56 protein-coding genes (1 of these 56 only partly in view) are annotated in these 54,741 nt (G+C 66.9%); 24 read left to right on the forward strand and 32 right to left on the reverse strand.

What is annotated here, in order from left to right; genetic code table 11:
• From AC5P8Y_RS04815 to AC5P8Y_RS04825, 3 genes are all read right to left on the reverse strand, one after another.
• On the reverse strand, positions 1-1,969 hold the 5' portion of the coding sequence (locus AC5P8Y_RS04815) for an ABC transporter permease/M1 family aminopeptidase (protein WP_111188037.1). Its footprint begins 1,616 nt before the window's first position; 1,969 of the gene's 3,585 nt are visible here — the first part of the coding sequence; it begins with the start codon at positions 1,967-1,969; its stop codon lies beyond the left edge, outside the window.
• Between the two features lie 12 nt (positions 1,970-1,981).
• On the reverse strand, positions 1,982-2,884 hold the full coding sequence (locus tag AC5P8Y_RS04820) for an ABC transporter ATP-binding protein (protein WP_005412555.1): 903 nt from the start codon (positions 2,882-2,884) through the stop codon (positions 1,982-1,984).
• A gap of 131 nt (positions 2,885-3,015) precedes the next feature.
• Positions 3,016-4,047, reverse strand: a complete 1,032-nt coding sequence (locus AC5P8Y_RS04825; RefSeq protein WP_010483499.1) for a LacI family DNA-binding transcriptional regulator — start codon at positions 4,045-4,047, stop codon at positions 3,016-3,018.
• A gap of 291 nt (positions 4,048-4,338) precedes the next feature.
• Here AC5P8Y_RS04825 and AC5P8Y_RS04830 point away from each other — a divergent pair, with 291 nt between their 5' ends.
• Positions 4,339-4,920 (forward strand): single-stranded DNA-binding protein, encoded by a 582-nt coding sequence (locus tag AC5P8Y_RS04830; RefSeq protein WP_024956969.1) that lies wholly within the window; start codon positions 4,339-4,341, stop codon positions 4,918-4,920.
• A gap of 36 nt (positions 4,921-4,956) precedes the next feature.
• Here the strand turns inward: AC5P8Y_RS04830 and AC5P8Y_RS04835 are convergent, their stop codons facing one another.
• On the reverse strand, positions 4,957-5,166 hold the full coding sequence (locus AC5P8Y_RS04835) for a hypothetical protein (protein WP_162489749.1): 210 nt from the start codon (positions 5,164-5,166) through the stop codon (positions 4,957-4,959).
• On the opposite strand from AC5P8Y_RS04835, the gene AC5P8Y_RS04840 reads away from it, so the two are divergent.
• The 4 genes from AC5P8Y_RS04840 to AC5P8Y_RS04855 are packed head-to-tail and all read left to right on the forward strand — an operon-like array spanning position 5,123 to position 9,074.
• Complete coding sequence (locus AC5P8Y_RS04840) at positions 5,123-6,028, forward strand: hydroxypyruvate isomerase family protein (RefSeq protein WP_495201847.1); 906 nt, start codon at positions 5,123-5,125, stop codon at positions 6,026-6,028. The two genes, AC5P8Y_RS04835 and AC5P8Y_RS04840, sit on opposite strands and share 44 nt — an antisense overlap.
• Positions 6,029-6,055: 27 nt before the next feature.
• The gene (locus AC5P8Y_RS04845; RefSeq protein WP_111173079.1) at positions 6,056-7,741 is read left to right on the forward strand and encodes a GMC oxidoreductase; all 1,686 of its coding nucleotides are present in this window, start codon (positions 6,056-6,058) and stop codon (positions 7,739-7,741) included.
• Entirely contained in the window at positions 7,741-8,316 is a 576-nt protein-coding gene (locus AC5P8Y_RS04850; RefSeq protein ID WP_049403241.1) for a gluconate 2-dehydrogenase subunit 3 family protein, read from the forward strand. Before AC5P8Y_RS04845 ends, AC5P8Y_RS04850 begins: the two co-directional genes overlap by 1 nt.
• Complete coding sequence (locus AC5P8Y_RS04855; RefSeq protein WP_049403331.1) at positions 8,316-9,074, forward strand: 3-keto-disaccharide hydrolase; 759 nt, start codon at positions 8,316-8,318, stop codon at positions 9,072-9,074. The genes AC5P8Y_RS04850 and AC5P8Y_RS04855 overlap by 1 nt, the downstream gene beginning before the upstream one ends.
• 30 nt (positions 9,075-9,104) lie before the next feature.
• Here AC5P8Y_RS04855 and AC5P8Y_RS04860 read toward each other — a convergent pair whose 3' ends face one another.
• The 5 genes from AC5P8Y_RS04860 to AC5P8Y_RS04880 are packed head-to-tail and all read right to left on the reverse strand — an operon-like array spanning position 9,105 to position 13,737.
• Complete coding sequence (locus tag AC5P8Y_RS04860; RefSeq protein ID WP_005412561.1) at positions 9,105-9,401, reverse strand: c-type cytochrome; 297 nt, start codon at positions 9,399-9,401, stop codon at positions 9,105-9,107.
• 18 nt (positions 9,402-9,419) lie between these two features.
• Positions 9,420-10,283: a sugar phosphate isomerase/epimerase family protein gene (locus tag AC5P8Y_RS04865; protein ID WP_111108443.1), complete on the reverse strand. Its 864-nt coding sequence runs from the start codon at positions 10,281-10,283 to the stop codon at positions 9,420-9,422.
• Positions 10,284-10,302: 19 nt separating this feature from the next.
• Positions 10,303-11,427, reverse strand: coding sequence for a Gfo/Idh/MocA family protein (locus AC5P8Y_RS04870; protein WP_495201848.1), 1,125 nt, complete (start codon positions 11,425-11,427; stop codon positions 10,303-10,305).
• Between the two features lie 12 nt (positions 11,428-11,439).
• Positions 11,440-12,657 (reverse strand): nucleoside permease, encoded by a 1,218-nt coding sequence (locus tag AC5P8Y_RS04875; RefSeq protein WP_495201849.1) that lies wholly within the window; start codon positions 12,655-12,657, stop codon positions 11,440-11,442.
• Between the two features lie 27 nt (positions 12,658-12,684).
• Positions 12,685-13,737, reverse strand: a complete 1,053-nt coding sequence (locus tag AC5P8Y_RS04880) for a sugar phosphate isomerase/epimerase family protein (RefSeq protein WP_149500789.1) — start codon at positions 13,735-13,737, stop codon at positions 12,685-12,687.
• A 95-nt stretch (positions 13,738-13,832) separates the two neighbouring features.
• Here AC5P8Y_RS04880 and AC5P8Y_RS04885 point away from each other — a divergent pair, with 95 nt between their 5' ends.
• The 4 genes from AC5P8Y_RS04885 to AC5P8Y_RS04900 all read left to right on the forward strand — a co-directional run bounded on the left by AC5P8Y_RS04885 (position 13,833) and on the right by AC5P8Y_RS04900 (position 19,078).
• Positions 13,833-14,840: a LacI family DNA-binding transcriptional regulator gene (locus AC5P8Y_RS04885; protein ID WP_043034159.1), complete on the forward strand. Its 1,008-nt coding sequence runs from the start codon at positions 13,833-13,835 to the stop codon at positions 14,838-14,840.
• 147 nt (positions 14,841-14,987) lie between these two features.
• Complete coding sequence (locus AC5P8Y_RS04890; protein ID WP_111108441.1) at positions 14,988-16,040, forward strand: sensor domain-containing diguanylate cyclase; 1,053 nt, start codon at positions 14,988-14,990, stop codon at positions 16,038-16,040.
• Positions 16,041-16,147: 107 nt separating this feature from the next.
• Entirely contained in the window at positions 16,148-17,173 is a 1,026-nt protein-coding gene (locus AC5P8Y_RS04895) for an AI-2E family transporter (RefSeq protein WP_111108440.1), read from the forward strand.
• Positions 17,174-17,335: 162 nt separating this feature from the next.
• Positions 17,336-19,078, forward strand: coding sequence for a GGDEF domain-containing protein (locus AC5P8Y_RS04900; protein ID WP_495201850.1), 1,743 nt, complete (start codon positions 17,336-17,338; stop codon positions 19,076-19,078).
• Positions 19,079-19,087: 9 nt separating this feature from the next.
• Here the strand turns inward: AC5P8Y_RS04900 and AC5P8Y_RS04905 are convergent, their stop codons facing one another.
• A complete protein-coding gene (locus AC5P8Y_RS04905; protein WP_414497854.1) occupies positions 19,088-19,594 on the reverse strand; it encodes a PaaI family thioesterase in 507 nt (168 codons plus the stop codon).
• 35 nt (positions 19,595-19,629) lie between these two features.
• Entirely contained in the window at positions 19,630-20,064 is a 435-nt protein-coding gene (locus AC5P8Y_RS04910; protein WP_033833318.1) for a hypothetical protein, read from the reverse strand.
• A gap of 284 nt (positions 20,065-20,348) precedes the next feature.
• Between AC5P8Y_RS04910 and AC5P8Y_RS04915 the strand changes: the two genes are divergently transcribed.
• Positions 20,349-20,780, forward strand: coding sequence for a pyridoxamine 5'-phosphate oxidase family protein (locus AC5P8Y_RS04915; protein WP_005412573.1), 432 nt, complete (start codon positions 20,349-20,351; stop codon positions 20,778-20,780).
• A gap of 38 nt (positions 20,781-20,818) precedes the next feature.
• Here AC5P8Y_RS04915 and AC5P8Y_RS04920 read toward each other — a convergent pair whose 3' ends face one another.
• The gene (locus AC5P8Y_RS04920; RefSeq protein ID WP_495201851.1) at positions 20,819-22,213 is read right to left on the reverse strand and encodes a DUF2867 domain-containing protein; all 1,395 of its coding nucleotides are present in this window, start codon (positions 22,211-22,213) and stop codon (positions 20,819-20,821) included.
• 24 nt (positions 22,214-22,237) lie between these two features.
• Entirely contained in the window at positions 22,238-22,549 is a 312-nt protein-coding gene (locus AC5P8Y_RS04925) for an ArsR/SmtB family transcription factor (RefSeq protein WP_005408491.1), read from the reverse strand.
• Between the two features lie 129 nt (positions 22,550-22,678).
• Here AC5P8Y_RS04925 and AC5P8Y_RS04930 point away from each other — a divergent pair, with 129 nt between their 5' ends.
• From AC5P8Y_RS04930 to AC5P8Y_RS04950, 5 genes are all read left to right on the forward strand, one after another.
• The gene (locus AC5P8Y_RS04930; RefSeq protein ID WP_005412577.1) at positions 22,679-23,260 is read left to right on the forward strand and encodes an NMCC_0638 family (lipo)protein; all 582 of its coding nucleotides are present in this window, start codon (positions 22,679-22,681) and stop codon (positions 23,258-23,260) included.
• Positions 23,261-23,445: 185 nt separating this feature from the next.
• Entirely contained in the window at positions 23,446-23,913 is a 468-nt protein-coding gene (locus tag AC5P8Y_RS04935; protein ID WP_005412578.1) for a DUF2975 domain-containing protein, read from the forward strand.
• A complete protein-coding gene (locus AC5P8Y_RS04940; protein ID WP_005408494.1) occupies positions 23,913-24,137 on the forward strand; it encodes a helix-turn-helix domain-containing protein in 225 nt (74 codons plus the stop codon). Before AC5P8Y_RS04935 ends, AC5P8Y_RS04940 begins: the two co-directional genes overlap by 1 nt.
• A gap of 43 nt (positions 24,138-24,180) precedes the next feature.
• The gene (locus tag AC5P8Y_RS04945) at positions 24,181-25,719 is read left to right on the forward strand and encodes a TerC family protein (RefSeq protein ID WP_024956986.1); all 1,539 of its coding nucleotides are present in this window, start codon (positions 24,181-24,183) and stop codon (positions 25,717-25,719) included.
• 134 nt (positions 25,720-25,853) lie between these two features.
• Positions 25,854-26,990, forward strand: a complete 1,137-nt coding sequence (locus tag AC5P8Y_RS04950; RefSeq protein WP_033833320.1) for a metallophosphoesterase — start codon at positions 25,854-25,856, stop codon at positions 26,988-26,990.
• 55 nt (positions 26,991-27,045) lie between these two features.
• Here AC5P8Y_RS04950 and AC5P8Y_RS04955 read toward each other — a convergent pair whose 3' ends face one another.
• From AC5P8Y_RS04955 to AC5P8Y_RS04975, 5 genes are all read right to left on the reverse strand, one after another.
• The gene (locus tag AC5P8Y_RS04955) at positions 27,046-27,684 is read right to left on the reverse strand and encodes a ferric reductase-like transmembrane domain-containing protein (RefSeq protein ID WP_043034153.1); all 639 of its coding nucleotides are present in this window, start codon (positions 27,682-27,684) and stop codon (positions 27,046-27,048) included.
• 115 nt (positions 27,685-27,799) lie between these two features.
• Positions 27,800-28,534: an HvfC family RiPP maturation protein gene (locus tag AC5P8Y_RS04960; RefSeq protein WP_111108437.1), complete on the reverse strand. Its 735-nt coding sequence runs from the start codon at positions 28,532-28,534 to the stop codon at positions 27,800-27,802.
• Positions 28,527-29,372, reverse strand: a complete 846-nt coding sequence (locus AC5P8Y_RS04965; RefSeq protein WP_231522624.1) for an HvfB family MNIO-type RiPP peptide maturase — start codon at positions 29,370-29,372, stop codon at positions 28,527-28,529. Before AC5P8Y_RS04965 ends, AC5P8Y_RS04960 begins: the two co-directional genes overlap by 8 nt.
• Positions 29,373-29,428: 56 nt before the next feature.
• Entirely contained in the window at positions 29,429-29,905 is a 477-nt protein-coding gene (locus tag AC5P8Y_RS04970; RefSeq protein ID WP_033833324.1) for an HvfA family oxazolone/thioamide-modified RiPP metallophore, read from the reverse strand.
• Positions 29,906-30,000: 95 nt separating this feature from the next.
• Entirely contained in the window at positions 30,001-30,645 is a 645-nt protein-coding gene (locus AC5P8Y_RS04975) for an HvfX family Cu-binding RiPP maturation protein (RefSeq protein ID WP_033833325.1), read from the reverse strand.
• A gap of 341 nt (positions 30,646-30,986) precedes the next feature.
• Here AC5P8Y_RS04975 and AC5P8Y_RS04980 point away from each other — a divergent pair, with 341 nt between their 5' ends.
• The 6 genes from AC5P8Y_RS04980 (at position 30,987) to AC5P8Y_RS05005 (ending at position 36,915) form a co-directional block, all read left to right on the forward strand.
• Positions 30,987-31,781 carry an alpha/beta fold hydrolase gene (locus tag AC5P8Y_RS04980; RefSeq protein ID WP_049453220.1) on the forward strand — a complete coding sequence of 265 codons (795 nt, stop codon included), beginning with the start codon at positions 30,987-30,989 and terminating at the stop codon, positions 31,779-31,781.
• Between the two features lie 3 nt (positions 31,782-31,784).
• Complete coding sequence (locus tag AC5P8Y_RS04985) at positions 31,785-32,330, forward strand: redoxin family protein (RefSeq protein WP_033833327.1); 546 nt, start codon at positions 31,785-31,787, stop codon at positions 32,328-32,330.
• Positions 32,331-32,387: 57 nt separating this feature from the next.
• Positions 32,388-33,128, forward strand: coding sequence for a response regulator (locus tag AC5P8Y_RS04990; protein ID WP_111108434.1), 741 nt, complete (start codon positions 32,388-32,390; stop codon positions 33,126-33,128).
• A complete protein-coding gene (locus AC5P8Y_RS04995) occupies positions 33,125-34,438 on the forward strand; it encodes a sensor histidine kinase (protein WP_111108433.1) in 1,314 nt (437 codons plus the stop codon). Before AC5P8Y_RS04990 ends, AC5P8Y_RS04995 begins: the two co-directional genes overlap by 4 nt.
• A 125-nt stretch (positions 34,439-34,563) precedes the next feature.
• Entirely contained in the window at positions 34,564-35,577 is a 1,014-nt protein-coding gene (locus AC5P8Y_RS05000; protein ID WP_111173084.1) for a hypothetical protein, read from the forward strand.
• 78 nt (positions 35,578-35,655) lie between these two features.
• Positions 35,656-36,915 carry an MFS transporter gene (locus tag AC5P8Y_RS05005; protein ID WP_049430381.1) on the forward strand — a complete coding sequence of 420 codons (1,260 nt, stop codon included), beginning with the start codon at positions 35,656-35,658 and terminating at the stop codon, positions 36,913-36,915.
• 4 nt (positions 36,916-36,919) lie between these two features.
• Here the strand turns inward: AC5P8Y_RS05005 and AC5P8Y_RS05010 are convergent, their stop codons facing one another.
• A complete protein-coding gene (locus tag AC5P8Y_RS05010; protein ID WP_049430380.1) occupies positions 36,920-37,867 on the reverse strand; it encodes a nucleoside hydrolase in 948 nt (315 codons plus the stop codon).
• A gap of 306 nt (positions 37,868-38,173) precedes the next feature.
• Here AC5P8Y_RS05010 and AC5P8Y_RS05015 point away from each other — a divergent pair, with 306 nt between their 5' ends.
• Positions 38,174-38,605 (forward strand): SMI1/KNR4 family protein, encoded by a 432-nt coding sequence (locus AC5P8Y_RS05015; protein ID WP_239503442.1) that lies wholly within the window; start codon positions 38,174-38,176, stop codon positions 38,603-38,605.
• Between the two features lie 443 nt (positions 38,606-39,048).
• Positions 39,049-39,381, forward strand: coding sequence for a hypothetical protein (locus tag AC5P8Y_RS05020; protein ID WP_049430377.1), 333 nt, complete (start codon positions 39,049-39,051; stop codon positions 39,379-39,381).
• 71 nt (positions 39,382-39,452) lie between these two features.
• On the opposite strand, the gene AC5P8Y_RS05025 is transcribed toward AC5P8Y_RS05020, so the two are convergent.
• From AC5P8Y_RS05025 to AC5P8Y_RS05085, 13 genes are all read right to left on the reverse strand, one after another.
• A complete protein-coding gene (locus AC5P8Y_RS05025) occupies positions 39,453-40,172 on the reverse strand; it encodes a GntR family transcriptional regulator (RefSeq protein ID WP_024957000.1) in 720 nt (239 codons plus the stop codon).
• 105 nt (positions 40,173-40,277) lie between these two features.
• Positions 40,278-41,645 carry an SLC13 family permease gene (locus AC5P8Y_RS05030; protein WP_049430375.1) on the reverse strand — a complete coding sequence of 456 codons (1,368 nt, stop codon included), beginning with the start codon at positions 41,643-41,645 and terminating at the stop codon, positions 40,278-40,280.
• A 104-nt stretch (positions 41,646-41,749) separates the two neighbouring features.
• Positions 41,750-42,670: a malonate decarboxylase subunit epsilon gene (mdcH, locus tag AC5P8Y_RS05035; RefSeq protein ID WP_231522628.1), complete on the reverse strand. Its 921-nt coding sequence runs from the start codon at positions 42,668-42,670 to the stop codon at positions 41,750-41,752.
• A complete protein-coding gene (gene mdcB, locus AC5P8Y_RS05040; protein ID WP_495201852.1) occupies positions 42,667-43,482 on the reverse strand; it encodes a triphosphoribosyl-dephospho-CoA synthase MdcB in 816 nt (271 codons plus the stop codon). Before mdcB ends, mdcH begins: the two co-directional genes overlap by 4 nt.
• A gap of 35 nt (positions 43,483-43,517) precedes the next feature.
• On the reverse strand, positions 43,518-44,159 hold the full coding sequence (gene mdcG / locus AC5P8Y_RS05045) for a malonate decarboxylase holo-[acyl-carrier-protein] synthase (protein ID WP_033833336.1): 642 nt from the start codon (positions 44,157-44,159) through the stop codon (positions 43,518-43,520).
• Positions 44,152-44,856 carry a biotin-independent malonate decarboxylase subunit gamma gene (mdcE, locus tag AC5P8Y_RS05050; RefSeq protein WP_495201860.1) on the reverse strand — a complete coding sequence of 235 codons (705 nt, stop codon included), beginning with the start codon at positions 44,854-44,856 and terminating at the stop codon, positions 44,152-44,154. The genes mdcG and mdcE overlap by 8 nt, the downstream gene beginning before the upstream one ends.
• A gap of 2 nt (positions 44,857-44,858) precedes the next feature.
• Positions 44,859-45,767 (reverse strand): biotin-independent malonate decarboxylase subunit beta, encoded by a 909-nt coding sequence (locus tag AC5P8Y_RS05055; protein ID WP_099480432.1) that lies wholly within the window; start codon positions 45,765-45,767, stop codon positions 44,859-44,861.
• Positions 45,764-46,084, reverse strand: coding sequence for a malonate decarboxylase acyl carrier protein (gene mdcC, locus AC5P8Y_RS05060; RefSeq protein WP_014646339.1), 321 nt, complete (start codon positions 46,082-46,084; stop codon positions 45,764-45,766). Before mdcC ends, AC5P8Y_RS05055 begins: the two co-directional genes overlap by 4 nt.
• Positions 46,085-46,094: 10 nt before the next feature.
• Positions 46,095-47,738 carry a malonate decarboxylase subunit alpha gene (gene mdcA / locus AC5P8Y_RS05065; protein WP_164133395.1) on the reverse strand — a complete coding sequence of 548 codons (1,644 nt, stop codon included), beginning with the start codon at positions 47,736-47,738 and terminating at the stop codon, positions 46,095-46,097.
• A 190-nt stretch (positions 47,739-47,928) separates the two neighbouring features.
• Positions 47,929-50,121: a TonB-dependent siderophore receptor gene (locus tag AC5P8Y_RS05070; protein ID WP_495201853.1), complete on the reverse strand. Its 2,193-nt coding sequence runs from the start codon at positions 50,119-50,121 to the stop codon at positions 47,929-47,931.
• A gap of 354 nt (positions 50,122-50,475) precedes the next feature.
• Positions 50,476-52,164 carry a malate dehydrogenase (quinone) gene (mqo, locus tag AC5P8Y_RS05075; protein WP_111188050.1) on the reverse strand — a complete coding sequence of 563 codons (1,689 nt, stop codon included), beginning with the start codon at positions 52,162-52,164 and terminating at the stop codon, positions 50,476-50,478.
• A 229-nt stretch (positions 52,165-52,393) separates the two neighbouring features.
• The gene (locus tag AC5P8Y_RS05080) at positions 52,394-52,840 is read right to left on the reverse strand and encodes a GNAT family N-acetyltransferase (protein ID WP_111173091.1); all 447 of its coding nucleotides are present in this window, start codon (positions 52,838-52,840) and stop codon (positions 52,394-52,396) included.
• A gap of 169 nt (positions 52,841-53,009) precedes the next feature.
• Positions 53,010-53,915, reverse strand: coding sequence for a LysR family transcriptional regulator ArgP (locus AC5P8Y_RS05085; RefSeq protein WP_005408522.1), 906 nt, complete (start codon positions 53,913-53,915; stop codon positions 53,010-53,012).
• A 138-nt stretch (positions 53,916-54,053) separates the two neighbouring features.
• Between AC5P8Y_RS05085 and AC5P8Y_RS05090 the strand changes: the two genes are divergently transcribed.
• Complete coding sequence (locus AC5P8Y_RS05090) at positions 54,054-54,689, forward strand: LysE/ArgO family amino acid transporter (RefSeq protein ID WP_005408523.1); 636 nt, start codon at positions 54,054-54,056, stop codon at positions 54,687-54,689.
• The last annotated feature ends 52 nt before the right edge of the window (positions 54,690-54,741 follow it).

A 54,741-nucleotide genomic window follows, 5' to 3' on the forward strand; every position in this document is an offset into this window, starting at 1 on the left:
TCGGCGTGGCGTGGGTATTGCGCACCGTCCAGTTCGCATCGATCACCATCGACTGCGATTCCGGGAACAGGTCCACGCGGTTGTCCACCGCCACGATGCGGGGCTGCGGCAGCGTGCGGTACTTCGACAGCTCGCGCTCGTAGCGGGCCTGCAGGTCCAGCTGTTGATCCGGGGAAAGGAACTCGTTGCGGATGTTGGTGCTCCAGTACAGCCAGCCGCCCACGGCGACAAAGGCCAGGGCGGCCACTGCGGCGAAGGCACCGGTCGGGCCGCGCAGGCGACGGCCGGCCAGGGCCAAGCGCTGGCGCAGGCTCTGGCTGACACCTCGTACCCAGAAGGCCGACGCCAGGCACATCAAGGTCAGCAGGAACAGCGCCCAGTAGCCCTGGAACGCCAGTTGCCCGGTCAGGAAGTGGCCGTAGCCGTTCATGTCTGAATAGGGCGCGTTGGGCCAGCTGCCGAAGTTGTACAGGTTCTGCGTGTAGTCGAGCAGGCCGAGCACGCCCTGACCGATCATCACCACGATCAGCAATGCGTAACCGACGAACTTGTTGTTGGTGAGCACCTGCAGCACCAGCGCCAGGCCCCCCATCAGGATGTAGACCACCGAGTCCAGCGCCAGGCTCCGCAGGTAGAGCAGCGGCTCCAGATGCGTGTAGCCCTTGGCCAGCTGCACGCCCATTGCCGCCAGCGCGCCGGCGGCCTGGAAGCAGACGATTACCGCCAGCAGTGCGGTGAACTTGGCCAGCAGCGGCACCCAGTTCGGCACCGGCATGGCATCGGTCACTTCATTGATGCGCGCACTGCGTTCCTTCCAGACCAGCTCACCGGCGAAGAACAGCACGATGATCACCAGCAGCCAGCTGAAGGCACCCTGCAGGCCCATGATCATCTGCGAGGTGACCGGCCAGATCGAGGTGCCGTACAGGGTCTGCCGGAACAGCGCGCTGGGCAGGAAGTTGGCCAGGCCCAGCACCAGCAGCACGATGAACGGCACGCTGCGCAGGACGCCGCGTGTATCGAAGCGGACCTGGCGCAGGAACTGCTGCCACGCCGTGCTGGCAGTGAACGCCGGTACCACGCGCGGCAGTGTCGCGCGGCTGGGGCGGATGCCGGCGGCATCGGCAACCGGCTGCGCCGGCCTGCGGCCCCAGCGCCGACGGCCACTGCCGCTGCGTTCGGTGCGGAACAGCGCGAAGGTGGCGGCGAACAGTACGGCAGCCACGCCCAACCACAGGGCGCGGTTGGCCAGCAGGTAACCGGCCAGCTCGGGAATCCCGTTGTTGCGCTCGGCGGTGGACCAGTAGCGGATCGTGCGGCCCAGTGCGCGCATGCCCAGCGGTTCGCTCAGCACCGCGATCCACGTATTGTCGATGTCGCGCAGCAGGGCCGCGCTGGCGCCGTACAGGACGAGGTAGGCCACCAGGCCGATGTAGACCCACAGGATCGAGCGGGTCAGCGCTGCCAGCAGCGACAGCAGTGCCGTGGTGAACAACAGGTTCGGAATGACGATGACCGCGAACGTCCAGGCATAGCCCTGCCAGCTGATCGGGCCCATGCGCTCGGGATCGACCCATGGCATGAACGGCGCCAGCCACAGGCCGAACGCGATCAGGATGTAGACCAGCAGCCCGGCCGCCAGGGCGGCAGCGATGCGCCCGGCCAGGTAATCGCGGCGCTTCACCGGGCTGGCGAAGATCAGTTCGGCAGTGCCGAGTTCGAAGTCACGCAACAGCGCGTTGCTGACGAACAGCGCGGTGACCAGCATGCCGAGCAGGGTGAAGATGCCCAGCATCTGCGCGATCACGGTGGGCGCGTTGCTGTGCACGTTGCCGGCGCCGCCACCGATCTGCACGGCGTCGCTGGAGGCGGCGGCGAAGGCAAGCAGGGCGAACAGCCCGGCCAGCAGCCACAGCAGCGGGGAACGCAGCTGCTCGCGTAGTTCGAAGCGGAAGAAATTGAAGATCATGGCGTGCTCCGCTCAGGCTGCCGCGCGGGCACGGGCCTGCAGGCGCAGGCGCTGGAAGTACACATCCTCGAGGTCGGGAGCCACGGCCGCGAAGCCGTCGCCAGGGTCGTTGGCGCTGTGCACGTGGATCACCGGGCGGCCACCGACCAGGCGGGTGGACAGCACCACGTAGCGTGCCTCGTGGTCGGCCAGTTCCGAAGGATCGACCTGCTTGCGCCAGACCTGCTGCTGCAGGGCGTCGATGGCATCGGCCGGGCGCCCGGTCAGCAGCACCTGGCCTTTGTTCATGATCGCCATCGTCGGGCACAGATCGGTCACGTCCTCGACGATGTGGGTGGAGAGGATTACCGCCACGTTCTCGCCGATCGCCGCCAACAGGTTGAGGAAGCGGTTGCGTTCTTCCGGGTCGAGGCCGGCGGTGGGTTCATCGACGATCACCAGCCGCGGGTCACCCAGCAGCGCCTGGGCAATGCCGAAGCGCTGGCGCATGCCGCCGGAGTAGGTGCCCAGCTTGCGCTTGCGCGCGTCCCACAGGTTCACCTGCTGCAGCAGCCCATCGACCACCTCGCGGCGCTGCGCGCGCTGGGTCAGGCCCTTGAGCACGGCGAAATGCTCCAGCAGGTCCAGCGCGCTGACTTTCGGGTACACGCCGAAATCCTGCGGCAGGTAGCCCAGCCGGCGGCGCACCGCGTCCTTGTCGCGCAGCACGTCGATCGGCGCCTCGCCTGGAATGCTGAGCGTCGCCGTGCCGCTGTCGGCCTCCTGCAGGGTGGAGAGCGTGCGCATCAGCGAGGACTTGCCGGCGCCGTTGGGGCCGAGCAGGCCGAACATGCCGCGCGGGATGTCCAGGGTGACGTTGTTGAGCGCATGCACGCCGTTGGCGTACGTCTTGGACAGCGAATCGATCTTCAGCATGCGACGTACACCTTTCCATGGGCGATGTCTGCGCGTTATCCGCGCATCAGCCTCCGTGCGCATCCGCCGTTGGTCATGGGGGGGGAATTCCGCCGTCGCACGTTGAGGCGTGGCGGGAGGTCTGGTGGCGCTTACCGGCGCAGCGACGATTCCCGCACCACCAGCTTCACCGGGATGCTCTGGCCCTCCACCGGTTGCCGGCCGATCAGCGTCAGCAGGCGCTCCACCAGCAGCTGGCCGGCCTGCTTGGTGTCCTGCTGGACCGTGGTCAGCGCCGGAGACACCGAGGCCGCCAGCGGGATGTCGTCGAAGCCGGTCACCGCCACGTCCTGCGGCACCCGTAGCCCGGCCTCGCGCAGGGCGCGCATCGCACCGATGGCGATCAGGTCGCTGGCGGCGCAGATCGCATCGATCGGTTCGCCGCGCGCCAGCAGCGCCTGGCAGGCCTCCTGGCCGGAAGCCTCGGTGGTGATCGCATCGTGCTGCAGCGCCGGTTCGGCGGCCAGGCCGTGGTCCTGCAGGGCCGCGACATGGCCGCGGTAGCGCTCCTGGAATTCGGGGTAATGGCTGGAGGCATGGCCGAGGAAGGCGATGCGGCGGCAGCCCTGCTGCAGCAGGTGGGTGGTGATGTCATGCCCGCCCTGGAAGTTGTCGCTGCCGATCGACACGCCGGGCTGGCCGGGCAGGGCGGCGCCCCAGCGCACGAAGTGCGTGCCCTGTTCGACCAGCCGCTGCAGGCGGTCGCGCGATTCGTGGTAGTCGCCGTAGCCGAGCAGGATGATGCCGTCGGCCTTGTTGCTGTCCTCGTAATCGGCCTGCCAGTCGGTGGACAGTTGCTGGAACGAGACCAGCAGGTCCTGCCCGTGCAGCGCGCAGGCACGGGTGATCGAGCCCAGCATCGAGTGGAAGAACGGGTTGATCAGCGAGTCGTCGTTGGTCGGGTCCTCGAAGAACAGCAGGGCCAGCGTGCCGGCATTGCGCAGGCGCAGGCTGGAGGCGTTCTTGTCGACCTTGTAGTTCAGCTCGCGGGCGATGCGCAGGATGCGCTCGCGGGTTTCGGCATTGACCATCGGGCTGCCTCGCAAGGCCCGCGACACGGTCGGCTGGGAGACCCCGGCCAGGTGGGCGATGTCCAGGGAGGTGGCTTTGCCTTTGATCGTCATGGGAACGCGGGAGGGGGCAGGGGGAGGAGCTTGGGCATGATGCCATGGGCAGACGCCAATGCCCCTCCGGATGTCCACCGAAGCGAGGGTAAGTCATTGCCGGACAAGGAAATCAGTTCAATCCTCCTGCGCGGCCGGGGTCTTCTGACCGGGCGGATGGCGGCGGCAATGCTAAGATGCATCGTTCTCGCATTCCCCAAATTTCAACAGGGGCGGCCTCGCCTACTGCACCCCCGCCCGGGGCTGTGCTATCACTGGCGGTCTGCCCCTGGACAACGGACGAAGGTACCTATGGCGCGCGGCATCAACAAAGTCATCCTGGTCGGCAATCTCGGCAACGACCCGGACGTGAAGTACACCCAGGGCGGCATGGCGATCACCCGCATCAGCCTGGCCACCACCAGCGTCCGCAAGGACAAGGATGGCAACCAGCAGGAGCGCACCGAATGGCACCGCGTGGTGTTCTTCGGCAAGCTCGGCGAGATCGCCGGCGAGTACCTGCGCAAGGGCAGCTCGGTCTACGTCGAAGGCAGCCTGCGCTACGACAAGTACACCGGCCAGGACGGCGTGGAGAAGTACTCCACCGACATCATTGCCGATGAAATGCAGATGCTGGGCGGCCGCGGTGAAGGCGGTGGCGGCGGCGGTGGTGGCAACTACGGCGGCGATCGTCCGCAGCGCCAGCAGGCGCCGCGCCAGGAGTATGGCGGCGGTGGTGGCGGTGGCGGCCAGCGTGGTGGCCAGGGCGGCGGCTATGGCAACCAGGGCGGCAACCAGGGCGGCGGTTACGGCAACCAGGGTGGCAACCAGCGTCCGCAGCCGCAGCAGGCGCCGCCCATGGATGACTTCGCTGACGACGATATTCCGTTCTGATCGAACGCTCGTTCGCAGCAGAAAAGAAAGCCCCGCTCATGCGGGGCTTTTCTTTTTGCGCGATGCCATCTGCGTTGTGCCTCGCACCATCAGTTTTTCGTGCACCGCGACTTGCAAACAGACAATTTCCTCCCCTATGGTGCAATCGATTGCATTGCTGTGAATCGTTGCGTTTGATACCGGTTGGGAGGCCGGAAGGTGGATGTCCATCCATTCGATCAGACCGGCTCCTTCGAGGGGGCTCACGCGGCGCGATGCGCTGCGCATCGCAGTTGCCGGCAGCATTGGCCTGGGGGCCGCGACAACCGCGGGCGCATTGCCCGCATTCGCCGCCACGGCGCCACTCAAGGGCAACCTGAAGCATTCCGTCGCACGCTGGACCTTCCCGCAGCTGTCCGTTGCCCAGCTCTGCACGACGGTGAAGGACATCGGCTTTGCCGCGATCGACCTGGTCGGCCCGGAAGACTGGCCCACGCTGAAGGCGAATGGCGTGTACAGCTCGATGTGCAACGGCGCAGAACTGGGCCTGACCAAGGGCTTTGTCGGCCGTGAGTTCCACGACCAGCTGGTGGAACGCTACACGCGGCACATCGATCTGGTCGCCGATGCCGGCTATCGAAACCTCATCTGCTTTTCCGGCAACCGCAACGGTATGGACCCGCAGGACGGCATGGCCAATGCCGAGGCCGGGCTCAAGCGCATCCTCGGGCATGCCGAGAAGCGCGGCGTGGTGCTGGTGATGGAACTGCTCAACTCCAAGGTCGATCATCGCGACTACCTGTGCGACCACTCCGCGTGGGGTGTGGAGCTGTGCCAGCGGCTCGGCTCGGACAATTTCGGCCTGCTCTACGACATCTACCACATGCAGATCATGGAGGGCGACATCATCGCCACCATCGGCAAGCATCACGCCTGCTTCAAGCACTACCACACCGCAGGCGTGCCCGGCCGGAACGAGATCGGAGACCAGCAGGAGCTCCACTATCCAGCCATCTGTCGCGCGATCCGCAACACCGGTTTCAAGGGGTATCTGGCGCAGGAGTTCACGCCTGCAGCGCCCGATCCCGTTGCCTCATTGCGCGAGGCGATCCGCCTCTGCGACGTCTGAAACGATATCCACCCAGGTGAGAAACCCATGGCAGATAATCACTACGACGCCATTGTTGTTGGCTCGGGAATCAGTGGCGGTTGGGCGGCGAAGGAGCTGACCGAGAAGGGCCTGAAGGTCCTGATGCTGGAACGCGGGCGCAACATCGAGCACGTCAAGGACTACGTCAACGCGATGAAGGAGGCGTGGGATTTCCCGCACCGCAACCGGCCAACGCAGGCAATGAAGGCCGAGTTCCCGGTGCTGATGCGCGACTACGGCCTGGCCGAGAACCTGGAAGGGATGTGGGCCAACGAACAGGAATCGCCCTACATCGAGACCAAGCGCTTCGACTGGTTCCGTGGCTACCACGTCGGTGGTCGTTCCTTGATGTGGGGGCGGCAGAGCTATCGCTTCTCCGATCTGGATTTCGAGGCCAACCTCAAGGACGGCATCGCCACCGACTGGCCGATCCGCTACGCCGATATCGCGCCATGGTACGACCATGTAGAGAGGTTCGCCGGCATCGCCGGCACGCGCGAAGGACTGGACGTGCTGCCGGACGGCGAGTTCCTGCCGCCGATTCCCTTGAACATCGTCGAGAAGGATGTGGCCGCGCGCATCAAGAAGGCCTTCGGCGGAACGCGCCATATGATCCACTCGCGCACTGCCAACATCACCCAGCCGATGCCCGAGCAGGGGCGCGTCAACTGCCAGTACCGCAACAAGTGCATCCTGGGTTGTCCCTTCGGTGCCTACTTCTCGACCCAGGCGGCGACGCTGCCGGCGGCGATGAAGACCGGGAACCTGACCTTGCGGCCGTTCTCGATCGTCAAGGAAGTGCTCTACGACAAGGATCGCAAGCGCGCGCGTGGCGTGGAGGTGATCGACGCCGAAACCGGCCAGACCTACCAGTACACGGCCAAGGTCATTTTCCTCAATGCATCGTCGTTCAACTCGACGTGGCTGCTGATGAATTCGGCCACCGACGTCTGGGACGGCGGGCTGGGCTCTTCGTCCGGCGAGTTGGGGCACAACGTGATGGACCATCATTTCGGTGCGGGCGCCTCGGGCCGGGTCGAGGGTTACGAAGACAAGTACTACTTCGGCCGCCGTCCCTGCGGCTTCTACATTCCGCGGTTCCGCAACGTCGCGGCCGACAAGCGCGGCTACCTGCGCGGGTTCGGCTACCAGGGCGGTGCCAGCCGCACCGGATGGTCGCGCGAGATCGCCGAGCTCAACATCGGTGCCGATCTGAAGGAGGCACTGACCGTGCCGGGTGACTGGCGCATCGGCATGACCGGGTTCGGTGAAATGCTGCCGCACCACGACAACACGATCCGCCTGGACCACGACCGCAAGGACAAGTGGGGACTGCCGGTGCTGGCGATGGACGTGTCCATGCGCGCCAATGAACTGGCGATGCGCAAGGACATGGCCGCGGATGCCGCCGAGATGCTGGAGGCGGCCGGCGTCAAGGACGTGAAGATGCACGACAACGACTATGCCCCGGGCAAGGGCATCCACGAGATGGGGACCGCACGCATGGGACGTGACCGGAAGAGCTCGGTATTGAATGCGCACAACCAGGTCTGGGATGCCCCCAATGTCTATGTGACCGACGGTGCCTGCATGACCTCCAGCGCCTGCGTGAATCCCTCGCTGACCTATATGGCGCTGACCGCGCGCGCGGCCGACCATGCGGTACGCGAACTGAAAGCGGGGAACCTCTGATGGATCGCCGCGAACTGTTGAAGATGATCGTTGCCGCAACCGGTGCGGCCATGGTTGGCCTGCCTGCGCTGGTGCATGGCAAGGTGCCGGCTGCCGGGGCGATGCCCGCGTTCTCCGATGCCGACATCGGCATGCTGGACGAGATCGCCGAAACCATCCTGCCGCAGACAAGGACGCCCGGGGCCAAGGACGCGGGTGCCGGTGCGTTCATGGCGACGTTCGTCAGCGACTGCTACACCGCCCGGCAGCAGGCGACGTTCCGCGCCGGCCTGGCCGACATCGACACGCGCGCCGGTGGCCGTTTCGTATCGCTCACGCCGGAAGCCCGCACCGGGTTGCTGCGAAGGCTGGACGCCGAAGCCAAGGCACGCAATGCCGACGTGACCGAGACCGGCACTCCCGAGGAAGGCGAGGCCATGCCGCATTACTTCACGATGATCAAGCAGCTGGCCATCTTCGGCTTCTTCACTTCAAAGGTCGGGGCGACCGGTGTGCTGCAGTACGTCGCCGTGCCGGGCCGCTACGACGGTGACCTGGCCTATGTCCCCGGTACGCCCGCGTGGGGGACCAGCTGATGGACACCACCCTGATGCTCCGCCCTGCGTTGATCACGGCCGGCCTGCTGGCCGCTGCATCTGCATTCGCTCAGGACGGCGCCGACGCTGCGCGTGACCCGAAGAAGACCGAAGTGTGGACGCCCGTGCCCGCATTCGTGGCCACGCCGCCAGGCAAGGCCCCCTCCGATGCCATCGTGCTGTTCGATGGCAAGGATGTCTCGGCGTGGGAGGCAGAGCAGGGCGGGCGCGTGCCCTGGAAGGTTGCCGATGGCGCCATGACCGTCGTTCCGGGCAGCAAGGGCATCCGCACCCGGCAACGCTTCTGCGATGTCCAGCTGCATGTCGAATGGCGTACCCCCACCGAGACGAAGGGCTTCGACGGCCAGAACCGGGGCAACAGCGGCATCTTCCTGCAGGAACTGTATGAGCTGCAGGTGCTCGACAGTTACAACAACCCGACGTATGCCAACGGCCAGGCGGGTTCGATCTACAAGCAGGCCATGCCACGGGTGAACGCCTCGCGCGCACCGGGCCAGTGGCAGGTCTACGACATCATCTGGAAGGCACCGCGCTTCTCGCAGGGCGGCGGCCTGACGTCGCCCGCGCGCATCACCGTGCTGCACAACGGCGTACTCGTGCAGGACGACACCGTGCTGGCAGGCAGGACCGAGTACATCGGTGCGCCTTCGTACGCACCCCATGCGTGCGCGCCGCTCTATCTGCAGGAGCATGACTCCAGGGTCAGCTACCGCAACATCTGGGTGCGCGAACTGTAGCGGCACGCGGCCGGCGTGGTCGCCGGCCGCCTACTTCGCCAGATAGCTGGCGAGGTCGTCGATCTCCTGCTGCGACAGCTGGGCAAAGGGCGGCATCAATCCTCCGCCCTTCCTGATCTTGTCCTTGACCTGGGCGGGTTGAAGCCGCTTGCCGACGTCGGTAAGCGCTGGGAAGGTCGGCGGTACGCCGGCGCGTTCAGCACCGTGGCAGGCAGTGCAGTGCTGGGCATAGAGTTTCGCGCCGGCGGCAGGATCGTCCTTGGCCCGGGCTGCCGTTGAAGTGCTCATGCCGCCCAGAGCCAGGGCCACTGCCAGGATCATCTTCATGTGGGGCTCCTTGATGCGTCAGCGCCGTGCACGGGTGGGCACGTTGGCGGGCAGGTGTTCACGCAGGTAGTCCGCGCCGGTCTGGATGACCTTGGCCGGGTCGCGTGGCTGGTCGTGTTCGACGATGTACCACTGCACCTTGGCCGCCGCAGCGGCGGGCAGGATCGCGTTCCAGTCCAGCACGCCCTGGCCCACCGCGGCGAATCCGCCTTCATCCTGGGCCTGGCCCTTCGGCGCATTGTCCTTGGCGTGCACCGCAAACACGCGTCCACGGAATTTTCCCAGCATCACCGCCGGGTCCAGGCCCGCGCGTGCAACCCAGGCCAGGTCCAGCTCGGTCTGCAGGTCGGGCCCGGCCGCTGCGAACAGCAGCTCCAGCCCGGTCTGACCGTCGAAGTCGGCCAGCTCGAAATCGTGGTTGTGATAGGCCAGGCGCATGCCCTTGCCGCGCACCTGCTTGGCGATGCGGCCCAGCTCCTTGCCCAATGCGGTCCAGCCCGCGGCATCGGTTGGGCGGTCCTTCTGGTCCAGGTAAGGCACCACCAGCGTGCTGTTGCCGATCGACCGGTTGAACGTCACCACACCATCCAGGTTGCCCCGCAGCTCGGCCAGTGGCACGTGCGACGAAACCGCCTTGATCGAATACCGGTCCAGCAGCTGCTTGAGTTCGGTGGCGCTGGTGTTCTGCGTACCGACCGTTTCCACCGCACGGACGCCCGCGTCGTGGACGATCTTCAACTGCTGATCGAGCGAGCCTGCATTGCGCAGGGTGTACATCTGCACCGCGATCGGCTTCTGCGTGGTGGCGGCTTCGCTCGCGAAGGCGGGCAGGGCAGCGAGCAGCAGGACGAGACTTGCACTTCTACGGAAAAGAGCTTTCATCAACAGATCCTCCCGGAATTCAACCGATGGTGGTCCAGGCACGTGACCTGGCTGATGCAATGACGCGATCGACGATCCGTGCCGAGCGCAGGCCGTCTTCGAAGGTGGGCAGGCCCTGCGGCCGCCCGCCTTCAATGGCGCGATAGGTGTCGGCCACAAACGCCTCGAAACACTGGGCGTAGCCCTGTGCATGCCCGGCCGGCAGCACGGAAAGGCGGCGTTGTTCGGCGCTGCCGGCACCGGGGCCGCGCATGAAGGTTTCCTCGCGCTGGTCGGGCAGGCCGATCCAGAGTCGTTCGGCATCCTCCTGGTTGAAGGCCACGCTGGCCTTGGCGCCATCGATCTCGAACCAGAGGCGGTTGTGGCGTCCGGCCGAGACCTGGCTGACCGTCAATGACGCCAGCGTGCCGGCGCCGGTCCTGAACATCGCTGCGGCCACGTCTTCGCTGGTGACAGCCTGCATCGCGCTGGCGGCCGTTGGCGTGCTGAAGCTCTGCCCGCTGACGGCGCCACGCTCGGCGATTACCGTGGAGAACGCCGCGTTCACTTCGGCGAAGCCCTCGCCACTGACCCATTCGACCAGGTCGCACCAGTGCGAACCGATGTCGGCGAACACGCGCGACGTGCCTCCCAGCGCGGGGTCCACGCGCCAGTTGTTGCTGGCCGGATCCAGCAGCCAGTCCTGCAGGTAGCTGCCGTGGATCAGGTGCAACGGCCCCAGATCGCCCCGGGCGATGCGTGCGCGCGCCTCCCGGACCACTGGGTGGTAGCGGTAGACGAAGGGCACCGTGGCAACCAATCCGGTCGATGCGGCCAGCGCCGCCAGCGCCTGTGCATCGTCCAGCGTCGTCGCCAGCGGTTTCTCGCAGATCACGTGCTTGCCGGCTTCCAGCGCAGCCTGTGCCATGGCGCGGTGCAGATGGTTGGGCGTGCACACGTGCACGACCTGTACCTGCGGATCGGCGATCACCTCCTCGATATCCCGGTAGGCGCGCGGGACATTCCAGGACTGCGCGGCCTCATGCGCGCGCTGCGCTGACGAGGCGGCTACGCCGCGCACCTCGGCACCGGCCAGCAGTGCGGCACGACGATGCACTGCACCGATCATGCCAGCGCCGACGATGGCGATTCCAAGCTTGGGCATCGACGGGGATCCTCAGGGTGTGGAGGGCGCGGCCGTGGCCGCCGGCCGGTCGCGGAACAGCAGCAGGAAGGCGATCAACACCACCAGTGCAACGCCGGCCGGGAACAGCCAGATCTGCTGCCAGTCGGGGCCGGCCTCGGTGGTGAAGTGCTCCACCACCGCGCCGGACAGGAAGGTGCCGATCAACATGCCCACGCCGTAGGTAGCCAGGGTGATGAAGCCTTGCGCGCTGCTGCGCGCGGCGGGGCCGGCATGCGCATCGGTGTAGATCTGGCCGGTGACGAAGAAGAAGTCGTAGCAGATGCCGTGCAGCACGATGCCGATCACCAGCAGCGAGAAGCCGCTGCCCGCATCGCCGAAGGCGAACATGGCGTAGCGCACCACCCAGGCGGCCATGCCGACCGCCAGCATGGTCTTCACCCCCAGCCGCACGAACAGGAACGGCATGGCCAGCATCAGCAGCACTTCGGAGACCTGGCCCAGCGACTGCAGGCCTGCTGCGCCGCGCACGCCCAGGTCGTTGAGATACGGATTGGTGAAGTTGTAGTAGAACGACAGCGGGATGCAGATGGCGATGGAAGCCAGGAAAAACACCAGATAGGCACGCGATTTCAGCAGACGCAACGAATCCAGCCCCAGGATCCGCCCCAGCCCGGCATCGCGCTGCTGCGCCAGCGGTGGCGTGTGCGGCAGGGTGAATGCATACAGGCCCAGCACCAATGATGCCAGCGCGGCCATGCGGAAGGTGAGTTCAAGCCGATGGGCCTGCTCCCAGCCCAGCCAGCCGATCAGCACACCGGCAATGATCCAGCCGATGCTGCCGGCCACGCGTACCAGCGGGAACTGTTTCTCGGGCGACTGCATGTGCCGCATCGCCACGCTGTTGGCCAGTGCCAATGTCGGCATGAACAGCAGCATGTAGCCCATCACGCAGGCCGAGAACACACTGAAGCTGGTGGCGGTGGACGCCAGCCACATCAGCACCGCGCCGGCCAGGTGCAGCACCGCGAGGATGCGCTGCGCCGCGAAGTAGCGGTCTGCGATCAGCCCGACCAGGAACGGCGCCACGATGGCGCCGATGGACTGGCTGAGGAAGGCGGAGGCCACCTGGCTGGCGCTGGCCTGCAGCGGGCCCTGCACCAGGTAGGTTCCGAGGGTGACGAACCACGCCCCCCAGATGAAGAACTGCAGAAACATCATCGCGCCCAGGCGCGACATGGCGTGCGTCATGGCTTGCCCTCCCGGGGCGGTCTTGGCTCAGATTCCCAGCATGCGGTGCAGTGATGCGGCGTCCGTGCCACTGTCGGCAAAGTCGTCGAAGGCGTGTTCGGTCACGCGGATGATGTGGTCGCGGATGAAGGCGGCACCCTCGCGTGCGCCGTCCTCGGGGTGCTTCAGGCAGCATTCCCATTCCAGTACCGCCCAGCCGGGGAAGTCGTACTGGGCGAACTTCGAGAAGATCGCCTTGAAGTCGATCTGGCCATCACCGAGCGAACGGAAGCGGCCCGGACGCTCGATCCAGTCCTGGTAGCCGCCATACACGCCGCTGCTTGCGCTGGGGCGATACTCCGCGTCCTTGACGTGGAAGATGCCGATGCGCGCGTGGTAGCGGTCGATGAAACCCAGGTAGTCCATCTGCTGCAGCAGCAGGTGGCTGGGGTCGTACAGGATCTTGGCGCGGGGGTGATGATCCACCACATCGAGGAAGCGTTCGAAGGTCGCGCCATCGTGCAGGTCCTCACCTGGGTGGATCTCGAAGCAGAGATCCACGCCGCAGGCATCGAAGGCATCGAGGATCGGGCGCCAGCGGCGGCCGAGTTCGGCGAAGGCTTCTTCCACCAGTCCCGGTGGGCGCTGCGGCCAGGGATAGAAATAGGGCCAGGCCAATGCGCCGGAGAACGTGGCATGCGCGGTCAGCCCCAGCCGCTGGCTGGCTTTGGCGGCCAACAGAAGCTGCTCCACCGCCCAGGCCTGGCGGGCGGCGGGATCGCCACGCTTGTCCGCGGGTGCGAATCCGTCGAACAAGCTGTCGTAGGCCGGATGGACCGCGACCAGCTGCCCCTGCAGATGGGTGGACAGCTCGGTGATCTGCACGCCATGACCGGCCAGCATGCCGGCGAGGTCGTCGCAGTACGCCTGGCTGCGCGCGGCCTCGGCCAGATCGAACAGGTGGGGCGCCGTGGTGGGGACTTGTACGCCAGAATAGCCCAGACCCGCGGCCCATCCGGCCAGCGTGTCCAGCCGATCAAAAGGAGCCGTGTCGCCGATGAACTGCGCCAGGAACAGCGCTGGACCCTTGAGCGTCTTCAACGTGATTCGCCCTCGATGCAATCGATTGCATTATCCTAGCAGGGGCTTACGCAAGACCTGTTGTGCAGTGCACAGCGGGCGGGAGAACTAACGCCATGGCCACCATCTACGACATCGCAAAGCACGTCGGCGTCTCCGCCGGCACCGTGTCGCGTGCACTATCGCGGCCGGACAAAGTACTGCCGGCCACGCGCACGCGCATCGAGCAGGCCGCCGCGGCGTTGGGCTACGTGCCCAACACGGTCGCCCGCACGCTCAAGACCCAGCGCAGCGGCAAGATCCTGGTCACGGTGCCGGATATCGCCAACCCGTTCTTCGCGCAGATCCTGCAGGGCGCGGAAGACGCCGCGCAGGCTGTCGGCTATGCGGTGCTGCTGGGCGATACGCAGGACCAACCCGACCGCGAGGAGCGCTACGCGCAGATGCTCCGGCGCAACGAGGCCGACGGCATGATCGTGCTTGGCCATCGCCTGCCACCGACGGCGCGCGAGATTGTCCAGCAGAGGGGGGCTGCCGCGCCGGTGGTCAACGGCTGCGAGTTCGATCCCGCGCTGGGCCTGCCCAGTGTTCACATCGACAATGCCGCCGCCGCACGCGCCGTCATGGAGCACTTGTACGCACTGGGCCATGAACGGATCGCCGTGGTCGGTGGGCCGCCGGACAATCCCCTGCACCAGCAGCGCCTGGAAGGGGTACGGGCGGCCGGCAAGGCGCGTGGCCGCCTGCGCCAGCTGAGCATCGTGCCCGGGGATTTTTCAGTGGAATCCGGCCATGCGGCTGCCATGGCGCTGCTGGACGGCACGTCCGCACCAACGGCGATCTTCTGCTTCAGCGACCAGATGGCGCTGGGCACCCTGGCGGCCTGCCGGGAGCTGGGCATCCGCGTGCCGGAAGACCTGTCCATCGTCGGCTTTGATGATCTGGCGTCTTCCCGCTACCTCACGCCGCCGCTGACGACCATCCGGCAGCCGATGCGGGAAATCGGCGCGCGCGCGGTCAACCTGCTGCTCGCCATCATCGAACAGGTGGATGTTCCGCTTCAACAGACGCTGGATTTCAGCCTGATGGTGCGGGGATCGACGGCTGCGCCCCGACGCAGGTGACCACGGGGTGGGGCCGCGGGAGGGTGGCAGCCGGCCCGCGCGATATCGTGCAACCTTGATCCCGAATTGACGCAAAGCTGTCAGACTCATCGCAGGCAGCCCGGCAAGGGCCGTAGCAGCAGGTGCGATCGCGCAAGGGGGGCGGCAATGCCATTTTTCACCGATTCGGCGGAAGGCGCGGTCGAAGGCATTGGCGCGGCACGTCGCATCGGCTGGATGCGTTTCGTCGGCAATGGACTGGGAGCGATTCCCATCGCCTCGATCATGCTTGAACGCCAGGATGGCGGGCTGGCGTGGGTCCTGCTGCTGCTCAACGCGCTGGCGTGGCCGGCACTGGCATTGCTGCTGACCCAGCGCTCCCGCCAGCCGGCGGTCGTCCAGTTCCGTTGCATGGTGGCCGACTCCTTCTTCGGCGGTGGCTGGATCGCCTTCATGGCGTTGAGCGCGGTGCCCAGCGCACTGTTCGCCGCGCTGCTGGTGGCCGACAAGATCGCTGCCGGTGGCGTGCGCCTGGCGATGCGCGCCACGCTGGCCCTGCTGCTGGGCTTCGCACTCACCTGGTGGTTGCTCGGCTTCCCTTACCAGCCGGTCACCTCGCAGCGCACGATCGTGCTGAGTGTCCCGTTCCTGTTCGTGTATGGCATCGGCCTCAGCATTCTCAGCTGGCAGCTGGCGCGCCGGGTCAAATCGCAGAACCGTCAGCTGCAGCGGCTCAGCCGGATGGACCCGCTGGTCGAGCTGGCCAACCGTGGCTTCCTGATCCTGCGTGCGCAGCAGGCGCTGGACCGGGCCCAGGGCCAGGGCGGCTTTGCCTGCCTGCTGATGCTCGATGTGGATGATTTCAAGCGCATCAATGACTCGCATGGCCACCGCGCCGGTGACGAGGTGCTGCGGCATATCGCGGCGACATTGCGCACCTTTGCCCGGCCCGGTGATACGCCCGCGCGGCTGGGGGGCGATGAGTTCGTGGTGCTGCTGCGCGACTGCGCGCCCATCGATGCGATGCACGTGGCCGAGCGGGTGCGCCTGCACCTGCGGGAGGCCGCGCGGCAGGCCACGCCGGGCGTGGAGTTCAGCGTGAGTATCGGCATTGCCGCGACGCCGCGTGGCGGTAGTGTCGAGGACTGGTTGGCACTGGCCGACCGCGCGCTCTACCACGCCAAGCGGCAGGGCAAGAACACAGCCAGCTACGGCGAGTGAGTGCGGCACGGCTGCCGCCGAACGAGGCCGAAACGCCCGTTCATCCTGCACGCGGAATCGGCACGCCAATCCTCTACCATGGGCCACCCCGCCCGGACGCGCCGCCCATGCAAGACGCCCTCGTTGCCCAGCCCAAGCCCCCCGTTGCGAGAATCGCGGCCTGGCTGATGATGCTGTTGGGCATGTGGCTGGCGCTGAAGCTCGGCCTGGTGGTGACGCTGCTGTCGGGCCTGCTGGTGTTCCAGCTGACCCATGTGCTGGCGTCCACCGTGGAAGGCAAGCTGCCGCCGGGGCGGGCGCGGGCGATCGCGGTGATCGTGCTGTCGGCGATCATCATCAGCGCGCTGGTGCTGGCCGGCATCGGCGTGGCCTCGTTCTTCCGCAACGAGACCGGTGGGCCGGACGCGCTGCTGGCACGGCTGATGGATATCCTCAATTCGTCGCGCCACCAGGTTCCAGCGCTGCTGCAGCCGTATATCCCCGAGGACATGCCGGCGCTGCGTGCGGCGCTGAATGACTGGGCCGCCGAGCACCAGCGCCAGCTGGGCGTGGCCGGTACCTCGGTGGTGCAGGTGGGTGTACGCGTACTGATCGGCATGGTGCTGGGCGCGATGATTGCGCTGTACGACGAACTGCCGCTGCCGACGATGGGGCCGCTGGCGCAGGAGCTGATCGGGCGCACCAGCCGCCTGGCCACCGCGTTTCGCCAGGTGGTGTTCGCGCAGGTGAAGATCTCCCTGCTCAACACCCTTTTCACCGCCATCTTCCTGCTGGGCGTGCTGCCGTTGTTCGGCGTGCACCTGCCCCTTTCCAAGACGCTGGTGCTGATCACCTTCGTCGCCGGCCTGCTGCCGGTGGTGGGCAACATCATCTCCAACACCATCATCAGCATCGTCGCGTTGTCGGTCTCGTTCTATGTGGCCGTGGCCGCGCTGTTGTACCTGATCGTGATCCACAAGCTGGAGTACTTCCTCAATGCGCGCATCGTCGGTGGCGAGATCCAGGCGCGTGCCTGGGAGCTGCTGCTGGCCATGCTGGTGATGGAGGCGGCCTTCGGCCTGCCGGGCCTGGTCGCCGCGCCGGTGTTCTATGCCTACGTGAAGCGCGAACTGGTCGACCAGCGCTGGATCTGACGCGGCTGGGCATGACGTAGTTGTCCCGGTTCGAATGCCCGCACGGCCTTGTCGGTGCGTTCGCGGTCGGCAGGGTATACCCACCGCCACGGTTGGCCCGCGAGTGGCTTGGCGCCTTTGTAGCCGGCCGTTACAGTGTTCGGCACTACAGGGGAAATGTGCATGGCCCGCAAGGCGTCGCCCATCGGATTGCGGACCTGGGTCTGGATCCTGGCTGGGCTGTTCGTAGTCTGTACGCTGCCGCTGATGGCCATCGCACTGGTGCAGGGCACGCTGCGCTTCACGGCCGCCGAGGACAACCTGGCCAGCCTGCGCCAGCTGCGGCAGACCTTCGACCTGGCCAACCTGGTGTCGGCCGAACGCGGCCCCGCCAACAGCCTGCTGGGGGCCGACCCGGCCGATGCGGCCGAGCAGGCACCGCTGGCCGCGCAGCTGGCGGCCGCGCGCAAGCGGGTCGACGCTGCCCTGCTGCAGCTGGACACCGTGTTCAAGGCTGATCCGGGAGTGGTCGACGAGCATGGGCTGCTGGCCGACGCGCAACGTCGCCTGCAATCGGCGCGGGCTGCGGTCGACCGGGTCTTGGCGCAACCCCATGACGCACGCCGCGTGGAGGAGGTGGAGCGTGCGATCAGTGGCATGTTCGCCGTGGTCGATCGCCTGCACCTGCTGACCTCGGCACAGATCAACGTGCTGGTCAGCGCCGACCGTGAAGCAGCGATTCCGGCGATGCAGGGCCAGGTGCTGATCGATCTTCGCGAGCATGGTGGCCGCCTGGCCTCGAATGTGATGGCGCCGGTGGCGGTGCCAGGGGCATGGCGGGAGGAACAGGTACGCGCTGCACTGCAGACCGAGGGTCGCCTGTTGGAGCTGTGGCGGTTGGCGGGCAGCCACGAGTCGGTGTTCCGCAGTGACCCGGAATTGTCATGGCACTGGGACATGGCGCGTCGGCAGTTCTTCGGCGAATCGCTGCCGATGATCGAGCAGTTGATCGAAGATGGCCGCCGAGGCCTGCCGCCGCCATGGACCGCCGCCGAATTCACCACGCGCTACGTGCCGACCCTGCAGTCGCTTGAGGCGCTGCGTGATGGCTACCTGAGCGTGTCCATCGCCCGCTTTGAACGCACCCGCAATCGCGAGGCCATGCGCCTGGCCGTGCTGGTGGCGACCGCGCTGGGCACACTGGTGGTGCTGGGCGTGGCGCTGCGCATTGCCCATCTGCAGATCCTGCGGCCGCTGCTGCAGGCGCAGAAGCAGGTCATCCAGATCGCCTCGGAAGCCCCCGGCCCGGAGCAGCATGTGACCCACCCGCTGGCCGAGATGCAGCGCCTGTTCGATGCCATCGAAGTGCTGCGCGAGAAGTCGCGCGAGCGCTCGGCCTTGACCAGCGAGCTGCGCCAGCTGGCCGGCACCGATGAACTGACCGGGTTGTTGAACCGGCGCGCGCTGGACCAGAGGGTGCAGCAGCGCCATGCCGACGGTGGCAACAGCGCGGTGGTGATCCTGCTTGACGTCGATCGCTTCAAGGCCATCAACGACGGCCATGGGCACGCTGCCGGCGACCAGGTGCTGGTGCAGGTGGCACAGCTGCTGCAGCGCCACCTGCGCCGCAGCGACAGCATCGCCCGTTATGGCGGCGAGGAATTCCTGGTGCTGCTGGCCGACGGTGATCTGGCCGGTGGCCGGCAGCTGGCCGAGTCATTGCGATTGGCCCTGCAGCAGATGGACATCGCGCTGGCCGGCGGCACCGTGCTGCGGGTGACCGCCAGTTTCGGCGTGGCCGAGGGCGGCACCGACGCGCTGGGCTGGCGCACCCTGCTGCGTGCCGCCGATGCGGCCATGTACCGGGCCAAGGCGCATGGGCGTGATCGGGTACGGGTGGCGGGGGGCGGTCGCATCATGCGCTGAGGGCACGCCTCAGCCGATGCGTGCATGCACCCGCCGCAGCGTCCGCGCGATCATCCGGCGCGCGATCGGACGTGGTACCGATAAGCCACGCCAGCGCAGCGCACCCACGCGGAAGGTGGCGGTGGCGGTGGCCAGTACGTTGCCTGCCGGGTCAGTCAGCCAGCCACGCGCGAAGGCGATGCTCCCTTTGCTGTGCTCGACTTCGCCCCAACCGATGATGCGCCCTGGTCGTGCTGGACTGACGAAACTGGTCTTGGATTCCACCGTGACCGCGATGCGGTTGGCGGGCAGAGTGGCGTAGATCGCCGGCCCCATGCAGTCATCCAGCATCGCCGACAGGAAGCCTCCCTGCACGTTGCCCATCGGGTTGGTCAGCATCGGCCCGGCGTCGAACTCGACATGGATGCGGCGCAGTGCGTCGTCGTAGTCGACGAATCGCCAGCCGAGCAGGGTGCCCGCCTGGGAGGGCGGCAGATCACCGTTGACCACGCTGTAGAAGATCGATTCGGGATTCATGGGAGCCTCGATGGAGGGAGAGGAGGGAGCACGCATCAGGACAGTGCCAACAGGGCCAGCACGAATCCGATGACCGACAGCAGCACCACCGCGGCGCCGGCGGGCACCGGTGTACGCGCACCGGTGCGTCGCCGCACGCCGGAAGCGACCAGTACCGGCGGTACGGTGGCGAACAGGCAGAACAACTGGAAGGCCAGCAGTTGCGGCAGCGCGAAGTGTCCGCCGAAGAAGATCAACCAGGCCAGCATCACGCCAGCGCCGGCCAGTGCGATCCAACCGGCGCCGACCACGCGGATGAGTGCCATCAGCAGCAACTGCATGCGCGGTTCGACCTCCTTCCATGGCAGGCCCACGGCCTGGCCGTGGTAGGGCATGAAGTCGGAGCGTTTCAGGTAGGCCGCAGCAAACAGCGAGACAATGAAGAACGTCAACAGGTAGCAGCCGAACGCGAGCCAGGCGAACAGGTCCATGTGGGGGCCATGCGGTTGCGGAGGGGAGCCCCGGTGATGCCGGCGGCCATGCCGGATGCATCGCGAGGTTGCGCGATTCTCGGGCAATGCCCTGTTAGAGGCGTGTCGCGGCGTGGAGGACCGTTCCTCCATCCGCGGTTAGCGCGGGTGTGGTGGTGAGGAATGCGTCACACACGTGCCATGCGCCCTATCGCGTTTTCTGTGAAGAGGTCGCAACTGCCCACCCACGCTTCGGTCACCGCTCTGCGCAGACGCTGGGACTCCATCCGACGAGGGACGACGACATGACCCAGCTCACCCTGCCTGAACTGTCCAGGAAAATGGCCGGCATCGATTTCACGATGCTGCAGACCCACGCCGGCGGAGAGATTGCCGGTCGTCCGATGAGCAACAACGGCGACGTGGACTATGACGGTGACAGCTGGTTCTTCACCACCGAAGACACCGACATGGTGCGCGAGATTGAAGCTGACCCCGCCGTCGCGCTGGGTTTTTCCGGCAGCAAGTCGCTGCTGGGCAAGCCACCGTTGTTCGTGCACGTGCAGGGAAGGGCAGCGCTGGTGCGCGACCGGGCCACGATGAGCCAGCACTGGGTGAAGGACCTGGAGCGATGGTTCGAACAGGGCGTGGATACACCGGGACTGGTGCTGATTCACGTGCGCGCCAGCCGCATCCACTACTGGGATGGCGAGGACGAGGGCGAAATCGTTATCTGAGCGGAACCGTGCAGGGCCCGGCGCATCGTGTTCCAGGGTCAGCAGTGCGCAGGGTGTGCTGCCGGATCCCCAACATTGGCCAGCTCCGGTGCCAAGGCGTGTTCCACCGCACGCCGCAGCAGTGCCGGCGCGACATAGTGCCGGTGCCCGGCGTCGATCAGTGCCATGTACATGCCGCCGAACGCATTGAGGGTCTGCACGCGAGAGCCCAGGCTGATCTCGACATGTCCATCGCTACGCCGCTGCACGCGCACGCTGCTGCGGAAACGCAGGTGCCGATCGTCGGCGCCGAGCAGGACTTCGGCGTCGTTGTCCTGCGTATCGATGTGCGAATCCAGCACCGGAAATCGACCAGCGAACAACCGGCTGCGATCGGTGGACAGCAGTGACGACACCGGGCATCCCAGCGGCGACGTGCGCAACCGCAACGGCGCCACCAGTCGGTTTCGCAGCGCCATCAGATGGCCTACGCCGCTGGGCGGATTGCGCAGGAAGCCGTCCAGTACATCGGCCAGCAGTGCCGACGCGGAGCGGTGGACCACCTGCGAGGGTTCCAGGCACAGGGTGGTCAGGTCCTGGTAGTGGCTGTGCGGCAGCGCTGTGGGCAGCAGGCCATCGGTGGCGGCGGGCCGCGAACGGATGGGATAGGCCGGTGTGGCACGTTCGACGAACCCGTGCAGCGGCCGCATGGGGATGCGGCGCAGCGGGCCGAGCAGGGCACGGGTACGCGCGCAGAGGTGTGCGCACAGGCTGGGAGGCGCCGCCTGCAGCGACAGTTGCAACAGCGGTGCCGCCGCAAGCGAAGTGCCCGAAGGCCAGTGCGATTCCGGAAGCACCTCGGTCAGGCTGGGGATATCGGCGGCATTGCGTTGCACCTGTGCACGCGCCTGCTCGCTCATCGCGCCGGCCAGTTCATTGCTGTGGCAGGACAACGCGAACAGCGCGGGATGTGCAGGATGGTTCGACGCGAACTGGTGCCAGGTGCCGCCGCCGAAGCGCACGGTAAACAGGCAGTCCGGTGGGATGCGGATGCGCCGAAGCGTGCGCGCGAAGGCACCGGGATCTGCTGCCAGCTGCGTGTCGGAGGCGGTGGCGAAACGCAGCTCGGCTCCCGCGCTGCCGGCGATGGCGGTGAACATGCGCGGGCCTGCATGGCGATGAAACGGGTGGCCACCGGCACCGACGGTGAAGCTGTACAGCGAGGAGGCATCCCCGTGCTGCAGGTGCATTCCACCCAGTCGCGCCGAAGGTTCATCCAACGCATCGATGAACGCCGGGTGGTGGCGCTGACGCTGGCCGGCGTCACTCACCAGCGCGTCACCGGCACCGATGCCGAGCTGCGCGATCAGGGTGACTTCGGTCGGACTGCCGCCGTTCTGTGCCGGAAGCTGCACTGCTGGAAACGAACGGCGATCGCGGGTCGAACCAGGCATCGTCATGCTCCTTGGCGGGGCGGATCAGCGGGCGGGGGCCTTGCGACGGGCGCGGGCTTCACGCTTGAGCGGGCCGCCGACCGGGCAGACTTCGGCCGCCCACGAGAACAACGTGTTGGCCAAACGGTCGGGTACCTGCCTGAAGTACACGAACTGGCCGCGTTTCTCGCGTTCGATCAGTCCGGCTTCCTCCAGGATGCGCAGGTGGCTGGACAACGCCGGCTTGCTGAAGTCGAAGCGCTCGGCCAGCTCGCCCGCGCTGAGTTCGCCGGCACTGAGATAGGCCAGGATCTGCCGGCGGGCGGTGGAGGCAAGGGCTTCGAAGATGCGGTCCATGGCGAGCTAATTAACTAATTCGTTAACTGATACTCCTCCCGCCGGTGGCGGCTGTCAAGCCATGACCCATTGCGCGGCACGCCCGGGCTTTGCCATCCTCCCTGCTGTTTTCCGTAGCGTGGAATCCCGATGCGTCCTGCGTTCTGGCTGGCTTTGGCCCTGCTGCCCACCCTGGCGGCGGCGCAACCCGCGCGCACGCCCAAGGCCAAAGCTCCGGCGCAGGATCCCTTCAGCGAGTTGTTCGATACCGCCTGCATGCAGCACATCGGGGCCCCGGCGCGGTTGCAGTCGCTGATGGAATCGAATGGGCTGTCGCCGCTGCAGCCCGCCGAAGCCGCCACGCTGTTGCAGGGGCAATCGGGTGTGGCCTGGATGGTGCCCCTGGCCAGTGGCCGTTATGCGGTGAGCTGGGCTGACGATGGCACGTGCACGGTCTACGCCGAGAAGGCCGACGCGGCGGTCGTGCAGAAGGGATTCGCCCGGTTGGTGCAGGCCGCGCCGATGCCGTTGCAGGTGCGCTCGCTGCCGGGACGTGGGCCGCTGTCGGCCGATCAGGTGGCCATCCAGTACGGCTGGGCCACCCCGGGGCAGGGCAAGCTGCAGGTGCGCTTCCGCCTGGTCACGCGGCAGGCCGCCGATGCCGGCGTGCAGGCGATGGCCTCTGCGACGCCGGGTGAGGCAATGCTGGAGCGGGGCGCGCCCGGGCCCTGACAGGAGCCACGCCTGCGGTTCAGCCTTTCACGCAGCGTGTGATATATCGTTTATCGATAAATCCATCCCGGGGGCGGCGCGTCCACCCCAACACCGGAGGCCGCTTGACCGCTCGTCCCGCCCGCGCCAGACCCGCGCGAGGCCTGTTTGCCCTGGCCCAGGCCGCCGTACAGGCCGTCCGGGCGATGTGCTGGCTGGGCATCCTGGCCGCACTGCTGGCGGTGCCGCTGGTCGCCCACGACCGCCGCTGGCTGCTCGACAGCGTGCATGACGCCGAGGCCGCTGCCGCGCACGGCAATGATCTGTTCCTGCACTTCTGCCTGGGCCTGGGCGCGATCATCGCGCTGCTGGTGCTGTGCCTGCTGTTCCTGCGCCATCTGCTGAGGCTGCTGAAGTCGGCGGCGCGCGAGCGGCCGTTCACCCACGCCAATGCACGGCGCCTGCAGCGCATGGCCTGGCTGATGCTGGCAATGGAACTGCTGTCGATCCTGATCGGTGCCTATTCGGCCTGGATGGGCCCGGATTTCACCTGGATGGAGGTCGGCGGTGGCATGTCGATCACTGGCCTGGTGGCCGTGCTGATGCTGTTCGTGTTGGCGCGCGTCTTCGCCGTGGGCGCAGCGATGCGCGACGACCTCGACGGTGTCATCTGATGGCGATCGTCATCACCCTGGACCGCATGCTGCAGGAACGCGGCATGACCCTGTCCGAGCTGGCCGGGCGCATCGACATCACCCTGGCCAATCTGTCGATCCTGAAGACCGGCAAGGCGCGCGCCATCCGCTTTTCCACCCTTGATGCGATCTGCCGCGAGCTGCAGTGCACGCCCGGCGACCTGCTCGGGCACGACCCGGCGCAGGCACAGGACGCTGACTGAGCGGTCGCTCTTTTCCCTTACCTACTGACGAAACGGACCTGAAATGGAATGGTTGGCTGACCCCTCGATCTGGATGGGCCTTGCAACCCTGGTCGTGCTGGAGATCGTTCTCGGCATCGACAACCTGGTGTTCATCGCGATCCTTGCCGACAAGCTACCGCCGCACCAGCGTGACCGCGCGCGGGTAATCGGCCTGGCGCTCGCCTTGCTGATGCGGCTGGTGCTGCTGGCGGCGTTGGCGTGGATCATGAAACTGACCGAGCCGCTGCTGACGCTGTTCGACCACAGCTTCTCCGGGCGTGACCTGATCCTGTTGGGCGGTGGCCTGTTCCTGCTGTTCAAGGGCACCATGGAGCTGCACGAACGGCTGGAAGGCCGCGAACACCACGAGGATGGCAAGAAGGTCTACGCCAGCTTCGCAATGGTGGTGGCACAGATCGTGGTGCTCGACGCGGTGTTCTCGCTGGACTCGGTGATCACCGCGGTGGGCATGGTCGACAACCTGGGCGTGATGTATGCCGCCGTGACCATCGCGATGGCGCTGATGCTGTTGGCCAGCAAGCCGCTGACGCGCTTTGTCAACAAGCATCCCACGGTGGTGGTGCTGTGCCTGGGCTTCCTGCTGATGATCGGTTTCAGCCTGGTGGCCGAGGGCCTGGGCTACAAGATTCCGAAGGGTTACCTGTACGCGGCGATTGCCTTCTCGATCCTGGTCGAGGCGTTCAACCAGTGGGTGCGTTTCAACCGTGAGCGCAACGAACGCCGCCAGCCGTTCCGCCAGCGCACCGCCGACGCCGTGCTGCGCATGCTGGGCGCGCGCCCGGCCAATGGCCACGACGACGAAAGCGCGGACGAACACGTCGATGCCGAAGAGCGCCTGCAGCCGGCGGAGCACGAGATGATCCGCAGCGTGCTGGGGCTGGCCGATCGCCCGGTGTCGAGCGTGATGACGGTGCGTGCCGACGTGCAGTGGATCGACCTGGCCCGTGGGCAGGAGGATGTGGTGGCACGCCTGGTGGCGTCGCCGCACACCCGCCTGCTGGTGGGTGATGGCGACCTGGACAGCCTGCGTGGCGTGGTCCAGAGCCGCGACCTGCTGGCTGACCTGCTGCAGGGCAGGCCGCTGCAGCTGGAAGGCAACCTGCGCGAGCCGCAGTACGTGCTGTCCAGTGCCAGCGCATTGCAGGCGCTGGAACTGATCCGCCAGCACCCGGTGCCGTTGGCGGTGGCGGTGGACGAGTACGGCAGCGTGGAAGGCCTGGTGACCGCCAACGACCTGCTGGCGGCCATTGCCGGTGACCTGGTCGATACCCAGGACGAGCGCTATGGCGTGGTCGCGCAGGGCGAGGACCAATGGGAGGCCGACGGTGCCCTGACCCTGGACGACCTGCAGCGGCTGGCCGGCGTATCGCTGCCGCGCAGTGCCGACTACATGACCATCTCCGGCCTGGTGCTGGAGCGTCTGGGGCGCCTGCCGGACATCGGTGACGCGGTGGAGATTGCGGATGTTCGCATCACCGTACTGGCGATGGAGAAGCGTCGCATCGCCCGCCTGCGGGTGGAGCGCCTGGGGCATCCGTAGCGTCGAGCCATGCGCGATCGAGGTTCTGTAGCGTCGAGCCATGCTCGACGGCTTCCTGAGCAGCCGAGCATGGGCCCGGCTCTACACAACACGACCCGCAGCCGTCACCATGGCGGGCCCGCTTTCTGTCATGGATGGTTGCAGTGCTGAGTACGATCGGTTTGTTGATGGGCCTGTATGTGGCCTGGCGCCTGTTCTGGCCACTGCGCATGCCCATCTGGATGAAGGTCGTGCTGTCGTTGCTGCTGGTGGGCGTGGCCGTGCAGCTGCGCATCGTCGCCACCTTCTGGGGCACGATGGCCTCGCCGGAGATCCCGAAGCTGGCCATCGCCGTTCTGGCCACCGGCTCCACGGCGGTACTGCTGCTGGCCTTGATGATGCTGGTGCTGGATGCCGGCCTGCTGCTTTCGCACCTGCTGCGTTGGCCGCGCATCGTATCGGTCCTGCGCGCCTCGAAGCTGCGGCCGTTGGCCGGCCTGCTGGCGCTGCTTGTGAGTGGCTATGGCATCAGCCAGGGCATGGCCGTGCCCCAGCCTCGGCAGATCGACGTGGCGATCAAGGATCTGCCTGCTGCGTTCGACGGCTATCGCGTGCTGCAGCTGACCGACATCCATGCCAGCCGCCTGCTGACGGGCGACTGGGTGCGCAGGGTTGTGGACGAGAGCAACGCACTGACGCCGGACCTGATCGTGATCACCGGCGACCTGATCGACGGTAGCGTCGAGGCGCGTCGCGAGGACGCACGCCCGTTGGCTGACCTGCATGCACCGGACGGCGTCGTCGCCATCACCGGCAACCACGAGTACTACGCGCAGTACCAAGAGTGGATGCAGGCGTTCCGGGCGCTGCACATGCAGGTGCTGGAGAACAGCCACCTGCAGGTGCGGCGCGGCGATGCGGCGCTGACCATCGCCGGCGTCACCGATCCGGTGGCGGCACGCTATGGCCTGCCGCTGCCGGATCTGGAAACCGCGCTGGCCGGTGCCGATCCCTCTGCACCGGTGATCCTGCTCGATCACCGCCCTCGCAATGCGCGCGAGGCGGCCGCGCGCGGCGTGAAGCTGCAGCTCTCTGGGCATACCCACGGCGGGCAGATCATCGGCATGGACCAGCTGGTGAAGCGAGCCAATGGCGGTTTTGTGTCCGGCCGCTACGACGTGGATGGGATGACGCTGTACGTGGGTAACGGTGCGGGCCTCTGGGCCGGTTTCCCGGCGCGCATCGGCGTGCCGTCGGAGATCACCCTGATCACGCTGCGCCGCGCGCCTTGACCTGAAGTGGGGTCATATCCCATTTTCGCAGGTAAAGGTATCTGGCCCCAGCCCCTCAGGCCGCCCGCAGCGGCGGCCGCACATGCGCACTTCGGCGCAGCGCCTGCGCCCGCTTGGCAATCCAGCGCACCACGAAGGCGGTGAACAGCAGCGCCGACGGCACCGCATACCAGAAGTTGCCCGGAACGCGCTTGAAGTACGAGTAGGTAAACACCGCCGCGATGATCCACATGCCGGTGACGTGCAGGCGACGCCAGGCGGTGGGTCCCATGCGCCGGGCGAGCCCCCGGTGCGAGGTGATGGCCAGCGCCAGGATGGCAATGTAGCCCACCGTGCCCGGGAGGTTGGCCAGCGCGGATCGTGCTGGCCAGAACGCCGGGTTGAGGACGCCGAAACTGGTGATCGCGACTGCATGCAACAGGTGCGAGAACGCGAAGGACAGGCCGATGATGCGCCGTTCCCGCAGCAGGAAGCGGGTGAACGGGCCGGGCAGAAGGCTGGCGAACGACGATGCCGTGAACGCTGCCAGGAACAGCAGGAACGATGTGCGCGCAGTGACCCGGATCGCGGCTCGGCTGCCTTCGGCTGCATCGGGATACAGGGCGAAGGCCGCCAGCGCGAAGGCGATCAGGACCACCGCTACGGCCACGAACAGGCGCCAGCCATGCAGGAAGGACGTGTTGGAAGGAGCCATGATGAGACCTCGAAGTAGGGGGACGGTAGTGCCGGCCGCTGGCCGGTCAAGGAAGGGGTAGTGCCGGCCGTTGGCCGGCCAAGGAACGGGTAGTGCCGGCCGCTGGCCGGCAACCTCAGAAAGCAGGCAATGCAACCAGCACGCCCGCCGCGCACAGCTCGCCCAGAACAGGCACGCAGGCCATGCGCAATGCGTCCGCTGCCACGCCATGTGTTTCGGACAGCAGCTGCAGTGCTTCATCCACCGACGCGCTGTCGTCACCGAACACCGACAGCAGCGCGTAGGCCAGCGGTGACAGTTCCTCGGTCTGCAGGCTGAAATCGGCGAGGCGCTGGATCACCAGCAGCGTGGGAGCCGTGCTCAACACCGGCTCCAGCGCCCCGTCCTCATGTACTGGCCACTGGTAGCCAAGCACCCGCACCAACGGCGAAATCGCCAGCACATCATTGCCTACGGGAGCGCGCTGCAGCGGCCGCCCGCCGTCACGCGCTTCAATGTGCAGCGACTGCTGCGTGCTCTCGTAGTGCGCCAGTTCCGCTGCCCAGCCCGGCAGCGCCAGCGTGTCCTGCACCGCCAGCCAGGCCGCGAACTCGCCCGCGATCTGCGGGAACAACGGCGTGCGGCAGGCGTGCCTCGCGTAGTAGTGCTCGACGGTGTTGCGCCAGCAGGCATCGCCCAGCTGCGACTTCAGCCGCGGCAGGCTGCCCGCCAGCAGGCTGTCCAGACTGTCAATGCACAGGCGGCGGTAGACCGCCATCCGCCGCGCCTCGATGCCATCGGGTGCGGTCTTTGCAGGGTCGCGCACACGATCGGCCCAGCGCCGTTGCAGGGTCGCCAGCGACTCAGCCATGGGTCACCTCGGGCCAACGTGCCTCGGCCTGCGCCTGGCGGATCTGCCCGACCTCGGCCAGCAATTCGGCAAGCGGGGGGAAATTGAAGTCGCGTTCGAGCAGCGTGGGGCGCACGCCCACCCGCGCATAGGCCTCGCGCAACAGTGCCCAGACCACGCCTTTCACCGGCGCACCGTGTGTATCGATCTTGAAGCCATCGTCTTCATCGAAGTGGCCTGCTACGTGCAGCGAGGCGATACGGTGGGCCGGCACGCGGGCCAGGAATTCGAAGGCGTCGTAACCGTTGTTGCAGGCGTTGACGAAGACGTTGTTGACGTCCAGCAGCAGGTCGCAGTCGGCTTCGGCGAGCACGGCGTTGATGAAGTCGATCTCGCTCATGTCCGCGCCGGCAACGGCGTAGTAGGAGATGTTCTCTACTGCGATGCGTCGGCCCAGCATGTCCTGCACCTGGGCGATGCGACCAGCGACATGGTGAACGGCCTCGGCGGTGAACGGCAGCGGCAGCAGGTCGTAGACATGGCCGCCGGCGGCGCAGTAGCTCAGGTGTTCGCTGTACAGCTGCACCTGGTGCAGGTCGAGGAAGGCACGGGTCTGTGCCAGCAGTGTGCGGTCCAGCGGATCAGGACCACCCAGCGACAGCGACAGGCCATGGCAGGTCAAGGAGTGGCGCTCGCTGAGTTGGCGCAGCGCAGCGCCGCGTGCACCGCCGATGCCGATCCAGTTGTCGGGAGAGACTTCGAGAAAGTCGATGGCTCCGGCCGGCATGGCCAGCAGTTCGTCGATCAGGCCGCGGCGCAGGCCAAGACCGGCGGCATGGGTGGGCAGGGGCAGGGACATGGTGGATGCTCCAGAGAGAGGGCGCCGCCTTGAAGGCAGCGCCGGGTGAACGTCGATCAATCGGCAACGCGGGAGAACAGGCCCTTCGGCATCGGCTTGCCGTTGGCGGTGTAGACGCTGCGCAGGTAGTCGTGCGCTTCCTGCTCGCTGATGTAACCGTCGTGGTCGGTGTCGATGCGGTCGAACTCGGCGGCGCGCTTGGCGGCCACAGCGTTGAACTCGGCACGCGAGACCTTGCCATCGTGGTCGCGGTCAGTGCGGGCAAACGAGGCGTCGCCGCACTTGCCTTCGCCACACTGGCCCTCGGCCACCTTGGCCTTGCCGGCGGGCTTGCCGGTGGTGGCCTTGTTGGCCCCGCACTTGCCTTCGCCGCACTTGCCTTCGGCGGCGGCGCTCATGGCCACCGCGCTGATCGCCAGCGGTTGGATCGCTGCGGCCTGGCCGGCCAGCAGCAGGCCACCGGCCAGGGCGATGCCGATGGCACCAATGCGCGGCAGGCGGGAGGAGGGGGTGTTCCTGGTCGAGATGGACATGGTGATGACTCCTTGGGAAAGCACGCGGGGCGTGCGGGATGGACGCCGCCGAGGAGGCGACGGAAAGCGAAAGGCGCGGGAACAGGGGAATCAGCTCAGGCGGCGTGGCGACGGCGCAGCAGATAGCCCAGCAGCAGCACGCCGCCGAGCAGGGCACCGCCGAAGCCGATGCCGGGCAGCAGCGCCGCAACCGGCAGCAGCAGGGCGATCAGGCTGACGCCCCAGCCCAGGCCGTCATTGCCGACAGCGGCATGCTGTGAGCCGGCCAACAGCCGGTCCACGCTGAGCGCGCCACCGCCGTTGAGGATCAGCGGCAGCAACATGGCCAGGAACAGCAGCGGCAGCTTGAAGTTGCCGTAGCCCTGGTCGGTGATCGCATAGCCCTGCCAGAGTTCACCCAGGCCGTTCCATTGGTCGGGCCAGTGCACGGCGGCGATGGCAACGATGGTGAGGACCCAGAAGACGTAGGCCACCGAGCGCGTGGCCAGGCCGAGCAGCAGCATCACCGCGCCCACCAGTTCCAGCCAGGTCGCCAGCTGCCAGTTCAGCGAGGCGGGCAGGGCGGAGAACGGGAACGGGAAGCGGCCTTCCAGGTCGGCGAACCAGTTCTGGCCGCCCAGCTTCTCGCGGCCGGATTCAAAGAACTCCCAGGCCAGCAGGGTGCGCAGCGCCAATGGCGAGAGCCAGCGGCCGACGGCGTCCAGGCGGGGGGTATACATGGAAGAGGCGGTGCTGATCATGGTGGTGTCCTGCGGGCCAGTGGTCGATGGAGGCCATTCCAGGCGGCGCAGGTATCGGCAACGTGTGCCGTTGCCCGGGATTTTGTCAGCGACTGTGGCCGCGGCCGGGTTTCGTACAGTCAGATACAAAGACGATGCGTTGACGCACATCGGGGCGTTGCGCGCCCGCGTGCGGGGAGCGATATCCACCCGGTAGCGCCCGGCCAGGACCGGCGCCCGAATGTATCCCACTGTAGAAACCCGCCTGCGCCCTACAGTCCGGTACCACTCCGCGCCGCGGAGAAACAGCGGTGATACACCGGCAGGCGGAAATGGCCACTCCCAACACCGGAGTGCCACCCATGATCCGTACCTCGTTGCTTGCCGCTGCTCTCGCCCTTGCCGGCGCAGCCGCCCCCGCCTTCGCTAGCCAGGCCGATACCGCTGCACCGCCCACCGTCATCCTGGTGCACGGCGCCTTCGCCGATGGCTCCAGCTGGAGCAAGGTCATCAGTACCCTGCATGACTGGAAGCTGCCGGCGGTGGCCGTACAGAATCCGCTCACCTCGTTGGCCGACGATGTCGCCGCCACCCGCCGCGCGATTGCCGCCGCGCCTGGCAAGGTGGTGCTGGTCGGCCACAGCTGGGGTGGCACGGTCATCACCGAAGCGGGCAATGACCCGAAGGTGCAGGCGCTGGTGTACGTGGCGGCCTTCGCACCGGATGCAGGGCAGTCTTCGGCGCAACAGGGCGAAGGTTTCCCGGTCGGTCCGGGTCTGACCCGACTGCGGGAAAGGGATGGGTACCTGACCTTGCCGGCTGATGCCATCGCCCAGGACTTCGCGCCGGACGTGATGAAAAAATCGGCCGCACTGCTGTACAGCACGCAGGTCCCGTTGAAGGCCAGCGCGCTGGGCGAGGTGGTGAACGTTGCGGCGTGGCGCAGCAAGCCGAGCTGGTACGTGCTCAGCCGCGATGACCGCATGCTGTCGCCGCAGCTGCAGGCCGCGACCGCACGTCGCATCGGTGCACAGCTGCAATCGATCGGCAGCAGCCATGTGTCGCTGCTTTCGCATCCGGCGCAGGTGGCCGACAGCATCCTGGAAGCGGCGGGGGTGAAGCCGGCGGAACTGCCACTGGCCGAGCAGGGGGGCTGAGCGATGGCCGCACTGCGTGCGTACGTGCTGCCGTTGCTGATGGGCGTGCTGGGTGGGGCTGCGCTGTTGATGGCCTGGCCCAGTCCGGAGGCCGATGCGCAGCCGGCACAGGCCGTTCCCGCCGCCGGGTTCGACGGTGGCGGACCCTGGCACAACAGCCCACCGCTCACACTGGAGCAGTTGCGGGGGCAGGTGGTGCTGGTCGAGTTCTGGACCTACACCTGCAGCAACTGCCTCAACGTGGCGCCGCATGTCCACCAGTGGCATGCACGCTACGCGTCGCAGGGCCTGAGGGTGATCGGCGTGCATACGCCGGAGTTCGCCTATGAAGGGCTGCCCGGCAACGTGCGCAAGGCCATCGCACGGTTGGACATCACCTGGCCGGTGGTGCAGGACAACCAGTACCGGATCTGGAACGCCTGGCGCAACCGCTTCTGGCCCGCGCTGTACCTGCTCGACCGTCAGGGGCGGGTGGTCTACCGCCATTACGGCGAGGGCGACTACGCACGTACCGAAAGCGAGATCCAGCGCCTGCTGGCCAACGCCTGAGCCGCGCTACCATGGCCGCGCAGCGCGGCCCTGACCTCCGTCTTCATCGAGAACGCAATGAACCACGTACCGCATATCCTGGTCGTCGACGATGACAGCGAGATCCGTCAGATGCTGGCCGATTACCTGCAGCGCAACGGCCTGCGCGTGAGCCAGGCCGACGGTGGCCGGGCCATGCGCGCGCTGATGGATACCCATGCCGTGGACCTGGTGGTGCTGGACGTGATGATGCCGGGCGAGGACGGCCTGAGCCTGTGCCGCAACCTGCGCGCCGGCAAGCATCGTGCGGTGCCGGTGGTGCTGCTGACCGCCCGCGACGACGAGACCGACCGCATCATCGGCCTGGAAATGGGCGCTGATGACTATGTGACCAAGCCCTTCTCTTCGCGCGAACTGCTGGCACGCATCAATGCGGTGATCCGCCGCACGCAGATGCTGCCGCCGAATCTGCAGGTGAGCGAAGCAGGTCGCCAGCTGGCCTTCGGCGAGTGGCGCCTGGACACCACCGCACGCCATCTGCTGGATGCGCAGGACACCGTGCATCCGCTCAGTGGCGCCGAGTTCCGCCTGTTGCGCGTGTTCCTCGATCACGCCAATCGGGTGCTCAGCCGTGACCAGCTGCTCAGCCTCACCCAGGGCCGCGATGCCGAACTGTTCGACCGCTCGATCGATCTGCTGGTCAGCCGCGTGCGGCAGCGCCTGGGTGACGACGCACGCGAGCCGACCTACATCAAGACCGTGCGCAGCGAAGGCTATGTGTTCAGCGTGCCGGTGCAGTTGCTGGGGCCGGACGAATGAACACCACCGCACACCGCCCACGCTGGCCGCGCACGCTGTCGGCGCGGCTGCTGCTGGTGCTGCTGGGTGGATTGGCGCTGGCCCACGCACTGTCTTTCGGCCTGCTGTTCTTCGAACGCTACCAGTCCACCCGCAGCATGATGCTGCGCAACCTCGATGAAGACGTGGCCGTGAGTGTCGCGCTGCTGGAGCACCTGCCCGCAGGCCAGCGCGCGGCCTGGATGCCGCGGCTGGAGCGGCGCACCTACCGTTACCTGCTGCGCCCGGCTGCGGCCGGGCCGGGACTGCAGACCGATCGTGCACGCCAGGTCACCGCGATCATCGACGACAGCCTGCAGCGCCGCTATCCGTTGGAGGCGCGCCAGGTGGCTCGCCTGCCGGAGCGGTTCGAGGTGGAACTGCGCCTGCACGACGGCACTCCCTTGACTATCGAGGTCACCCCGTCGGGCCTGCCGCTGGCGCGCTGGCTGCCCGCCGTGTTGCTGGTGCAGCTGGCGCTGCTGCTGGTGTGCGCGTGGCTGGCGGTGCGCCTGGCCATGCGCCCGCTGCAGCAGCTGTCGCATGCGGTGGAGCATCTGCAGCCGGGCAAGGACGGGCCCGAACTGCCTGAAGATGGCCCGGCGGAAGTGGGCGGCGCGGCGGCCGCGCTCAACGCACTGCAGGCACGCATTCGTGGCCATGTCACTGAGCGTCTGCAGATCCTGGCCGCGATCTCGCATGACCTGCAGACCCCCATCACGCGCATGAAGCTTCGGGTGGAGACCCTGCCTGAAGACAGCACCCAGCAGCGGTTGCTGGACGACCTCGACCACCTGGGTCAACTGGTGCGTGAGGGCGTGGCCTATGCGCGCAGCAGCCACGTCGCCAGTGGCGCACCGATGTCGATGGACCTGGGCGCGTTCCTGGCCAGTGTGGTCGGCGATTACGAGGACATGGGCAAGCCGGTCAGCGGTGGTGCGCCCGCTGGACTGGTCGTGCAGACCTGGCCGCAGCCGCTGCGCCGGGTGGTCGGCAATCTGGTCGACAACGCATTGCGTTACGCCGGTGCCGCCGAGGTCGAGGCGGGCCGTGATGACGCCGGCAGAGTGTGGATCAGCATTTCCGACCGTGGCCCTGGCATTCCCGAGGACCAGCTGCAGGCAGTGCTGGCGCCGTTCCATCGGCTGGAAAGCTCGCGCAACCGCGATACCGGCGGCACTGGCCTGGGCCTGGCCATCGCGGTGCAGCTGGCACAGTCGCTGGGCGGCTCGCTGAGGTTGCACAACCGCGAGGGCGGCGGCCTGCGGGCGGAACTGCAGCTGCCGGGGTAACGGGCGGGGTCGGATCCCTTTGCGGGAGCGAAGGGCTCTGACCCCGATGTGGGATCTGCGACGTTCCTGCACGGCTTCGGGATCGGCGATCATCTGCAGGGAGTGTCGAAACCAGGAAACACGCAATGCAGGGAACGCAGCATTCAATCCGGCGCCCGCGCCACGCCGCGCTGCTGGTCGGTCTACTCGCGCTGGCGGCATGCCAGCGCACACCGGATGCGCCGACCGGGGCACCCGCAGCGGGCGCACCGCTTGCCGCCCCGGCCACCGCAACAGACCTCTCTCCGCTGCTCGATGCCCTGCCGACCTGCGCGCTGGACGGCTGGTACATCGATCAGCAGACCGGGCGCCCGGCCCATCCCTGGTTGGCGACGAACGCACCGAAGCCCTGCAAGGAAGACGGGGAGAACGAGACCGCCACGTTCTGCGTGCAGGGGCAATGGAAGGGGCTGCCGGTGGAGGAAGTGATCCTGCCGACGATGACGTTCGTTTCGTTCCGTGGGGCCAGGATCGGCCTGCCGCTGGAGAAGGCACGTCCCATCGTCCGCCAGCGTTTCGGGCAGGACTTCCCGGGTGGTGCGGCCTACGAGGAAGGGCGCGAGCCGAAGCTGCTGGCCGACCCGGAGGATGCGCAGCGTTCGTGGCTGCTGTGCAGCATCCCTGAACCGGGAGACGACCTGGGCAGCCAGGCAGGCGTCAGCTACTCGGGCATGAACCTGCCCTACGACCACGACGGTTGCAGCTACCGCTACAGCCCGGTCGACTTCTGCGATGCGCGGCACCGCGGAGCCATCGAAGATGCCCTCCAGCATCAGAAACCCAATTTCAACAAGCACTACCTGCTGGTGCAGGTCGATGATCGACCCGAGTACTTCCAGCGCACGCTGGTGCTGGTCGATACCCGCACGGGCAGGGCGACGCCACTGCCGTTCGATGCCTTCACCGGCCCGGCGGGGAAGGGCGGAGAGGCCACCGGCTACGGGACACTGGAAACGGGCGTGGACCAGCCGCAGTTCTGCCTTGATGGCGCGCTGCTGGTCTACCGCGTGTTCGAGCAGGGGCGCTTCTGCTTCGGCTTTGACGGCGAGCGTTTCACCGGTCATGAAACCCAGTACATGCAGGCGACGGATAGCCGATGACCCGTATTTCACCCCGGTCATGACATCCTGCTCCGAACCTGCGCAACCGGGATCGAGGCTGTTGAAGGCGAACACGCAATGACGTTGGCGCGGCAGCGCTCGATGTGGGTGGCGGGCCTGTCCACGGTGGTGGAGTGGTACGACTTCACCCTGTACCTGTACTTCGCCACGGTGTTGTCGCGGGTGTTCTTCGGCGGCGGCGAACAGGCGCTGCTGGCCACCCTGGCCGGCTTTGCGGTGTCCTACCTGATGCGCCCGCTGGGCGCGCTGTGCTTCGGCCACCTGGGCGACCGACTCGGCCGGCGCTGGATGCTGCTGGCATCGATGGCGTTGATGGCAGCGGCGATGCTGGCCACTGCACTGCTGCCGACAGCGGCCATGGCCGGAACGACGGCGGGTGTGCTGCTGCTGGTACTGCGCTGCGTGATGGCGTTTTCGGTGGGCGGCGAATACACCGGGGTGGTGGCGTACCTGCTGGAAAGCGCACCGGCGCAGCGACGTGGCCTGGTGACCTCGCTGGCGTCCGCAGCCAGCGAGGTGGGTGCGCTGCTGGCGGTGGCGATCTCTGCGGTTACCGTGGCGCTGCTCGCGCCCGCGCAGCTGGACAGCTGGGGCTGGCGTATTCCGTTCTTCGTTGGCGCGGCGCTGGCACTGGTGATCCTGGTCGCGCGCTCGGGCATGCACGAGTCGCCGGAGTTCGAGCGGCAGCGCCGCGAGGGCAGCATTCCCGCGACGCCGCTGAAGCATGTGCTGCGCAACCATCCGCTGGCGGTGGCGCGCACGTTCGCGATCTCGGCGCTGGGCTCGATTACTTACTACGTCGGCATCACCTATGTGCCCGCATTCCTGCATGCGCGGGGCCACGATGAGGGCGATGCGCTGTGGCTGTCGACGATTGCGGCCGTGGCGGTGATCGCGATCACGCCCCTGTGCGGCGCATTGTCCGACCGTGTCGGACGACGGCCGGTGCTGTTGGGCCTGACCGTGCTGGCAGCGCTGCTGCCGCTGTCCTTGTTCGCGTGGATGGCGCAGGCGACGCCGCTGGGCATCGCGCTGGCCGCGGTGTTGCTGGCCTGCGTGGCCGGTGGCGTGAGCGCGGTGGCGGCCCCGGCCACGGCCGAGCAGTTCCCCGGCGAAGGGCGGGTGAGTGGGCTGGCACTGGGCGTGACCATGGCCACGGCCTTCTTCGGCGGGGCAACGCCCTGGCTGGCGCAATGGTGGGTGGAACGCAGCGGCTGGGCGGCGGCGCCGGGCGCGATGATCGCGCTGGTGGCGGTGCTGGTGCTGCCGGTGCTGTGGACCCTGCCCGAGACGGTCCCGGGCAGGGCCAAGCGCTAGCGGGTCAGACCTTCAGGGTCTGCTCGATGTCGGCCAGCACGGCGGCCGCATCGACGCCGATGGCAATCGACTGCACCACGTGGCCGTCCCACACGCTGGGGCCGAACGCCAGGCCTTCCGGCTTGGGAATGGTCATGCCGCGGGCGACGCCGTCGGTGGCCACGCGCACGCTGGCGCGCTCGAACTGGAACAGCTCCGGACGGGTCAGCGCGATGCAGGCGCAGCAGTCGTGCACGACCATGCCCTTGTGGCCGGCCTGCAGGTAGAAGTCCACGTAATCCTGCGACAGCGCACGCACCAGTTCGGCATCGGCACCACCGATCGCAGCCAGCTTGTCCAGGCCGTCACGGTCCATTTCCACGCGGGTGGTCACGTCCAGGCCGATGGCGGTGACCGGCCAGCTGGCGGTGAACACCACGTCGGCCGCTTCGGCGTCGCCCCAGATGTTGGCCTCGGCGGCCGGGGTGATGTTGCCGTTGACGTGGAAGGCGCCGCCCATGATCACTACGCCGCGCACCAGGCCGGCGATGTCCGGCGCCTGCTGCAGGGCAAGGGCCAGGTTGGTCATGCGGCCGACCGCGACCAGGGTCACCTCGCCCGGATGGGCGCGGACCAGGTCGATGATCAGCTGGTGGGCGGGGCGCGCGTCGGCGGCCACGTCCAGTTCGGCCGGCACCGCGTGGTTGCCCAGGCCGTTGTGGCCATGGATGTGAACCGGCCAGGCTTCCGGGGTGGCTTCCGGCTGCAGCGGGCCGCCGGCACCGCGTGCGACCGGGGCGGCAAAGCCCCAGGCCTGCTTCAGGTACAGCGCATTGTGCGTGGTCGACTCCACCGAGGCATTGCCGAAGGTGGTGGTGACGCCGATCAGGTCGATCTGGGCGTGCTTGTGCAGGTACAGCAGGGCCAGGGCGTCGTCGACGCCCGGGTCGGTATCGAAAATGACTTTCAGCATGTTGTTGTTCTTCTTCTTCCGTGTGGTGCGGGGGGCGCCGGCGGCCCGGAAGCAGGCCGGCGCGCCCTACATTGTCCCATCTTCATGACAGGCAGAGCGAACCGGGGCGCCGGTGGGGGCATATCATCGCCTTCAAGGTAGGGTATCGACTCGAACCGTTTGAGAGCTGTCCTGCCAGACTCCGAACCATCTTCATCGATGATGAGCCAGTGCCACTTTGCATTGCCGACACCTACTATGCAGAGAACGGCAGCACTTCCGTATTTGAAGAGCGCACCTGGCTCATTGGCTGGAGGTGACTCCTTGGTGGAAACAATTGCAGAGAATTTCAGGAAGATAGCGATGAAATATCAACTAACAGAAGGGCAGCTCAATGGCCCAGCTCAACTTTCGGCCATTGATAGCCTGCCAGAAGGATTGAGAACGGCACTCCCTAAGAGCTACCTTGAATTCCTTAAGACTCACGACGGCGGCGAAGGATTCATTGGCGATAACTACATCATTTTTTGGAGGGCAGAAGAGCTGGTTGATTTCAATCGTGAATATGAAGTCGAGACGGATGCGCCCGGTGTATTTTTGTTCGGCTCCAGCGGGGGAGGAGAAGCATATGGATTCGACATGTGGGATGTCGCTATGCCGGTAGTAATGATTCCTTTTATAGGCATGGATCGTCAATACGCCATCTTGGTAGCGGCCGACCTTCCAGATTTATTCGTGCAATTGGCAGAGCGAGAATGATTGGCCTGGATAAGCACGAACGCCCTAAAGGCATGGAGCTGTTCGAGCTTAGACCCGTTATCGTTGGTGGTGATCCGGTCAGCCCTGAGAATAAAGCCTGGTTGACGAGAGAGCAGCATTTTGAGGCTGTGCGCTACTGGAATAGGATTGTCAGAAGTCTGCGTGATGGGCCGAAGTAGCTGGAGATAGAAAGGTGTAGAGGGAGTAGGTCGGGAGCGGCCAGCTGCTATATCAGACATCTTGAATTGCTAAGCGAACCGGAGGATGTCCGGCTCGTGCAAGATGCTTTGTAGAATTCCTGCAGGTCTGACTAAAATGCCTGGTCAACATTTATCGATAGCCCCGCAGAATATTTATTCGAACGGAAATTCGATGAAAAAAGCCGCGCTGCAACCAATGGATCAGTCGCGGTGGGTATGCCCCCCTGCTCAAGGAGCTGCGCCATGCTGGTGGTAACCCTGGTCCTGGTCGCCCTGGTATTGGGCTTGAACCTCGTCGCCACCTTCGTGGTGCTGGGGCGCGAAGAGGTGTCGGCAGGCGGCCGGACGGTGCAGTTGCTGCTGGTCTGGCTACTGCCGCTGGTCGGCGCCATCCTGTGCATGGCGGTGGCCACGGCCGATGGCTCGGGCAGCCGGGGGGATGGCGGCGGAAGCCATGACACCTCCGTTGGCTATTCCAGTGACAACCACAGCCATCACAGCTACAGCAGCTCCGACTGCGGTAGCGGCGACAGCGGTGGGGGTGGTGACGGTGGCAGCTGCGGTGGTGGCGATTGACGAGATGTTCCAGGATGCCGGCCAAGGTCACGTCCTGGTAGTGCCGGCCGCTGGCCGGCAACCTCATCCGCTCAACCGCCGCCTTCGGTCGGCAACGGCGCCGGCACGTTCAACAGCCCACCTGCCGCCACATAGGCGGCCAGTGCCTGGCCCTGGCTGAGCAGATGGCGCTCCATGGTGCGTTCGGCAGCCTGCGCGTCGCGGCGGCGGAAGCACTCCATCAATTCGCGGTGTTCGGCCAGCGACTGCGCGGTGCGGCCCGGGGTCAGCAACTGGCGGCCGCGATGCATCTTCAGGATGCGGTGCAGGTCGTGGGTGATGCGGATCAGCCACGGGTTGCCGGCGTAGTGCTGCACGGTTTCGTGGATCAGGTAGTTGTTGCGGTAGTACTCGGCGATGTTGCCCTCGGCCGCCGCGGTTTCCATCGCCGCATGCAGGTCTTCCAGCTGCTGCACGCCGGCATCGTCGATGTGCCTGACCGCTTCGTGCGCACAGCGGCCTTCCAGCATGGCCATCACCGGGAACAGTTGGTTGAGGTCTTCCAGCGTCAACCGGGTGACCCGGCAGCCACGACCGGCATCGATCTGCACCAGGCCTTCGGCAGCCAGCAGCTTCAGCGCCTCGCGCAGCGGCGTACGGCTGATGCCCAGTTCTTCGCACAGTGCGGGCTCGTCGATCCACTCACCCGGCGGCAGCCGGTAGTCGTAGATGCGCTCGCGCACGTGTTCGGCCACCTCTTCGTACAGAGGTGCGCGCTTCTTCGGTGACCGCGGGGCAGGGGCAATGGCCATGGAGGAAGTGTACCGCCAGGTAGTGCCGGCCGCTGGGCGGCAACCCATGATCGCTGGATGGCTTCATGGGATTGCCGGCCAGCGGCCGGCACTACCGTTGGGTGGTTACATCCAGCCCGGTACTACGAATACCAGCCAGGCCAGCAGCGGCCCCAGGGCCACCACCAGGCCGCTGTAGACCAGGAAACGGCGGAACAGGGTTTCGCGCTCTTCCTTCGCGGCCGAAGCCACCACCAGCGCGCCATTGGTTGAGAACGGGCTGACATCGACGATGGTGGACGACACCGCCAGCGCACAGATCACGCCGGCCGCACTGAGGTGGCCCTGCATCAGGAACGGTACCGCCAGCGGAATCGTGGCGCCCAGCACCGCAGCCGACGAGGCGAATGCGGAGACAATGCCGCCGACGTAGCAGACCAGCAGCGCGCCGAGCAGCGGAATGCCGATGTCGGACACGCCATTGCCGATGAAGTCCACCGCGCCGGCATGCTCCAGCACGCCGATGTAGGTCACCACACCGCAGATCAGCAGCACGGTGGACCAGCTGATGCCATCCACCGCGCCCTTCTGGCTTTGTGGCGACAGCAGTGCCAGCGCGACAGCCACGGTGATCGAGACCAGGCCGACGTTGAGGTTGTAGATCAGCGCGGCCACGCCCAGGCCGAGCAGGCCGATCAGGGTGAACAACCGCTCGCGGGTCAGGCCCACCGCATCCAGTGCCGCCGGATCATTGCTGAGCGTGCCGCCGCCAGCTGCGACCAGCGCGCCATGGCCTTCGATGGCGAATTGCCGCGACGATGCCTGCGGGCCACCGGCCATTGCCATCTCGGCATTGCCGATCGTTCTGGCCGCGGTGATCGAGCCACGCCGCAGCAGGGCGATGCCGCCGAACGCGAAGAAGCAGATCGTCGCCATCATGAAGTTGAAGCCCAGGCTGGTCAGGAATACCGCCATCTCTGTCACTTCCAGCCCGGCTTTCTGCACAACGCCGTTGGTGATGCTGCCGTACACGCTGATCGGCGAGAAGCCACCGGCCTGCGCGCCATGGATGACCAGCAGGCCCATCATCAGTGGATTGATGTTGTACTGCTTGGCAAAGCGCAGCGCGACCGGACCGATGATGGCCACCGCTGCCGGGCCGAGCGCGCCGAAGGCGGTCAGCACCGCGGTGATCACGAACATCACCCACGGAATGGCCACGATATGGCCGCGCACGGCTTTTACTGCCCAGTGCACCAGCAGGTCGATGGTGCCGTTCTTCTGCGCGATGGCGAACAGATAGGTGATGCCGACCAGGGTCAGGAACAGATCGCCGGGAAAGCCAGCCAGGACCTCCTTGCCGCCCATGTCGACCCACAGCCCGCCGACGATGAAGGCCAGCGCGAAAGCGACGGCACCCATGTTGATTGGCATCGCGGTGGCGACGATGAACATGATCACCAGACCGATGATCGTTGCGATTTGTGGACTCATGCGCCCTCCCAGACACGTGACTCACGTACAGCGCGGATGGAGACCCGCCATCCCGGGGTAAGGCGATGTACGGCGTGTTGCGTGATACGTACTGCTCGAACCCGTTACTGCAGCCGCTCCAGTGCGCTGCGGACCCAGGCCGCGGCGCCTTCAAGGCTCTGGAACTCCTCCACCGCGCGCACCTCGCAGCACGGATAGGCCGGCGCCACCATGCGCGCCAGCGCGTTGCCCGGGCCCAGCTGCAGGAACACCCGCGCGCCGCGCTCGAAGGCCTGGCGCATCACCTGCGCCCATTCGATGGTCTGCGCCAGTTGCAACGACAGCGTGCTGACCGCCGTTGCGCGATCCCGCACCGGTCGCGCATCGATGCCGGCCAGCAGCGGCAGGCGTGGGGCCTGCAGTAGCGAGGCATCGAGTGCGGCAGCGAACGGTGCGACCGCCGCCGCCAGCAATGGTGTGTGTGCGGGCACGCGCACCGGCAGCAGACGGATGTCCGCGCCCTGCGCCCGCGCTGCATCGGCCAGCCGCTGCAACGAGGCGTGTGTGCCGCCCACGATGAAATGGTCCTGCCCGTTGGCGATGGCCACGTAGGTGCCCTGCGCATCGCACAGCGACTGCAGGCTGCGGCGATCCAGCCCGAGCACCGCCTGCAGGCCTGCATCGGCGGGGCTGGCACTGTCCATCAACTGCGCACGTTGCGCAGCCAGCGCCAGGCAGGTGGTGGCATCGAAGCTGCCGGCGATGGCGTGCGCGGCGAGCTCGCCGATGCTGTAGCCGGCCACCAGCACCGGTGCAGGCACCGCTTCGCGAAGTCCCTGCCAGTGCGCAAGGCTGGCTGCACACAGCAAGGGCTGCGCCAGAACATTGTCGAAGCGCGATTCGTCAGCAGCTGCCGCGAACACGTCGCGTCCAAGCACTGCGCTGGCGGTCTCCAGTACGTCGCGCACGGCAGGCAGATCGCGCACGCGGTCGAACATCGCCGCATGCTGCGCACCTTGGCCGGGGCAGAGCAGGGCCAGGCTCATGCGACCTCCTGCTGCAGCAGGAACCATGCACAGGCCAGCAGGTCGGCACTGCCGCCGGGGCTCAGCCGGCGTGCGACGAATCCATCACCGATGCTGTGCAGGCGTGCCTGCCAGCCGGGTACGAAGGCGCCACCGGCATCGAGGAACCCTCGCGCCTGTTGCTGGGCCCAGCGCAGGCCGTTGGCGCCGCCACGGTGCAGCAGGTTGAGGTCATCCACGCACGCGATCAGCTGCACCAGGGTCTGGCACATCGCGGCCTCGCGTGGCAGGTCGCTGGCCAGCGCGTGGCGCAGGGTAGGCAGTGCCACCTCGCGCAGCAGCGGGTAGCCGGCGGCCGCTTGTTCGCGCACACCCTGCACGCCGTGCCGTGCGCGCGCGCGCTGGCCAGGGCTGTTCGCATCCAGCGGTGCGCCGGCGAGCTCGGCAGCCCAGCGGCGCACTTCCTGGCAGACCTGCTCGGCTGCGATGGCACCGCCCGCGCGGCCCCGACAGGCAGCGGAAGCCGCCACCAGCAGGCCAAGGCTGAAGATCGCGCCGCGATGAGTGTTGATGCCCGCAGTGGCGTGCAGCATCGATATCTCCGCAGCGATGCCGTGCCGGCGCAACGTCTGGAACGGCGCCGCGCTGACACCGGCGTCGGCCACGGCGACGAAGTAGTGGCGCAGCGCGAACAGGCTGCGCAGGAACGTGCCGGCGTCCATGTCGTGGTGGCTGCCGCTGTCGAAGGGGGTGACCAACCCTGGCTTGGGTGCAAGGGCCAGTTCGGCGTGCAGGCTGGCGATGGCGAGGCGCCCCAGACGCGCGCTGTCCACGGCAGCTGGCCTGGCCGCCGGTTGCACGAGGGCGTTCACGCGCTCACCCCGGTGGAGGCGAACAACGCATCACGTAGTTCCAGTGCGGCACCATCGAGGCGCTTGACCAGTACCTCGCGGCTGCGCCCGGCGTATTCGCGCCAGTTCACCGCGCCACCATCCACCAGGCACAATTCGCCATCGACCCGCCGGCCGTGTTCGGTCTCCCATGCCTGCAGCCGTGCGACCAGGGCATCGGCCTGTGCGGCGGTGTCGATCCGCCACAGCAGATCGATGTCCGAGCGCGCGTGCACATAGTGCAGGCCCGTGAGGTGCTGCCATGCGAAGGCACCGAATACACGCGCTGCGGCGATGTCCTGCAATGCCTGCAGCGGGCGCTGCCAGTCCTGCACAAGGTCGCCTTCCAGCACCGCCTGAAGTGTCGGTGGCGCCGCGGTGCGCAGCACATCGTGTGCCGGCACGCGCAGGGCCAGGCGCAGTTTGCCCTCGGCGGGTGGCAGCGGCACGCCGAGGCGCAGGCGGGGATCGGCATCGTCGGCGGCTCGCCGGGCGACGATGGCGGGCAACCCCTGCGCAAACCAGTCGCCCAGGCGCGGCTCATGCGCGGCGATGTCCGCCTGCCAGCGGGCGTGCGCTGGCAACCAGACCAGCGTATGGCGTGGCAGCCGCTCAGGCATCGCCCTGGCTCACGGCTGCAGCCACGCGTGCGGCCAGCATGCGACCGCCACGTTCGGCACCCTGCACGGCGCGGCGGTCGCCATCGGTGGGCGTGCGCAGCGCCTGCAGCAGGTGTGCGGCCAGCTCGCCGCTCCAGATCGAATCCACCGCGCCCATCGCCACGTAGTTTCCCACGCCCGGTGCGAACACCGGCGAGCTCTGGCTGAGCGCCTGCAGCTTCTCCAGCGGTTGCTTGGTCACCCGCGCCATTGCGCGCAGGTCCATCACCCGCACCTGTGCATCGGGCAGGGCGTGGATGTGGTCGGCCATCAGGCCGAATGAGAGGAAGCCACCACTGACGGATTCGCCGTAAACCAGGGTGATCAGGCGCGCACCACGGCGGCGTGCCAGATCGAGCGTCTGCGCGAGATGCGCAAAGTAACCATTGATGCCCAACAGTTCGTCGCGCCGCGCCAGGCGCTGGCCGGCGGTATCCACCAGCATCACGATCGGTCGCTGAGGATGCGCGCAGGTGCTGTCCAGTACCGTCCCGGCCAGTGCCAAGGCGTGGTCCACGCCGACTTCAAGTTTGTCGGCGGTACCGATCACGGTCACCTTGCCATCCTCGGTGGCAGCGCTGCCGGTCAGCACCGAATCGTTCACCGCAATGGCATGCCCATGCGGGAACAGGGCATCGAGCAGGGTCTGCAGCAGCATGCTCATGGCAGGCTCCGGTCGGCGGTGGCGATGAGGAACTCATCGGTGTCGAGCAGCGGTAGTCGCTCGGGGGCTGCGATGCCTTGGCGGGCCCAGATCTCCAGGCCATCGCGGCAATCGCCCCAGGCCTGCACGCGCGCCTTCAATGCCGCATGGCGTTCCTGCAGCGCAGCCAGTGCAGTATCCGGATCGGTGCTGCTGGTATCAGGCTGCAGCGCGTTGCTGGCCGCCTGCGCGAAGGCCTCGATGGCATCGGGCACCAGCACCTGTGCCTGGTCGATCAGGTAGCGGTGCTTGCCTCCCGTTACGCGCCAGACCAGCGCGCGATCGCGGGAATCGAACTCTTCCACGCCGCGCACGGTCTCGATCACTTCCGGGCCGGACAGCGACAGGCGACCCTCTTCGGACATGATGACCGTAGTGCAGCAGCGGGCGACGATGCCCATGCCGCCGAAGGCGCCGTTGCCGCTGCCGATCAGCGCGATCACCGGCACACCCGCTGCACGCGCGTCCAGGGTGGCGCGCATGATCTCGGAAATGGCGATGAGCCCTGCATTGGCTTCGTGCAGGCGCACACCACCGGTGTCCAGCAGCAGAAGCACACCTTCGGGATGTGTTTCGGCTGCGCGGCGCAGCAGCCCGGTCAGCTTGGCGCCGTGCACCTCGCCCACGCCGCCGCCCATGAATTCACCCTGCTGCGCGGCCAGCAGCACGCGTCGGCCACGCAGCGTGGCTTCGCCGACAACGATGCCGTCGTCGAACGCCGCGGGCTGGTCGAGCTGTGCCAGGTGCGGGCTCATCATCCGCCGCGCCGGGCCGAGGAATTCCCTGAAGGAACCGGCATCGACCAGGCTGGCGATACGCTCGCGCGCATCGGCTTCGTAGTAGCTGTAGCGCTGCGTCCGGTTCATCGTGGATCTCCAGCACGCAGGGTTTCCACGGCCTGGTCCAGGCGTAGGCTGACTACCGCCGGGGTCGCACCGGCATCGTTGATCGAGATGCGTACATCGCGCAGCGGATGACGCTGTGCGAAGTCGCTGATCACCGCTTGCCACACGCTGCCGAAGCCCTTCGCGGCGGTGATGATGCGCACCGTCATCGCGCCGTCCAGTGCGGCCGGCTCCAGCAGGATTTCCAGGTTGCCCGAGGCCAGCACGCCGACCAGCACCGCATCGCGCGGAAACTGCACCGCAGTGTGCCCTTCGAATCGATAGTCGAGGGTTTCCATGCTCAGCCCCTTACCAGTTGCGGAAGCGCTTGGGCGGGTCGTACAGGCCGCCGGACCAGCGCACCAGGTCCTTCACCGAACGCGCCGCCAGCAGGTCACGGCTGGCATCGCGCACGGAGATGCCGAGGTCATCGGGACGGCGGATCACGCCGCGGTCGCGCAGGTTCTCCACCATCGCGCGGTCGCGCCCCATGCCCACGGCGGTATAGCCGGCCACGCCACGGATCGCCTGTTCGCGCTCCTCAGGGGTGCGGCACAGCAGCAGGTTGGCAATGCCTTCCTCGGTCAGCACATGGCTGACGTCGTCGCCGTAGATCATCACCGGCGGCAGCGGCATGTTCGCGCGTTCGGCCAGGTCCCAGGCATCGAGGCGCTCGACGAAGGCCGGCGCCATGTGCTCGCGGAAGGTTTCCACCATCTGCACCACCAGCTTGCGCCCACGCGGCATCTCACCCGGGCGCGCGGCCTGCTGGCCGGCCTTGATCCAGGCCTCGCTGGCATGGCGCCGGCCGCGTGCGTCCGAGCCCATGTTCGGTGCGCCACCGAAGCCGGCAATACGGTCGCGGGTGGCGGTGGAGCTGTTGCCCTGCAGGTCGATCTGCAATGTGGAACCGATGAACATGTCGCAGGCATACAGGCCGGCGGTCTGCGAGAAGGCGCGGTTGGAACGCATCGAGCCATCGGCGCCGGTGAAGAACACATCGCCTCGCGCGGCGATGTACTTCTCCATGCCCAGTTCCGAACCGAACGAATGCACCGATCTGACGAAGCTCGATTCGATTGCCGGAATCAGTGCCGGGTGGGGGTTCAACGCCCAGTGCTGGCAGATCTTTCCCTTCAGGCCGAGCGATTCGGCGTAGGTGGGGAGCAGCAGTTCGATGGCCGCCGTGTCGAAGCCGATGCCATGGTTGAGGCGGTTCACGCCGTACTCGGCGTAGATGCCCTTGATCGCCATCATCGCCATCAACACCTGGATCTCGGAGATCTGCGCCGGGTCGCGGGTGAACAGCGGTTCGATGTGGTTCGGCTTCGGCGCCTGCACCACGAAGTTGACCCAGTCAGCGGGAATGTCGACGCGGGGGAGGGTGTCGACGATCTCGTTGACCTGGGCGATGACGATTCCGCCACCGAAGGCAGTGGCTTCGACGATCACCGGCGTGTCTTCGGTGTTCGGCCCGGTGTACAGGTTGCCGTGCCGGTCTGCGGCCTGCGCGGCGACCAGGGCCACGCGCGGGGTCAGGTCGATGAAGTAGCGGCCGAACAGTTCCAGGTAGGTGTGGATGGCACCGATCTGGATGCGCCCTTCAGCCACCAGGTTGGCCAACCGCACCGACTGCGGGCCGGAGAACGAGAAGTCCAGCTTCGACGCGATGCCACGCTCGAATACATCCAGATGCGAGGGCAGCGACAGCACCGACTGCACCATGTGCAGGTCGTGCACGCGGGCCGGGTCAAGGTCGGCCAGGGCCTGGGCGAGGAAATCGGCCTGCTTCTGGTTGTTGCCCTCCAGGCAGACCTTGTCGCCTGGCTCCAGCAGTGCATGCAGCAGCTCGCCTACGTCGCCGGCGGCGACCTCGCGTCCCCGGGCCCACGGCGCGGCACGTTCCAGGCGGGCCTGGCGGCTGCGTTCCAACGTATCCCAGCTCGGGTTCATCGACCGGCTTCCGATTGGTGTCGATGTAATTACGACATAATTACGAAGGGCGCCGCAACCTGCAGTGCAGCAAAAGGAAGGGCCCGCGCGGAGGCGGGCCCATTCAGGTATGCCGCGACGGTGGGTCGTGGCGGAGGGCGTGCCGATCAACGGTCGGCACCCACCAGGCACCCACCGGTTCGCGGGTTGCTCAGAACTTCCAGCGCAGGCTGGCCGACACGAAGCGCGGTTCGCCGTAGTTGTTGTAGTCCAGATTCGCCCAGTAGGTCTTGTCCAGTGCGTTGCGCACGCTCAGCGTTGCGGTCCAGCTGTCGCTGATGCGGTAGTTGGCATTGAACTGCACCAGCATGTAGGCCGGCTGGTTCACCGTCACCGTGCCGCCCAGCGGATAGGCGATGTTGTAGCCCTGCACCTTGCTCTGCCACTGCACGCCACCGCCAACGCTCAGGCGTTCCAGCGCGCCGCGCAGCTGCAGCTGCGTGTTGAGCTGCAACAGATCCTTCGGCGGGTTGGCGTACAGCAGGTCGGTAGCCGCGCGGGTGACCTTGACGTGGGTGTAGCCGGCATTGACCGTCCAGCCCGGCAGGATCTCGCCGTTGACGTCCACTTCCCAGCCGCGTGCCTTGGTGCCGTTGACGCCGATGTAGGCGGAGGTGCCATCGCTCAGCGAACCTTCCGGCACGCCCATGTCGCGCACGGCGTAGTTGTCCTGCTTGGCCTCGAACACGGCGGCGTTGGCGGTCAGGCGGCCGTCCAGCCACTGGGTCTTGATGCCCGCTTCCAGGTTCGAACCCTGCACCGGTGCCAGCAGGTTCTCGTTGCGGTCCTTGAAGTTCTGCGGGTTGAAGATCTCGGTGTAGCTGGCATAGGCCGACACGTTCGGGGTGATGTCGTAGACCAGGCCCACGTAGGGAGTGACTTCATCGCTCACCTTGTACGCGCCGCTGGTGCCGGTGTAGGCGCCAGCGGCGTTGTAGGAGCGGGTGAGGGTTTCCCAGCGGCTCAGGCGTGCGCCGGCAATCAGCGACAGCGGATCGGCCAGGCGCAGGCGGGTGGCCAGGTAGACGCCACTCTGCGTGGTCTTGGCCACGCGGCGCGCGCCGGTGCGGCGGTAGGTCACCTCGGAGATGTCGCCGTTCCAGTTGTACACGTTGGGAATGTAGTAGCAGCGCTCGCCGCCGCAGCGCGCCCAGTCGCTCGGGAAGTTCAGTGCCAGGGTATTCGTCGTGCCTTCCAGGTCCGACCACTGTGCGCCGAGGGTCACGTCGTGGTCGCGGCCGAACAGATCGAAACTGCCGGTCAGGTAGGCATCGACATTGCGGCGGGTGTCCTTCGAATCACCGGCGGCCGCGCGCAGGTAGATGCCCGAGCCGGTCACCGGGTCCGGGTTGCCGGTGCCGTACAGACGCACGTTCTGCACGTTGCCACGGGTATAGGCGGTGTTGATCTTCAACAGCCAGTTGTCGCCGAAACGCTGTTCCAGGTTGGCGAAGGCGGTGTTGCTCTCGCGCTTCCAGTAGCTCCATTTCGGCGACAGGTTGGTCGAGCGCGGCAGGTGCGCGAAATGGCCCTGGTTGTCGAAGAACGGCACGGTGCCCCAGGTCGAGCCGGTGGGGTTGTTGTCCTGGCTCTGGTAACCGAGGGTGATCGTGGTGCTGTCGGTGACGTCGCCTTCCAGCACCGCCATGCCGGCCATCTTGTTCTCGTCGTAGCGGTCGTAATACAGGCCACGATCGGTGTAGGCGGCGACCACGCGGCTGCGGAAGCGGCCGTCGGCGGTCAGCGGCGCGGTCACGTCGGCCTCCATGCGACGGTAGTCCCAGCTGCCGGCGCTGACCGCGAACGACGCATCGAATTCCTTGCCCGGGCGCTTGCGCAGCAGGTTGACCGTGGCCGACGGCACGCCGGCGCCGCTGAGCAGGCCGTTGGCGCCGCGGATCACTTCGATACGGTCGTAGAAGGCGGTGTCGTACTCCTGGTTGGTGGAGCCGCTGTAGGTGGGAATGCCATCGACCTGGAAGTCGGTGATGGCGAAGCCGCGCGCGTAGTACAGCGGGCGCTGCGTGTCATAGAAGGACACGCTCACGCCGGTCACATTGCGCATCACATCGTTGATGCTGAACAGTGATTCGTCCTGCAGGCGCTGCAGGCTGACGGCGGTGGCGGACTGCGGGGTCTCCTGCAGGGTGATCGGCAGGCGCGTGGTGCTCGACGGTGGTGCGGACTGTTCGGCGCGGACGCTGACCCGGTCCAGGGTCTTGGCATCGGCAGTGCCATCGGCGGCGGCGAACGCGCTGGGCGCGGCCAGCAGGGTCAGCGACGAAAGCAGGGCAGCCGGCAGCAACGCGCGGCGGGGCAGGCGGTTACGGAGGATCAGGGACATGGTGGGCTCGAGGCTCGGAAGCGGGGAAGGGCGGCAACAGTCGTCCAGCACCCGGGGCGGCGGCTTCGGGCACGGTCAGGTCCATCTGGGGAGGTGCGATCACTGCACAGGAAGCAAATGTAAATAATTCTTAACAACATTACAATTCGCGTCATTCGCAGGGGCTTTCCGGCGCAGAGCAGTGGCGGGCCGGGGTCGGATCCCGTCGCCGCAGGCAATGGGCTCTGACCCCATCATCGGCGCCCAGGTGCAGGTCAGAGCCCTCCCGTGCGGGAGGGCTCCGACCCACCTCGCACAAAAACAGACGGCCACCCGAAGGTGGCCGTCCGTCTGCATCGAAAGCAAACTGCGGGCTTACAGCGCCTGCAGTTCCTCGTTGGCGTTGCGCTTTTCCTTGGCCGCTGCCGGCACTGCAGCCGCAGCGTGCGATGCCGCGTTCGCATCCACCGGCACCTCCAGATACGGCAGATGCAGGGTCTGGCTGGTCAGCGTACGGATCTCGTTGACCAGCGCGGCGCTGTCGTTGAGCTTGCGCCCGTACGACGGCACGATCTCGCGCAGGCGGGCTTCCCAGCCGGCCTTCATCTGGTCCGGGAAGGCCTTGGCCATCAGGTCCAGCATGATCGGCGGCGAGGTCGACGCACCCGGCGAAGCGCCGAGCAGGGCGGCGAGGGTGTGGTCCCTGTCGGTCACGATCTCGGTACCGAACTGCAGCACCGGACCCTTCAGCGGATCACGCTTGATGATCTGCACGCGCTGGCCGGCGGTCACCAGCTTCCAGTCACCGGGCTTGGCAGTGGGGAAGTACTTGACCAGCTCGGCCTGGCGGTCGGCATCGTTCAGGCGCGCCTGGCCCATCAGGTACTGCACCAGGTCCAGGTTGTCCTTGCCCACTTCCAGCATCGGGCCGACGTTGTTGTGGTTCACCGACGAGTACAGGTCCCACCACGAGCCGTGCTTGAGGAACTTGGTGCTGTACAGCGCGAACGGCCCGAACAGGACCACCGGCTTGCCGTCCAGCTTGCGCGCATCCAGGTGCGGCACCGACATCGGCGGCGAGCCGGTCTCGGCCATGCCGTAGGCCTTCACGCCGTGGCGCGAGGTCACGTCCTGGCCCTGGAAGGCGAGGAACTGGCCACCGACCGGGAAGCCGGCGTAGTCCTTCGATTCCGGAATGCCGGACATCTGCAGCAGCTTCAGTGCAGCGCCACCGGCACCGATGAACACGAAGCGGGCGTGGGTGGTGGACTCGGTACCGGCCTTGAGGTCCTTCACCGTCACGTTCCAGCTCTTGTCGGCGTTCTGCCGCAGCGCGCTCACTTCGTGGTTGAGGTGCAGGCTGAAGTTCGGGCTGCGCTGCAGGCCGGCGGTCAGCTGGCGGGTGATCACGCCGAAATTGACGTCGGTGCCCAGCGGCATCCAGGTCGCGGCAACCTTCTGCTTCGGGTCACGGCCTTCCATCAGCAGCGGGGCCCACTGCTTGATCTGGGCCGGATCCTCGGAGTACTGCATGCCGTAGAACAGCGGATTCTTCACCAGGGCCTGCTGGCGCTTGTGCAGGTAGGCGATGTTGTCATCGCCCCAGACGAAGCTCATGTGCGGGGTCGGGTTGATGAAGTCGCTGGGCTGGCTCAGCCGGCCTTCCTTCACCTGATGCGACCAGAACTGGCGCGAGACCTCGAACGATTCGGCGATGCCGACCGCGCGCTTGGTCTCGATGCTGCCGTCGGGCAGTTCCGGTGTGTAGTTCAGTTCGGCGAAGGCCGAGTGGCCGGTGCCGGCGTTGTTCCAGCCGTCGGAGCTTTCACCGGCGACGCCGTCGAGGCGTTCGTAGACCTGGATGTTCCAGTCCGGCTGCAGTTCCTGCAGGTAGGTGGCCAGGGTGATGCTCATGATGCCGGCGCCGACCAGCACAACGTCGACGGGCTTGTCGTTGCTGGCGGCGGGCACCGAGCGCTGGGTCAGCGGCCAGTACAGGAACAGCGCGGCGGCCAGCAACAGCAGCACGAGCAGGGCGAGAAGAGCCTTGCCAAATTTCTTCATGGGGGCGGGATCGTTGGCGGAGGGGAAGGGGTCAGGATGCGCGTGGGACAGGGAAAGGGCGTGAAGAAACAACGCCTTGCAGCATCCATATGCGATTCTAACCGGATCCGGTCTGTTTTTGATGCAACGCAGCATCCGGCGTTTCGCGCCATCCTCACCCGCTGGCGCCGGGTGATACCCGGCGAACGAAGCCTTGCCAGCGTCAGGCCATCCCTGGCGACAGCTTCACTCAGACCAGCTCAAGAATCTCGTCACCGGCCTCGTCGACCTGCCCGGTCGGGCGCCAGCCCAGGCGCCGGTAGAAGCCATGCGAGCGCGAGCGTGGGTCGGCCGAACAGGCCAGGAACAGGCGTTGGTGGCCGGCATCGCGGGTCAGGCTGACCACGTCCTGTAGCAGCTGGCGACCGATGCCGCGGCCTTCATACTCGGGCAGCAGGGCCAGCACCAGCACCTCGCCGCTGTCGCGGTCGGCGAAGCAGTAGCCGGCCATGCGCTCGCCCTCCCAGGCGACGCGGCCGATCGAATCGCCCTGGGCGATGCCGGCTGCCCAGCTGCCCTCGGTGATGCCCAGCTCTGCCAACTGCGCGGCGCTGAAGGCGTTTTCGCGGGTGCGCCCGCGCAGGTCGATGCAGGCGCCGGCATCTTCGGGGCGCGCATCGCGGACGGCTATCGGCATACCGGACACCCTTGTAGTGATTGGCCCGCCAGTATCCGCATCACGCATGGACCCGGTGTGGAGGGTTGATGGAGATTGGATGGAGCAAAAAGGGGACGGAGGGGATTAAGTCGTCTTTGCCCGATGTGTCGCTTGGGCCTTATACGACTTAATCCCCTCCGTCCCCTTTTCAGCGCTTGCGCCGGATCAGTGCCGAGGAGGCCTCCAGCACCGCGCGGGTCAGCAAGGCCATGGTCTGCACGTCGCCCTTCCAATGCTGCCAGTACAGCGGCACGTCTTCCCATGCGCGCTGCCGTACGTAGACCAGGCGGCCCGCGTCCAGGTGCCGCTTGACCAGCGGCAACGGATTCATCGTCCAGCCCATGCCGCCGAGGTTGGCCTGCACGAAGGCGCGCGTGGACGGAATCCACCAGGTCGGCGCGGTGCTGGGCAGGTCGTCGCCGGCCATGCGCCGGGCGAAGCGCGACTGCATGTCGTCCTTGCGGTTGAACACCAGCACCGGGGCCTGCGCCAGCGCCTGCGCGGTCACGCCCTTGGCGAAATGACGCTCGCGGAACTCGGGGGTACAGGTGGCGGCGTAGCGGATGCTGCCCAGCGCATGGATCTGGCAGCCCTGCACCGGCTCGTCCAGGGTGGTCACCGCGCCCAGCACCGTGCCCTGGCGCAGCAGCTCCACGGTGTGGTCCTGGTCTTCCACGCGCAGGTCCAGCGTGGTGCCGGTGGTCTGCGCGAACTGGTAGGCCGCCTGCGGGAACCAGGTTTCCAGGCTGTCGTGGTTCACCGCCACCGGGATGCTGGCCTGTGGCAGGTCCTCGTCGGCCAGGCCCATCCGGTGCAGCGCATCGTGCTCGAGCAGGGCGGTCTGCTCGGCCAGCTGCACCAGCAACTGCCCCTCGGCGGTGGCGGTGGCCGGGGTGCCGCGCTTGACCAGCAGCCGGCCGATCCGGTCCTCCAGCGCCTTGACCCGCTGCGAGATGGCGGACGGGGTGACATTCAGCGACTGCGCGGCGCGGTCGAAGCTGCCTTCGCGGATCACTGCGGCCAGGGCACGCAGCTGGGCATGGTCGATACGCATCGAATTAAGTTCCGCTAATGTTGGTTTAGGAAGTTTAGCTCGTCTTTTTCATGTTGCGGCGCGACAATGGCGCTCGTTCCGGTGCTGTCCGCCTTCGCGAGGCACCGTCCCCCCAAGCAAGTAAAGGCAGTGAATCCCATGTTCTCGGTCATCTCCGCCAGCACCGGCCTCGGTGCCTGGTTCTCTGGTGCAGCTACCGGCATCGGCCTGTTCGCCGTGGTCGGCGCCCAGAGCGCCTTCATCCTGCGTCAGGGCATCCTGCGCAAGCACATCGTGCCGGTGGTCGCCACCTGTGCGGCCATCGATGCGATCTTCATCTTTGCCAGCGTGGCCGGCCTGCGCACGCTCACTTCGGCGCTGCCGTGGCTGACCACCGCCGTGCTGTGGACCGGCGTGGCGTTCCTGGCCTGGTACGCGATGAAGTCGGCGCGCCGCGCGATCGCCGGTGGCGGCGGCATGGGCGAGGCTGACAGCGACGACGGCAGCCGCCGCGCGGTGCTGATGGCGGCGGTCGGTTTCTCGCTGATCAACCCGCACTTCTGGCTGGACATGATGGTGATCGGTTCGATCGCCGAGAACTTCGGCAACGCCCGCATGGCCTTCGCTGCCGGTGTGGTCACCGCCAGTTGCCTGTGGCTGACCGCGCAGGGCCTGGGCGCGCGCCTGCTGGCGCCGCTGTTCACCAAGCCCAGCACCTGGCGCGTGCTCGACGGCACCATCGCGGTGATCCTCAGCATCCTGGCCCTCACGTTGGCGGTGCGCGGGGTCCACTGACCCGGCGCACGCCCCCCGAACCCACGTCCTGACTCTCTCTCCAAGGTAGTGG

The sequence above is a fragment of the Stenotrophomonas sp. YJH_SMC_12-1 genome (assembly GCF_059370935.1).

Coding starts and splice junctions, on each gene's coding strand:
- AC5P8Y_RS04820 (WP_005412555.1), bottom strand. CDS start 2,884: ATGCTGAAGATCGATTCGCTGTCCAAGACGTACGCCAACGGCGTGCAT.
- AC5P8Y_RS04825 (WP_010483499.1), bottom strand. CDS start 4,047: ATGACGATCAAAGGCAAAGCCACCTCCCTGGACATCGCCCACCTGGCC.
- AC5P8Y_RS04830 (WP_024956969.1), top strand. CDS start 4,339: ATGGCGCGCGGCATCAACAAAGTCATCCTGGTCGGCAATCTCGGCAAC.
- AC5P8Y_RS04840 (WP_495201847.1), top strand. CDS start 5,123: ATGTCCATCCATTCGATCAGACCGGCTCCTTCGAGGGGGCTCACGCGG.
- AC5P8Y_RS04845 (WP_111173079.1), top strand. CDS start 6,056: ATGGCAGATAATCACTACGACGCCATTGTTGTTGGCTCGGGAATCAGT.
- AC5P8Y_RS04850 (WP_049403241.1), top strand. CDS start 7,741: ATGGATCGCCGCGAACTGTTGAAGATGATCGTTGCCGCAACCGGTGCG.
- AC5P8Y_RS04855 (WP_049403331.1), top strand. CDS start 8,316: ATGGACACCACCCTGATGCTCCGCCCTGCGTTGATCACGGCCGGCCTG.
- AC5P8Y_RS04860 (WP_005412561.1), bottom strand. CDS start 9,401: ATGAAGATGATCCTGGCAGTGGCCCTGGCTCTGGGCGGCATGAGCACT.
- AC5P8Y_RS04865 (WP_111108443.1), bottom strand. CDS start 10,283: ATGAAAGCTCTTTTCCGTAGAAGTGCAAGTCTCGTCCTGCTGCTCGCT.
- AC5P8Y_RS04870 (WP_495201848.1), bottom strand. CDS start 11,427: ATGCCCAAGCTTGGAATCGCCATCGTCGGCGCTGGCATGATCGGTGCA.
- AC5P8Y_RS04875 (WP_495201849.1), bottom strand. CDS start 12,657: ATGACGCACGCCATGTCGCGCCTGGGCGCGATGATGTTTCTGCAGTTC.
- AC5P8Y_RS04885 (WP_043034159.1), top strand. CDS start 13,833: ATGGCCACCATCTACGACATCGCAAAGCACGTCGGCGTCTCCGCCGGC.
- AC5P8Y_RS04890 (WP_111108441.1), top strand. CDS start 14,988: ATGCCATTTTTCACCGATTCGGCGGAAGGCGCGGTCGAAGGCATTGGC.
- AC5P8Y_RS04895 (WP_111108440.1), top strand. CDS start 16,148: ATGCAAGACGCCCTCGTTGCCCAGCCCAAGCCCCCCGTTGCGAGAATC.
- AC5P8Y_RS04900 (WP_495201850.1), top strand. CDS start 17,336: ATGGCCCGCAAGGCGTCGCCCATCGGATTGCGGACCTGGGTCTGGATC.
- AC5P8Y_RS04905 (WP_414497854.1), bottom strand. CDS start 19,594: ATGAATCCCGAATCGATCTTCTACAGCGTGGTCAACGGTGATCTGCCG.
- AC5P8Y_RS04910 (WP_033833318.1), bottom strand. CDS start 20,064: ATGGACCTGTTCGCCTGGCTCGCGTTCGGCTGCTACCTGTTGACGTTC.
- AC5P8Y_RS04915 (WP_005412573.1), top strand. CDS start 20,349: ATGACCCAGCTCACCCTGCCTGAACTGTCCAGGAAAATGGCCGGCATC.
- AC5P8Y_RS04920 (WP_495201851.1), bottom strand. CDS start 22,213: ATGCCTGGTTCGACCCGCGATCGCCGTTCGTTTCCAGCAGTGCAGCTT.
- AC5P8Y_RS04925 (WP_005408491.1), bottom strand. CDS start 22,549: ATGGACCGCATCTTCGAAGCCCTTGCCTCCACCGCCCGCCGGCAGATC.
- AC5P8Y_RS04930 (WP_005412577.1), top strand. CDS start 22,679: ATGCGTCCTGCGTTCTGGCTGGCTTTGGCCCTGCTGCCCACCCTGGCG.
- AC5P8Y_RS04935 (WP_005412578.1), top strand. CDS start 23,446: ATGTGCTGGCTGGGCATCCTGGCCGCACTGCTGGCGGTGCCGCTGGTC.
- AC5P8Y_RS04940 (WP_005408494.1), top strand. CDS start 23,913: ATGGCGATCGTCATCACCCTGGACCGCATGCTGCAGGAACGCGGCATG.
- AC5P8Y_RS04945 (WP_024956986.1), top strand. CDS start 24,181: ATGGAATGGTTGGCTGACCCCTCGATCTGGATGGGCCTTGCAACCCTG.
- AC5P8Y_RS04950 (WP_033833320.1), top strand. CDS start 25,854: ATGGTTGCAGTGCTGAGTACGATCGGTTTGTTGATGGGCCTGTATGTG.
- AC5P8Y_RS04955 (WP_043034153.1), bottom strand. CDS start 27,684: ATGGCTCCTTCCAACACGTCCTTCCTGCATGGCTGGCGCCTGTTCGTG.
- AC5P8Y_RS04960 (WP_111108437.1), bottom strand. CDS start 28,534: ATGGCTGAGTCGCTGGCGACCCTGCAACGGCGCTGGGCCGATCGTGTG.
- AC5P8Y_RS04965 (WP_231522624.1), bottom strand. CDS start 29,372: ATGTCCCTGCCCCTGCCCACCCATGCCGCCGGTCTTGGCCTGCGCCGC.
- AC5P8Y_RS04970 (WP_033833324.1), bottom strand. CDS start 29,905: ATGTCCATCTCGACCAGGAACACCCCCTCCTCCCGCCTGCCGCGCATT.
- AC5P8Y_RS04975 (WP_033833325.1), bottom strand. CDS start 30,645: ATGATCAGCACCGCCTCTTCCATGTATACCCCCCGCCTGGACGCCGTC.
- AC5P8Y_RS04980 (WP_049453220.1), top strand. CDS start 30,987: ATGATCCGTACCTCGTTGCTTGCCGCTGCTCTCGCCCTTGCCGGCGCA.
- AC5P8Y_RS04985 (WP_033833327.1), top strand. CDS start 31,785: ATGGCCGCACTGCGTGCGTACGTGCTGCCGTTGCTGATGGGCGTGCTG.
- AC5P8Y_RS04990 (WP_111108434.1), top strand. CDS start 32,388: ATGAACCACGTACCGCATATCCTGGTCGTCGACGATGACAGCGAGATC.
- AC5P8Y_RS04995 (WP_111108433.1), top strand. CDS start 33,125: ATGAACACCACCGCACACCGCCCACGCTGGCCGCGCACGCTGTCGGCG.
- AC5P8Y_RS05000 (WP_111173084.1), top strand. CDS start 34,564: ATGCAGGGAACGCAGCATTCAATCCGGCGCCCGCGCCACGCCGCGCTG.
- AC5P8Y_RS05005 (WP_049430381.1), top strand. CDS start 35,656: ATGACGTTGGCGCGGCAGCGCTCGATGTGGGTGGCGGGCCTGTCCACG.
- AC5P8Y_RS05010 (WP_049430380.1), bottom strand. CDS start 37,867: ATGCTGAAAGTCATTTTCGATACCGACCCGGGCGTCGACGACGCCCTG.
- AC5P8Y_RS05020 (WP_049430377.1), top strand. CDS start 39,049: ATGCTGGTGGTAACCCTGGTCCTGGTCGCCCTGGTATTGGGCTTGAAC.
- AC5P8Y_RS05025 (WP_024957000.1), bottom strand. CDS start 40,172: ATGGCCATTGCCCCTGCCCCGCGGTCACCGAAGAAGCGCGCACCTCTG.
- AC5P8Y_RS05030 (WP_049430375.1), bottom strand. CDS start 41,645: ATGAGTCCACAAATCGCAACGATCATCGGTCTGGTGATCATGTTCATC.
- mdcH (WP_231522628.1), bottom strand. CDS start 42,670: ATGAGCCTGGCCCTGCTCTGCCCCGGCCAAGGTGCGCAGCATGCGGCG.
- mdcG (WP_033833336.1), bottom strand. CDS start 44,159: ATGCCTGAGCGGCTGCCACGCCATACGCTGGTCTGGTTGCCAGCGCAC.
- mdcE (WP_495201860.1), bottom strand. CDS start 44,856: ATGCTGCTGCAGACCCTGCTCGATGCCCTGTTCCCGCATGGGCATGCC.
- AC5P8Y_RS05055 (WP_099480432.1), bottom strand. CDS start 45,767: ATGAACCGGACGCAGCGCTACAGCTACTACGAAGCCGATGCGCGCGAG.
- mdcC (WP_014646339.1), bottom strand. CDS start 46,084: ATGGAAACCCTCGACTATCGATTCGAAGGGCACACTGCGGTGCAGTTT.
- mdcA (WP_164133395.1), bottom strand. CDS start 47,738: ATGAACCCGAGCTGGGATACGTTGGAACGCAGCCGCCAGGCCCGCCTG.
- AC5P8Y_RS05070 (WP_495201853.1), bottom strand. CDS start 50,121: ATGTCCCTGATCCTCCGTAACCGCCTGCCCCGCCGCGCGTTGCTGCCG.
- mqo (WP_111188050.1), bottom strand. CDS start 52,164: ATGAAGAAATTTGGCAAGGCTCTTCTCGCCCTGCTCGTGCTGCTGTTG.
- AC5P8Y_RS05080 (WP_111173091.1), bottom strand. CDS start 52,840: ATGCCGATAGCCGTCCGCGATGCGCGCCCCGAAGATGCCGGCGCCTGC.
- AC5P8Y_RS05085 (WP_005408522.1), bottom strand. CDS start 53,915: ATGCGTATCGACCATGCCCAGCTGCGTGCCCTGGCCGCAGTGATCCGC.
- AC5P8Y_RS05090 (WP_005408523.1), top strand. CDS start 54,054: ATGTTCTCGGTCATCTCCGCCAGCACCGGCCTCGGTGCCTGGTTCTCT.